Annotated in this window: 49 protein-coding genes and 3 pseudogenes (2 of these 52 cut by a window edge); 35 read left to right on the plus strand and 17 right to left on the minus strand. The window is 44.1% G+C overall.

All coding sequences use genetic code 11. From position 1 onward, the window contains the following. Positions 1–219, plus strand: partial view of a branched-chain amino acid transport system II carrier protein gene (brnQ, locus tag QWZ07_RS24995; RefSeq protein ID WP_017110546.1) — the 3' portion only. The gene continues 1,095 nt to the left of window position 1, outside the view; only the last 219 of its 1,314 coding nucleotides appear in the window; its start codon lies off the left edge, out of view; the stop codon is at positions 217–219. 161 nt (positions 220–380) lie between these two features. Here brnQ and fldB read toward each other — a convergent pair whose 3' ends face one another. Beyond that, complete coding sequence (fldB, locus tag QWZ07_RS25000; protein WP_004735008.1) at positions 381–902, minus strand: flavodoxin FldB; 522 nt, start codon at positions 900–902, stop codon at positions 381–383. A 150-nt stretch (positions 903–1,052) separates the two neighbouring features. Between fldB and xerD the strand changes: the two genes are divergently transcribed. From xerD to QWZ07_RS25045, 9 genes are all read left to right on the plus strand, one after another. Next, on the plus strand, positions 1,053–1,967 hold the full coding sequence (xerD, locus tag QWZ07_RS25005) for a site-specific tyrosine recombinase XerD (RefSeq protein ID WP_065105633.1): 915 nt from the start codon (positions 1,053–1,055) through the stop codon (positions 1,965–1,967). Between the two features lie 26 nt (positions 1,968–1,993). Beyond that, positions 1,994–2,773 (plus strand): thioredoxin fold domain-containing protein, encoded by a 780-nt coding sequence (locus QWZ07_RS25010; protein ID WP_192854375.1) that lies wholly within the window; start codon positions 1,994–1,996, stop codon positions 2,771–2,773. A 156-nt stretch (positions 2,774–2,929) separates the two neighbouring features. Next, complete coding sequence (gene recJ, locus QWZ07_RS25015) at positions 2,930–4,666, plus strand: single-stranded-DNA-specific exonuclease RecJ (RefSeq protein ID WP_192854374.1); 1,737 nt, start codon at positions 2,930–2,932, stop codon at positions 4,664–4,666. Positions 4,667–4,903: 237 nt separating this feature from the next. Next, a protein-coding gene (gene prfB, locus QWZ07_RS25020) for a peptide chain release factor 2 (RefSeq protein WP_099167407.1) occupies positions 4,904–6,002 on the plus strand; the annotation gives its coding sequence in 2 pieces (ribosomal slippage) (positions 4,904–4,978 and positions 4,980–6,002; 1,098 coding nt in all). Positions 6,003–6,100: 98 nt separating this feature from the next. Continuing rightward, positions 6,101–7,633: a lysine--tRNA ligase gene (lysS, locus tag QWZ07_RS25025; protein WP_017110548.1), complete on the plus strand. Its 1,533-nt coding sequence runs from the start codon at positions 6,101–6,103 to the stop codon at positions 7,631–7,633. 273 nt (positions 7,634–7,906) lie between these two features. Beyond that, positions 7,907–9,241, plus strand: coding sequence for a cyclic-di-GMP-binding transcriptional regulator VpsR (vpsR, locus tag QWZ07_RS25030; RefSeq protein ID WP_017106785.1), 1,335 nt, complete (start codon positions 7,907–7,909; stop codon positions 9,239–9,241). Between the two features lie 281 nt (positions 9,242–9,522). Beyond that, a complete protein-coding gene (gene tnpA, locus QWZ07_RS25035; protein ID WP_192854767.1) occupies positions 9,523–9,960 on the plus strand; it encodes an IS200/IS605 family transposase in 438 nt (145 codons plus the stop codon). Between the two features lie 505 nt (positions 9,961–10,465). Next, complete coding sequence (locus tag QWZ07_RS25040; protein WP_004735015.1) at positions 10,466–10,717, plus strand: hypothetical protein; 252 nt, start codon at positions 10,466–10,468, stop codon at positions 10,715–10,717. A 214-nt stretch (positions 10,718–10,931) separates the two neighbouring features. Continuing rightward, positions 10,932–11,243: a DUF6482 family protein gene (locus QWZ07_RS25045; protein ID WP_004735016.1), complete on the plus strand. Its 312-nt coding sequence runs from the start codon at positions 10,932–10,934 to the stop codon at positions 11,241–11,243. 94 nt (positions 11,244–11,337) lie between these two features. On the opposite strand, the gene mutH is transcribed toward QWZ07_RS25045, so the two are convergent. Then, positions 11,338–12,003 carry a DNA mismatch repair endonuclease MutH gene (gene mutH, locus QWZ07_RS25050; protein ID WP_050546578.1) on the minus strand — a complete coding sequence of 222 codons (666 nt, stop codon included), beginning with the start codon at positions 12,001–12,003 and terminating at the stop codon, positions 11,338–11,340. Between the two features lie 616 nt (positions 12,004–12,619). On the opposite strand from mutH, the gene rppH reads away from it, so the two are divergent. From rppH to QWZ07_RS25100, 10 genes and pseudogenes are all read left to right on the plus strand, one after another. Beyond that, entirely contained in the window at positions 12,620–13,138 is a 519-nt protein-coding gene (rppH, locus tag QWZ07_RS25055) for an RNA pyrophosphohydrolase (RefSeq protein WP_009848435.1), read from the plus strand. 2 nt (positions 13,139–13,140) lie between these two features. Further along, positions 13,141–15,024: pseudogene (gene ptsP / locus QWZ07_RS25060) on the plus strand (phosphoenolpyruvate--protein phosphotransferase); the annotation flags it as partial. Positions 15,025–15,136: 112 nt separating this feature from the next. Further along, positions 15,137–15,574 (plus strand): IS200/IS605 family transposase, encoded by a 438-nt coding sequence (gene tnpA / locus QWZ07_RS25065; protein WP_192854767.1) that lies wholly within the window; start codon positions 15,137–15,139, stop codon positions 15,572–15,574. 59 nt (positions 15,575–15,633) lie between these two features. Then, positions 15,634–16,011: pseudogene (locus QWZ07_RS25070) on the plus strand (putative PEP-binding protein); the annotation flags it as partial. 8 nt (positions 16,012–16,019) lie between these two features. Continuing rightward, on the plus strand, positions 16,020–16,811 hold the full coding sequence (locus QWZ07_RS25075; protein ID WP_065105635.1) for a sulfite exporter TauE/SafE family protein: 792 nt from the start codon (positions 16,020–16,022) through the stop codon (positions 16,809–16,811). Positions 16,812–16,899: 88 nt separating this feature from the next. Then, positions 16,900–17,721, plus strand: a complete 822-nt coding sequence (lgt, locus tag QWZ07_RS25080) for a prolipoprotein diacylglyceryl transferase (protein WP_017106781.1) — start codon at positions 16,900–16,902, stop codon at positions 17,719–17,721. A 9-nt stretch (positions 17,722–17,730) separates the two neighbouring features. Then, positions 17,731–18,582 carry a thymidylate synthase gene (locus QWZ07_RS25085; protein WP_102485502.1) on the plus strand — a complete coding sequence of 284 codons (852 nt, stop codon included), beginning with the start codon at positions 17,731–17,733 and terminating at the stop codon, positions 18,580–18,582. 168 nt (positions 18,583–18,750) lie between these two features. After that, a complete protein-coding gene (tnpA, locus tag QWZ07_RS25090; RefSeq protein ID WP_192854767.1) occupies positions 18,751–19,188 on the plus strand; it encodes an IS200/IS605 family transposase in 438 nt (145 codons plus the stop codon). Positions 19,189–19,327: 139 nt separating this feature from the next. Next, positions 19,328–20,722 (plus strand): winged helix-turn-helix domain-containing protein, encoded by a 1,395-nt coding sequence (locus tag QWZ07_RS25095; RefSeq protein ID WP_192854071.1) that lies wholly within the window; start codon positions 19,328–19,330, stop codon positions 20,720–20,722. Between the two features lie 217 nt (positions 20,723–20,939). Next, positions 20,940–21,416, plus strand: a complete 477-nt coding sequence (locus QWZ07_RS25100) for a hypothetical protein (protein WP_102314691.1) — start codon at positions 20,940–20,942, stop codon at positions 21,414–21,416. Positions 21,417–21,700: 284 nt separating this feature from the next. Here QWZ07_RS25100 and QWZ07_RS25105 read toward each other — a convergent pair whose 3' ends face one another. Further along, positions 21,701–22,846, minus strand: a complete 1,146-nt coding sequence (locus tag QWZ07_RS25105) for a Na/Pi symporter (RefSeq protein WP_017102996.1) — start codon at positions 22,844–22,846, stop codon at positions 21,701–21,703. A gap of 389 nt (positions 22,847–23,235) precedes the next feature. On the opposite strand from QWZ07_RS25105, the gene nhaR reads away from it, so the two are divergent. Together nhaR and QWZ07_RS25115 are read left to right on the plus strand one after the other, a co-directional pair. Beyond that, on the plus strand, positions 23,236–24,126 hold the full coding sequence (nhaR, locus tag QWZ07_RS25110) for a transcriptional activator NhaR (RefSeq protein ID WP_065113193.1): 891 nt from the start codon (positions 23,236–23,238) through the stop codon (positions 24,124–24,126). A gap of 101 nt (positions 24,127–24,227) precedes the next feature. Beyond that, positions 24,228–24,521, plus strand: a complete 294-nt coding sequence (locus QWZ07_RS25115; protein WP_009848443.1) for an ArsR/SmtB family transcription factor — start codon at positions 24,228–24,230, stop codon at positions 24,519–24,521. 206 nt (positions 24,522–24,727) lie between these two features. Here QWZ07_RS25115 and rpsT read toward each other — a convergent pair whose 3' ends face one another. Further along, the gene (gene rpsT, locus QWZ07_RS25120; protein WP_012603273.1) at positions 24,728–24,988 is read right to left on the minus strand and encodes a 30S ribosomal protein S20; all 261 of its coding nucleotides are present in this window, start codon (positions 24,986–24,988) and stop codon (positions 24,728–24,730) included. A 250-nt stretch (positions 24,989–25,238) separates the two neighbouring features. Here rpsT and murJ point away from each other — a divergent pair, with 250 nt between their 5' ends. From murJ to ispH, 6 genes are all read left to right on the plus strand, one after another. Then, positions 25,239–26,801 (plus strand): murein biosynthesis integral membrane protein MurJ, encoded by a 1,563-nt coding sequence (murJ, locus tag QWZ07_RS25125; RefSeq protein ID WP_032501129.1) that lies wholly within the window; start codon positions 25,239–25,241, stop codon positions 26,799–26,801. Between the two features lie 70 nt (positions 26,802–26,871). Continuing rightward, positions 26,872–27,807: a bifunctional riboflavin kinase/FAD synthetase gene (gene ribF, locus QWZ07_RS25130; RefSeq protein WP_192854072.1), complete on the plus strand. Its 936-nt coding sequence runs from the start codon at positions 26,872–26,874 to the stop codon at positions 27,805–27,807. A gap of 63 nt (positions 27,808–27,870) precedes the next feature. Continuing rightward, positions 27,871–30,729 carry an isoleucine--tRNA ligase gene (gene ileS / locus QWZ07_RS25135; RefSeq protein ID WP_065105639.1) on the plus strand — a complete coding sequence of 953 codons (2,859 nt, stop codon included), beginning with the start codon at positions 27,871–27,873 and terminating at the stop codon, positions 30,727–30,729. A gap of 161 nt (positions 30,730–30,890) precedes the next feature. Next, positions 30,891–31,391 (plus strand): signal peptidase II, encoded by a 501-nt coding sequence (gene lspA / locus QWZ07_RS25140; protein ID WP_004735054.1) that lies wholly within the window; start codon positions 30,891–30,893, stop codon positions 31,389–31,391. A 194-nt stretch (positions 31,392–31,585) separates the two neighbouring features. After that, a complete protein-coding gene (fkpB, locus tag QWZ07_RS25145; protein WP_017080268.1) occupies positions 31,586–32,017 on the plus strand; it encodes an FKBP-type peptidyl-prolyl cis-trans isomerase in 432 nt (143 codons plus the stop codon). A 147-nt stretch (positions 32,018–32,164) separates the two neighbouring features. Next, on the plus strand, positions 32,165–33,121 hold the full coding sequence (ispH, locus tag QWZ07_RS25150; protein WP_029222310.1) for a 4-hydroxy-3-methylbut-2-enyl diphosphate reductase: 957 nt from the start codon (positions 32,165–32,167) through the stop codon (positions 33,119–33,121). A 140-nt stretch (positions 33,122–33,261) separates the two neighbouring features. On the opposite strand, the gene btsR is transcribed toward ispH, so the two are convergent. From btsR to QWZ07_RS25165, 3 genes are all read right to left on the minus strand, one after another. Next, positions 33,262–33,993 carry a two-component system response regulator BtsR gene (gene btsR, locus QWZ07_RS25155; RefSeq protein WP_017106772.1) on the minus strand — a complete coding sequence of 244 codons (732 nt, stop codon included), beginning with the start codon at positions 33,991–33,993 and terminating at the stop codon, positions 33,262–33,264. 105 nt (positions 33,994–34,098) lie between these two features. Continuing rightward, complete coding sequence (locus tag QWZ07_RS25160) at positions 34,099–35,769, minus strand: sensor histidine kinase (RefSeq protein ID WP_192854073.1); 1,671 nt, start codon at positions 35,767–35,769, stop codon at positions 34,099–34,101. A 273-nt stretch (positions 35,770–36,042) separates the two neighbouring features. Next, on the minus strand, positions 36,043–37,536 hold the full coding sequence (locus QWZ07_RS25165) for a carbon starvation CstA family protein (RefSeq protein WP_019820541.1): 1,494 nt from the start codon (positions 37,534–37,536) through the stop codon (positions 36,043–36,045). 334 nt (positions 37,537–37,870) lie between these two features. Between QWZ07_RS25165 and QWZ07_RS25170 the strand changes: the two genes are divergently transcribed. After that, positions 37,871–38,221: a DUF2799 domain-containing protein gene (locus QWZ07_RS25170; RefSeq protein ID WP_017110502.1), complete on the plus strand. Its 351-nt coding sequence runs from the start codon at positions 37,871–37,873 to the stop codon at positions 38,219–38,221. A 153-nt stretch (positions 38,222–38,374) separates the two neighbouring features. On the opposite strand, the gene murQ is transcribed toward QWZ07_RS25170, so the two are convergent. From murQ to QWZ07_RS25190, 4 genes are read right to left on the minus strand one after another with little or no spacing between them, the layout of a single operon-like run. Further along, positions 38,375–39,295 (minus strand): N-acetylmuramic acid 6-phosphate etherase, encoded by a 921-nt coding sequence (gene murQ / locus QWZ07_RS25175; protein ID WP_192854074.1) that lies wholly within the window; start codon positions 39,293–39,295, stop codon positions 38,375–38,377. Positions 39,296–39,340: 45 nt separating this feature from the next. Then, complete coding sequence (locus QWZ07_RS25180; protein WP_192854075.1) at positions 39,341–40,453, minus strand: anhydro-N-acetylmuramic acid kinase; 1,113 nt, start codon at positions 40,451–40,453, stop codon at positions 39,341–39,343. Further along, a complete protein-coding gene (locus QWZ07_RS25185) occupies positions 40,453–41,334 on the minus strand; it encodes a glucosamine kinase nucleotide-binding domain-containing protein (protein WP_192854076.1) in 882 nt (293 codons plus the stop codon). The genes QWZ07_RS25180 and QWZ07_RS25185 overlap by 1 nt, the downstream gene beginning before the upstream one ends. Before the next feature lie 3 nt (positions 41,335–41,337). Continuing rightward, positions 41,338–42,930, minus strand: coding sequence for a sodium:solute symporter (locus QWZ07_RS25190; protein ID WP_192854077.1), 1,593 nt, complete (start codon positions 42,928–42,930; stop codon positions 41,338–41,340). A gap of 261 nt (positions 42,931–43,191) precedes the next feature. Here QWZ07_RS25190 and QWZ07_RS25195 point away from each other — a divergent pair, with 261 nt between their 5' ends. The 4 genes from QWZ07_RS25195 (at position 43,192) to tyrA (ending at position 47,606) form a co-directional block, all read left to right on the plus strand. Further along, positions 43,192–44,040: a MurR/RpiR family transcriptional regulator gene (locus tag QWZ07_RS25195; protein ID WP_192854078.1), complete on the plus strand. Its 849-nt coding sequence runs from the start codon at positions 43,192–43,194 to the stop codon at positions 44,038–44,040. A gap of 11 nt (positions 44,041–44,051) precedes the next feature. Beyond that, positions 44,052–45,041: a beta-N-acetylhexosaminidase gene (gene nagZ / locus QWZ07_RS25200; RefSeq protein ID WP_192854079.1), complete on the plus strand. Its 990-nt coding sequence runs from the start codon at positions 44,052–44,054 to the stop codon at positions 45,039–45,041. A gap of 246 nt (positions 45,042–45,287) precedes the next feature. Continuing rightward, positions 45,288–46,361, plus strand: a complete 1,074-nt coding sequence (locus tag QWZ07_RS25205; RefSeq protein ID WP_010434849.1) for a 3-deoxy-7-phosphoheptulonate synthase — start codon at positions 45,288–45,290, stop codon at positions 46,359–46,361. Positions 46,362–46,478: 117 nt separating this feature from the next. Then, positions 46,479–47,606, plus strand: coding sequence for a bifunctional chorismate mutase/prephenate dehydrogenase (gene tyrA / locus QWZ07_RS25210; protein WP_017084805.1), 1,128 nt, complete (start codon positions 46,479–46,481; stop codon positions 47,604–47,606). Between the two features lie 144 nt (positions 47,607–47,750). Here the strand turns inward: tyrA and QWZ07_RS25215 are convergent, their stop codons facing one another. The 3 genes from QWZ07_RS25215 to ettA all read right to left on the minus strand — a co-directional run bounded on the left by QWZ07_RS25215 (position 47,751) and on the right by ettA (position 50,936). Then, positions 47,751–48,761, minus strand: coding sequence for a M23 family metallopeptidase (locus tag QWZ07_RS25215; RefSeq protein ID WP_192854080.1), 1,011 nt, complete (start codon positions 48,759–48,761; stop codon positions 47,751–47,753). Positions 48,762–48,809: 48 nt separating this feature from the next. Further along, positions 48,810–49,178: a PilZ domain-containing protein gene (locus tag QWZ07_RS25220; protein WP_065105649.1), complete on the minus strand. Its 369-nt coding sequence runs from the start codon at positions 49,176–49,178 to the stop codon at positions 48,810–48,812. A gap of 90 nt (positions 49,179–49,268) precedes the next feature. Then, positions 49,269–50,936, minus strand: coding sequence for an energy-dependent translational throttle protein EttA (gene ettA, locus QWZ07_RS25225; RefSeq protein ID WP_017110510.1), 1,668 nt, complete (start codon positions 50,934–50,936; stop codon positions 49,269–49,271). A 263-nt stretch (positions 50,937–51,199) separates the two neighbouring features. Between ettA and sltY the strand changes: the two genes are divergently transcribed. Further along, complete coding sequence (gene sltY / locus QWZ07_RS25230; protein ID WP_192854081.1) at positions 51,200–53,149, plus strand: murein transglycosylase; 1,950 nt, start codon at positions 51,200–51,202, stop codon at positions 53,147–53,149. Positions 53,150–53,322: 173 nt separating this feature from the next. Beyond that, positions 53,323–53,616, plus strand: a complete 294-nt coding sequence (trpR, locus tag QWZ07_RS25235) for a trp operon repressor (RefSeq protein WP_017110512.1) — start codon at positions 53,323–53,325, stop codon at positions 53,614–53,616. A gap of 127 nt (positions 53,617–53,743) precedes the next feature. Here the strand turns inward: trpR and yjjX are convergent, their stop codons facing one another. From yjjX to pheA, 3 genes and pseudogenes are all read right to left on the minus strand, one after another. After that, a complete protein-coding gene (gene yjjX, locus QWZ07_RS25240; protein WP_065105652.1) occupies positions 53,744–54,265 on the minus strand; it encodes an inosine/xanthosine triphosphatase in 522 nt (173 codons plus the stop codon). Then, a pseudogene (locus tag QWZ07_RS25245) lies at positions 54,213–56,606 on the minus strand (putative bifunctional diguanylate cyclase/phosphodiesterase). Before QWZ07_RS25245 ends, yjjX begins: the two are co-directional and overlap by 53 nt. A 316-nt stretch (positions 56,607–56,922) precedes the next feature. Next, positions 56,923–57,671, minus strand: the 3' portion of a protein-coding gene (gene pheA, locus QWZ07_RS25250; RefSeq protein WP_192854083.1) for a prephenate dehydratase. The gene runs 427 nt beyond the window's last position; 749 of the gene's 1,176 nt are visible here — the last part of the coding sequence; its start codon lies off the right edge, out of view; it ends in the stop codon at positions 56,923–56,925.

The raw sequence follows: 57,671 nt of genomic DNA on the forward strand, positions 1-57,671 counted from the left end.
CCGAATCCAAAAGCGGCTTACCGCGTAGTGGTATTAGTATCGTTGATGTTTGCTCTAATTGATGGCGCTAAAGTAGCGGGTGTCGATGTGTCTGCACTTAAGATGCTGCCATTGTTCGAGATTGGTATGGGTTGGTTGCTTCCAACGGCTGCTGCAATCATCTGTATGTTCTTTGTTGGTAAATCAACAGAACAAGAGATGGCGGAAGAGACGGTTTAATCTTCCGTTGAGATTAAATCGTTAGTCCGTATTCAATATAAAGTTGAATAGAAAAGGCCTCATTACTTCGCAGTAATGAGGCCTTTTTGTATTCTGTTGTTTCGGAGCGTTCGGTTCGGTTTAAACCTAGAACTTAGAACTTAGAACTTAGAACTTAGAACTTAAAGCTTTTCGCTGTACTCGACCAGTACTTGTTCAACCCAAGTTGCGATACGTTCATCGCTGAGTTCGTACTGTGAATCTTCATCCAGAGCTAAACCAACAAATTGAGATTTGTCTTCTGTTAATGCTTTCGATGCTTCGAATTCGTAGCTGTCATCGTTTGGCCAGAAGCCGACAAACTCAGCGCCTGCGGTTTTTAGTTCATCATGCAAGAGTCCCATCGCATCTAAGAACCACTCACCGTAGCCTTCTTGATCTCCTAGACCAAATAGAGCCACAACCTTGCCTTTCATTGGCGTGGTTGCGATGTCTTCCCACAACTCATTCCAATCTTCTTGAATTTCACCGAAATCCCACGTTGAGATACCAAGCAGTAAAAGGTCGTAGTCCGCCATAAAAGAAAGAGGGGTTTCTTTCACGTTATGGATATCAACTAAGTCTTCACCAATAATGCCGCGAATTTTCTCTGCTGCCATTTCGGTATAGCAGGTGGTTGAGCCGTAAAATAATCCAATTTTCATAGCAAACGTTCGATTTTAATTTCAGATGGCGGATTCTAACCATAAATCGGCTTCGATTGCAGCGATTATCCGCTCAAGTCGTAATTTTTATGGCATTCATATTTGCTCTGACATACTCTCAAAACAGTTTCCAATATTGTGAGTAACACTATGCAGTCGCCTCAAGGGCAGAGCGCAGACCACGGTCTCGTTGAGCAGTTTTTAGATGCTATGTGGATGGAGAGAGGGTTATCAGAGAATACACTCGTCTCTTATCGTACGGATTTATCCAAACTACTGACGTGGATGGAAAAGCATAATTATCGCCTCGATTTTATTAGCCTGTCAGGGCTACAAGATTATCAAGGTTGGTTAGCTGACGCCGATTTCAAGCAGACATCTCGTGCTCGTATGTTGTCTGCCATTCGTCGTTTGTTCCAATATTTACATCGCGAGAAAGTAAGAGCCGACGATCCTAGTGCGCTGTTGATCAGCCCGAAACTGCCGAAGCGCTTACCGAAAGATTTAAGTGAAGAGCAAGTGGATTCGCTTCTTGAAGCGCCAGATCCAAACGACCCTATTGAGCTTCGCGATAAAGCGATGCTTGAGTTACTATATGCAACTGGACTTCGTGTGACTGAGCTCGTTAGCCTGACCATGGAAAACATCAGCCTAAGGCAAGGTGTGGTGCGTGTGATCGGTAAAGGTGGCAAAGAGCGCTTGGTACCAATGGGCGAAAATGCGGTCGATTGGATAGAGACATTTATCGAGCAAGGTCGCCCACAATTGTTGGGTGATAATAGTTCGGATGTGGTTTTTCCGAGTAAACGAGCGAAGCAAATGACCCGTCAAACGTTCTGGTATCGTATCAAGCATTATTCGGTGATAGCGGGTATCGACACGGAATTATTGTCGCCACACGTATTAAGGCATGCTTTTGCAACGCATTTACTGAACTATGGCGCAGATCTCAGGGTCGTACAGATGTTGCTTGGGCATAGTGACTTATCGACAACCCAAATTTATACTCACGTGGCGACTGAAAGGCTGAAGCAAATTCACGCTCAGCATCACCCACGTGCTTAAATCCATTTATTTTTAAGGTGAACTTAATGAGCGTATTACGCCGTCTTCCTCTATTAGCGCTTCCTCTCATGATTACTGCATGTAATGCATCAGAAGCGAAAGTAGAACAAACATCAACAGCCGTAGAAGTTGCTTCAGCACAAGCTGTTGATACAACCGCGTTAACAAAGCGCTTTGAAAAAATCGGTATTAAGGTAGAGAAGATTGTTCCTTCAGATATCGATGGTCTGTTAGAAATTCAAACCAACAGCGGCATTATCTTTTCTTCTCCAAAGGGCGATCATTTTCTAGCGGGCACTCTTTACTCTTTGGATGACAACGGTAAGTTCAGCGACGTATTGGCCGAGCGTCAAGCTCCGCTTAATGCTGAAAAGGTCGCGGCATTGTCAGATACGGTTATCGAATATAAAGCCGATAATGAAAAGTACGTTGTGACGGTGTTTACTGACATTACGTGTGGCTACTGTGTTCGTCTACACAGCCAAATGCAAGGCTATAACGATCTGGGTATTACCGTTCGTTACATGGCTTACCCACGCCAAGGTGCGACCGGACAAGTTGCCGACCAAATGGCAGCAATTTGGGCTTCTGACGATCCAAAAGCAGCGATGCACAGTGCTAAAGCAGAACGTAAAATGCCAGCAGCGGGCACAGACCTTAGCGAGCAGAAGCAAATCATAGCGAAGCAGTATCAATTAGGCCGTGAGCTTGGTATTAACGGTACACCTGCTATCGTGCTAGCAAGTGGTGAGTTGGTGAGTGGTTACTTACCACCAGCACAACTTCTTCAGCGTTTAGAGCAGTAAGCTTTATTCTGAGCAAATCAGTTTGTTTTAGAATGGCATGATTTGTTCAGAGCGACGAGACTCGTTGAAAGATATCTAACCTTGTCGCTCGTTGTTTTAATTTCCCTACGTTTTTGATTTAAGGAGTGGCCTGATTGATATCGGGCCCATTTTTATATGATAGAGATCCAACGCCGCCCTGAGGTCGATACTTCAGTTTTACCTGCTCACTTACCTGACTTGTTAAAGCGCATTTATGTGAGTCGCGGAATCGACAGTGCAGAGCAACTGGAGACGGCTGCGAAAGGCTTACACTCCTATCAAAAACTGGGCGGTATCGATGCCGCGGTAGAACTGCTTTTCAATGCGATTAAGCTTCAAAAGCGCATTATCGTTGTCGGTGATTTTGATGCTGATGGCGCGACGAGTTCCGCTTTGTCGGTATTGGCACTGCGCATGCTGGGCAGTTCTAATGTCGATTACTTAGTACCAAACCGCTTTGAAGATGGCTACGGCTTGAGCCCAGAGGTTGTTGAACAAGCGATTGAGATTGGTGCCGAAGTGATCATGACCGTAGACAACGGTGTCTCTTCGATTGACGGTGTTCGCTTTGCTAAAGAGCAAGGCCTTGATGTGCTGGTTACTGATCATCACTTGCCTGGCTCTGAATTACCGATTGCCGATGCAATGGTTAACCCCAACCTAGAAAGCTGTACATTTCCTTCAAAAGCACTAGCGGGTGTGGGTGTGGCGTTTTACCTGATGATGGCGCTGTGTGTTCATATGCGTAAATTGGGTTGGTTCGCACAACATGGCATGACAGAACCTAAGTTGATGGAACTGATCGATTTGGTTGCGTTAGGTACCGTTGCCGACGTGGTACCACTCGATGAAAATAACCGTATTTTGGTTCATCAAGGTTTACAACGTATCCGTGCAGGCAAAGCGCGTCCGGGTATTCAGGCCTTGATTGAAATTGCTAAGCGAGACGCTAAGCGTTTGGTCGCTTCTGATTTTGGGTTTGCACTTGGCCCTCGTATCAATGCCGCAGGCCGATTGGATGATATGTCGTTTGGTGTTGAGTTGTTGATGAGCAATAACATTCACGCCGCGCGTCGAATGGCCAGCGAGTTAGATGGCTTGAACCAAACACGTAAAGAGATTGAAGAGGGCATGAAACAAGAGGCGATGGCTTTTTGTGAGCGCCTTGAGTTCGGTAAAGACGACTTGCCTTCCGGTTTAGCCCTGTTCCAACGTGATTGGCACCAAGGTGTGATTGGTATTTTGGCTTCGCGTATCAAAGATAAATATCACCGCCCAGTGATCGCATTCGCTGATGGTGGGGAAGGCAGTATCAAAGGTTCATGCCGCTCGATTCCGGGTTTGCACATGCGCGATGCGCTTGACCGAATCGATACTCAAAACCCAGGCTTGATCTTGAAGTTTGGTGGTCATGCAATGGCGGCCGGTTTGACCATTATGGAAAAAGACTTCGAGCGATTTAGTAAGATGTTTGATGACGTTGTGCGCAAAGAGCTCGGTGAGACGGCGCTGAAGGGCATCATCCTTTCTGATGGTGAGCTGTTACCAGAAGAGTTCTCAATGCACACCGCTGAAACGTTGCGTTCTGGTGGTCCTTGGGGGCAAGCTTTCCCAGAACCGATCTTTGATGGTGAGTTCAAAGTACTGCATCAAAAGTTGGTCGGTGAAAAACACCTTAAATTGATGCTAGAACCTTTATACAAAGGCCATCCAACTAATGTAATGATCGATGGTATTGCCTTCAACGTTGATTTACGTCGCTGGCCTGATGCGTCCGTGAAAACGGTGAGTCTCGCATTTAAGCTGGATATCAACGAGTTTCGTGGCAACCAATCTTTGCAGTTGATGATTGATCATATTGAAGCCAAATAGCGTTATCATTCATTAAATGATGTTCACCATTTAGCCCCAAATTCAACAAGCTCTGTTCAAAAACAGGGCTTGTTTTCTTTCTTTCCCTTATAAATCCTACGTCTTTTTTCAGCCTGTCAAATTTATATCCCACTAAGTTATTGAATCTTGGCTTTCCACTCTAAAAAATTCTGTATCTCCGTCACACTTTTGAGTACAATTCTTCGGTTAAATTCTACTCATAAATGATGAGCTAAAATGTTTGAAATCAATCCTATTAAAAACCGTCTGCAGGATGTGTCTGAACGCACAAATATCCTGAGGGGGTATCTTTGACTATGACGCTAAGAAAGAGCGTCTAGAAGAAGTAAACGCAGAATTAGAACAACCGGATGTATGGAACGAACCTGAGCGTGCACAAGCGCTAGGTAAAGAACGTTCTGCATTGGAAGCGGTAGTAGAAACAATCGATTTACTTGACCAAGGTGTTGAGGATGTTGAAGGTCTATTAGAGCTTGCGGTTGAAGAAGAAGACCAAGAAACGTTTGACGAAATTGAACCAGAACTGGCTGAGCTAGAAGCTAAGCTAGAAAAACTAGAATTCCGTCGTATGTTTGCTGGCGATCACGACGCATCAGATTGCTACATCGATTTACAGTCAGGCTCGGGCGGTACAGAAGCTCAAGACTGGACTTCAATGATGTTACGCATGTACTTACGTTGGGCAGATTCGAAAGGCTTCAAGACCGAAGTTATCGAAGTGTCTGATGGTGATGTTGCTGGCCTTAAAGGCGCAACGGTGCGTATTTCTGGTGAATACGCTTATGGTTGGTTACGTACAGAGACTGGTGTTCACCGTCTGGTTCGTAAGTCACCATTTGATTCAAGTGGTCGTCGTCATACTTCATTTGCATCTGCGTTTATCTACCCAGAGATTGATGACAACATTACGATCGACATTAATCCTTCTGACTTACGTATTGACGTATACCGTGCCTCTGGCGCTGGTGGTCAGCACGTAAACACCACTGAATCGGCGGTACGTATTACTCACGTTCCAACCAACACAGTGGTTCAATGTCAGAATGACCGTTCGCAGCATAAGAACAAAGATCAAGCGATGAAGCAGCTACGTGCTAAGCTTTTTGAACTTGAGATTCAAAAACAAAATGCTGAAAAACAAGCGAGCGAAGAAACGAAATCAGACATCGGTTGGGGCAGTCAAATCCGCTCTTACGTACTGGATGATTCTCGTATCAAAGATTTGCGCACCGGCATCGAAAACCGTAACACTCAAGCGGTTCTTGACGGTGACTTAGACAAGTTTATTGAAGCTAGCCTGAAATCAGGTCTGTAAGCTTTACCAACTATTAAGCTTTACCAATAATATTGGTAAAAATGCCTATATTTGAAAAAATATAGCTGTCCAAATTATAAAAGCAGGGTACATCTCTAATGACTGATGCTGTTCAAAACGAAAACGCACAAGAAGCTTCTTCACCTGAAGAGAACAAACTAATCGCTGAGCGCCGCAGCAAGCTGGATCACATCCGCCTGAACTGCAAAGCTAACGGTCACCCAAATGACTTCCGTCGTGAGCACCTAGCTGGCGACCTTCAAGCGGAATTCGGTGAGAAGACTAAGGAAGAGCTAGAAGAGCTTAACCACATCGTTGCGATCGCTGGTCGTATTATGGCGAAGCGTGGTCCATTCCTTGCGATTCAAGAAACTTCTGGTCGTATCCAAGCATACGCAGCGAAAGACGTTCAAAAAGTACTAAAAGAGAAGTACCAAGGCCTAGATATCGGTGACATCATCGGTGTTAAAGGTGCGCTTCACAAGTCTGGTAAAGGCGACCTTTACGTGAACATGGAAGAGTTTGAATTGCTAACGAAAGCACTTCGTCCTCTGCCAGAGAAGTTCCACGGTCTAACTGACCAAGAGATGCGTTACCGTCAGCGTTACGTTGACCTAATCGTGAACGAAGACTCTCGTAACACATTCATCGTACGTTCTAAGCTTGTGTCTTCAATCCGTAACTTCATGAGCTCAAAAGGCTACCTAGAAGTTGAAACGCCAATGATGCACGTGATCCCAGGTGGTGCAACAGCACGTCCATTCATCACTCATCACAACGCACTAGACATCGACATGTACCTACGTGTTGCACCTGAGCTTTACCTTAAGCGTCTAGTAGTTGGTGGTTTTGACCGTGTATTCGAGATCAACCGTAACTTCCGTAACGAAGGTCTTTCTCCACGTCACAACCCAGAATTCACAATGATGGAATTCTACCAAGCGTACTCTGACTACAAAGATCTAATGGATCTAACGGAAGAGATGCTAAGCACAGCAGCGATGGACGTTCTTGGTTCTACTTCTATGCCTTACGGTGACGAAACAGTTGAGTTCGGTGGCACTTACGCTCGCATGAGCATGTTCGATGCAATCAAACACTACACACCTGAAAATGCAAACATTCAAGCTCTGACTGAAGATGATCTTCAGAACAGAGAATTGATGGTTAAAATTGCAGAGGAAGTGGGTCTGTACGTTGAGAAGTTCTGGACATGTGGTCAGCTTCTTGAAGAGATCTTTGGTGAAACGGCTGAGCCTCAGCTAATTCAACCAACGTTCATCACGGGTTACCCAGCGGACATCTCTCCACTGGCTCGTCGTAGCGACAGCAACCCATTCTTCACCGACCGCTTTGAGTTCTTCATCGGTGGCCGTGAAGTAGCGAACGGTTTCTCTGAGCTTAACGATGCACAAGACCAAGACGAGCGTTTCAAAGCACAAGTTAACGCAAAAGACGCGGGTGATGACGAAGCTATGTACTACGATGCAGACTACATTACTGCACTAGAGCACGGCCTACCGCCAACAGCGGGTCAAGGTATTGGTATCGATCGCCTAGCGATGCTATTTACTAACACGCACACAATCCGTGACGTGATCTTGTTCCCGGCAATGCGTCCTCAAGCGTAATTTTCGCTGACAGGCCGTAACAGCCGATTCAATTTAAAAGCCACCTTCGGGTGGCTTTTTCTGTTTCTCAGTGTTCAAAACCTTGCCTGTACCGCACTCTTGATTCGAAAAATCATTATTTCTGACATAGTCTTACTATTGAGACAAAAAATCTAAGATAGTCTCACTACTATACGTCTCTGCGCTGAATACGATCTCGCGGCATTTTTGTCGAACGATGAAGCAGTGACTCGTATTAGCCTGATTTAAATAAAAATAGAATAAGGAAGAAGGATGGGAACTCAATTTAAGATGGATTCCTTACCAGGTTCTCTTATCGTCGTTGGTGGTGCGTACGAACCCTGGTTATCTGTATTAGAACAAGTGGGTTGGCAGTGTACCCAGTGTGCAGATTTACGAAAAGCCGATGCATTGATTGCCGACATAGGCCCATGCATTGGCATTGTGGACCTTAGCCATGATGAGTTCAGCCTAAATGGCATTGCAAACTTGGTGAGTAACAATAAACAGGTTAGATGGCTCGCCTTTATCCGTGAATCGCAATTAAGCTCCGATACTATTTGCCAGTTTATCGTTAACTTCTGTATCGACTTTTTCACGGCACCCATTCCAGATGCACAGCTACTGAGTACCATAGGTCACCAGCTTGGGATGCTTAAGCTTGAGCAGAAAGTGTGGCCAAACTACGGCATTAACAACAATATGGGCTTGTTGGGCGACTCGGTGGCAGTAAAGCGCCTAAGAGACCAAGTAAAGCGTATTGGGCCGACTGATGTCAGCATCTTAATTTATGGCGAGAGTGGGGCTGGCAAAGAGACGATTGCACGCTCTATTCATCAAAACTCTTCGCGCGCGCAAAAGCCATTTTTAACGGTCAACTGCCGAGCTCTGTCTGAGATGAGAATTGAGTCTGAAGTCTTCGGCATTTCAGCTCAGCTTGGTGCAGCCCCTTGTATGCTGGAAGAGGCGGACGGTGGCACGATATTGCTCAATGATGTGTTAGCGATGCCTCGCAATCAACAGTTGAATTTGTTGCGCTTCTTGCAAGAAGGCAAGGTAGAGACGGAGACTGGGTCAAAATCGGTGGATGTTCGTATTCTGGCGGCTAACTCTTCTGATATTGAAAAGGCATTGATTGAGGGTGACTTCAATGAAGAGCTTTACCACTACATCAATGTTCTACGAATTCAGGTTCCGAGCTTAAAAGAGCGGGTTAGTGATATCTCAGTGTTGGCCAATCATTTCTTACGTCAGTATTCGAAAGAGTTTAATGCTCAAGCCAAGAGTTTCTCTGACGAAGCGCTTCGATCGATGAATCGTTATCACTGGCCGGGCAATGTCCGTGAGCTGATGAACCAAATCAAACGCGTGGTGTTGATGTCGGACTCAGTGATCATTGAAGATCATCAGCTGGATTTACCTAAGCAAAATGATGAGCGCCGTAGCCTCAAAAGTATCCGTGAGCGTTCAGAGCGAGATGCGTTGCTGATTGTTCTGGAATCTTATGGTGGTCAAGTATCGTTGGCTGCTAAGGAACTTGGAGTTTCGCGCGCAACCATGTACCGATTGCTGAACAAACATAGCCTTATTTCTGAAGGTGTTGTTTAGAACTCTCAATGAATTGATTTTATCCGGTTAGTGTCAATCTAAGAGCCACGCATGATGCGTGGCTTTTTTGTTACCCACCGCTACAACTTCCAGTTGGCAGTCGCTGGCTGATAGATTGAGCTATTGGACGCTTGGTCGTTAAGAGAGATGTTCTGTGATTTTATTGGCTCCTCAAAACCACCGCCTAGGGCGGTGGTGATTGTTCCTTGAGGCTATAGCCTGAAGAAGTGCCCATGTTAGAAGTAACCTCTTATTCACCACAAGTAAGAGGAAACAACCACATGGGCGATTACAGAAGTTCATCACATGTCTATTGGCGTTGCAAATACCATATAGTTTGGACTCCAAAGTACAGATATAAGATTTTGAAAGATAAGGTAGGAAAGGAGCTTTATCGTTCAATCTATATTTTGTGCAATATGAAAGACTGCGAAGTTTTAGAATTAAATGTTCAACCAGATCATGTTCATCTTGTTGTCATTATTCCTCCCAAGTTATCAGTATCGAGTTTGTTAGGAGTTTTAAAAGGCCGAACAGCAATTCGACTTTTCAATAGATTCCCACATATACGTAAGAAATTATGGGGAAATCACTTTTGGGCTAGAGGGTATTTTGTAGATACGGTCGGTGTGAATGAAGAAGTCATTCGGCGATATGTACGACACCAAGATAAGCAGGACATAGAGTATGAACAACAATTACAGTTATTGAAGAACTGATAGCGCGGACGCCCCCTTTTAGGGGGTTATAAAGCAAAACCGCCTTCTAAGAAGGCGGATATTTTTATAATCATAGTGAATATGTTATATATAAACTGATATGCAACTAATATTTTGGGTGAATCATTTGTTTTGAAATTGTTAATCAATTATCGGTTGAATAATATACTCACTTGGTTAGACTTTAACCGTGAAAGCAATGGTTTAACAAAGACTTATTTGCTTTTATTATTTCATTTCTTTTTGGATTTTTTAGTTAGTTTGGAGGCGCAAATGAAACATTTCGATTTTATACAGCATATTTGCGCGTCGTTTGATCCGTGTACTGACATGGTGACTGTTATGTCACAAGCATCAGCTATGGCCGATCGAAACACCCAAGATAAACCTAACTAATAGATCCGTACCCTTATTTGGCTGCGGAAAAATAGCAGCTAAGTGAGAAGCCCTCATACTATCTAATACGCTATTTTTCCTCAGTTTATTCCACAACTGGAGAGTTATTATGCGTCACTCAGTATATTTAAAACTAGCAACAGTCCTTATCCGTGCAGACCTTCGTCGTGAAGAGCGAGAATGGCAACGAAAAGTTCGTCGTAGTTCATATGATCTACCATGGAACAATACCCACTTATTGAGAGATATTGGCCTTGAAGCCGATGGTCGACCAATTGGTTTTTCTGAGCCTGAAGTTGTCACGATTGAGCGCCGAGTTCGTCATCTTCGTCGAGTCTTAAGCGCGCGAATACCGACGTAATCTTGTGGGGTGATAGCGCCTTTCACCCCTTAAGATAAACATCAGCGATAGTTATGGCGTCGAAAGCACAAGCTTTTGAACTAGATCTGGCCAAAAAAGAGAAGCACTTGCTTCTCTTTTTTGCTTTTTTAAGCCGTTATGTATGATTTTTTAAGTTGTTATCTAGTAAAGGAAAAGAGTTCTACTAAGCTTTATGTAGCAATGGAGGCAGGCTATGCAAAAGCATCAATTAGACATGTGGTTACATGGAGAGCATAAAGACTCTTATCAAACACCTAAAGTGTACGTTATTGGCTGTTCCGATATCTCGGAATATCTGTTGGCGGTAGAATATAAACACAAGCTGGAACCCGTTAAGCAAGACGGAGAACCGCTTCACTTTGGATCCTTAGATCAAGTGAAAGAGGAGTTGCTCCGGCTGGGCTTTGAAAAGGCATACCTGCGTTTGCACAATGCGTATGATGAGTTTGGTAATGAACCAAGCCAAAGCTACTGCGATATAGAGCTAGCTCTAAAGCCGCATTAGAACGCCTCTGTAACACACGACAACCAATGTCATCCATTGCGTTAGTCATTGGCGAAACAAGTGTTAATCGCAAGGCACAGTGGCTGTGAGCTATTTATGCATAGTGTGTTGTGAGCAAGTTATGGGTGAACTGGGTTCGTAGGTAGAAACCACGAGGTTTGGTCTTGATAGGTTTCCCACTCGCACCATACGCTTCTGTTAGTACTCGGCTGTTTGCTGCTTTCGGTCGTAAATGCAATGCTTCTCCGTGCCTTGCTGTGATCTGCTCAACATTGCCTAACACGATCAGCTCCATCAGTTCTTCCCAATCCCTTTTTAAGATCTCGTCTTCCGCTGGGGTTGGCGTCCAGAGTAAAGGGGATCCGACATGTCTTTCTGCAAGCGGGATCTCTCGCTCACCTTCTACGGGAATCCACAACACTTTAGAGAGCTTGTTTCGGACGTGACTGGTTTCCCATGTTAATCCTTGTACTCCCATTAAGGGGGCGACACAGACAAAGGTTGTTTCTAAAGGCTTGCCAGAATAACCAATAGGAATACTTTTTAGTTCGATCCCTAGCTTAGCAAAATCTTGCTCTGGCTTACTGCCTGCTGCTGCACCCAAATGCCATTCTAATAGTTGCCCAACCCAGCCTTTATCGCGCTTAAGATCGTTTGGCATGATCATCTCAGCTTCATCTGCGAGCTCTTTGAATGTCATTCCGGCGATAGCATACGCTCTGTCTAAGAGCTCTTGTTGTGTTTGTGGTTCTGGTTTCATAATAAAAGGCATGATCAAAAAAATGATTTTATCAGAAGTTATCACCAAATGCCGACTGGTTAAGAAATGATCTCATTGCTATAAAAGGGATCAAACTCATGGTTATCCACAGGTCATGAAGGTAATTAATTGAAATATTAATTTAGTGTATAAATAAACAGGGGTTTGTGGTGGATAAAATGCTTGCTAAATGGGGTTCAAAATGAATCTTTGACCCACCAGTGTGGATAAGCAGCGGAGTGGTTGATCTTTAACCATGTTTGATTTTGAAAAGATCTTTTGGTTTTTGACGATTATTTATTTTATGATTTTGTTTTTAAATTGATGATTTAATTTGTTTTTTATTGTTAATGGCGAGAGGGCAACTTTCGGTGTTGATGAATGTATGGATTAAAAAAAACGATTGCGGCTAATTCTTCACATAGTTATTCACAGAAAAGGTGAATAAATGTGGTCTATGTCTCACTCTTATGTGGGTAACTAAGATTTGAGCAAAACTTATCCATATTCTTAGTTAATAGTCATAAATATAGCGCTTGTCACGTCACTAAGTTTGCTCCAATTGGGGATATGTGGAAAAATCAGTGTAATTAAAAATTTAGATAGAGGTTGGCCAGTGATAGATGGCGATGGTTACCGATTAAATGTTGGTATTGTAATCTGTAACAACCATGGTCAGGTCTTCTGGGCTAAACGATACGGGCAACATTCATGGCAATTCCCTCAAGGGGGAATAGATGAAGGTGAAACTCCGGAACAGGCAATGTACCGCGAGTTGTATGAAGAGGTTGGCCTTACAAAAAAGGATGTAAAAATCGTCGCGACAAGTCGTCATTGGTTACGCTATAAGCTACCCAAACGACTGGTTCGGTGGGATTCGAAACCTGTCTGTATTGGACAAAAACAGAAGTGGTTTCTTTTGCGCTTAGATTGCGATGAATCGCATATCAATATGCAGCGTGGAAGTACACCTGAGTTTGATGGTTGGCGTTGGGTGAGTTACTGGTACCCAGTTCGACAAGTTGTTTCTTTCAAGCGAGATGTTTACCGTCGAGCAATGAAAGAATTCGCATCTTTAGCAATGCCGTTTAAAGAGCGAAAAACAAAAGGAAAACGCAAATTGCGTAGAGGTTAAGCATGCTCAGCCAACTAAGGGAAATAGTTGAACACGTATCAAGAGTTGAAGATGTGTCGACGGCTCTTGATATTTTGGTGAAAGAGACATGCAGTGCGATGCAGACAGAGTGCTGCACCGTGTATCTAGCGAATAATGATATGCAGCGCCTTGAGTTGATGGCAACTCAAGGCCTGATCTTTGAAGGGAATAGTATTCAGATTGGTTTTGACGAAGGCTTAGTTGGTCTTGTCAAAAGAAGTGCTGAACCTATTAACCTTGCACAGGCATCTGCTCACCCAGCTTATAAGTTTTTTCCAGAACTAGGAGAAAGTGTTTATCACTCTTTTCTAGGCACTCCGATTATCCATCGCAAGCAAGTGCTTGGCGTTTTGGTTATTCAACAGAAATCCCCTCGTTTATTCAGTGAGATGGAAGAGTCTTTCCTTGTCACTCTCTCTGCTCAACTTGCGGTTATTGTGGCGCATGCCCAAACTCAAGGCCATTGGCTTCTTGAGCAACAGAAGCTACCTGCGACCAAGGGTATTGCTGCATCATCGGGCGTTGCGATCGGTGATTTATGGTGGGACAACACCCAGCCTGAATTAACCGATGTTTATCCAGCATCGACGCTCAATGTTGAAAGAGAGCATGAGTTGTTGGCTGTTGCCGTCGAAAATGCCCTCAATGACTTTAAGCGCATGCGAAAGCGTTTAGACAGTGAAATCAATAAAGATGCGTTGGCGATCTTTGATCTGTTTACTCACTTACTCAACGATCCGATGTTGCGTAAGGATCTGAAGAGTCAAATCCAGAAAGGCGATAAAGCCGATTGGGCATTAAGACAGGTTGTTGAGAGCTACTCGAATCGCTTTGCCCGTATGTCTGATGTCTACCTTCGAGAGAGGGCGCAAGACATTCGCGAGTTGGGTCAAAGGCTGCTTTATTTCCTTCACAACTCAGAGCACGAACTGCGGACTCTAGATAAACCGATTATCTTGGTGGTACGTGAGTTAACGGCTTCTGTTTTAGCGTCGATTCCTAAAGAGAAGTTATTAGCTGTCGTTTCCTTGGAAGGGGCGGCGAACTCGCACGCGGCTATTTTATCTCGCGCGTTAGGCATTCCCTCGGTAATGGGGGTAAACCTCAACCTAGCTCAAGCCAATGGCAAACAAGCGATTGTCGATGGTTACAGCGGTGAGATCTTTATTGAGCCGACTCAGAGCCTACTGAGCGAATACCAAGGGCTAATTCTAGAAGAGAGTGAACTCTCCTCTATGGTTAACCGAGAATTATACTTACCTGCAAAAACCCAAGATGACCGACAGGTCGAGATCTTGCTTAATGCGGGCTTAAGTGCCGACACCAATATTGCGATCAACCAAGGGGTGGATGGCGTAGGCCTGTATCGAACAGAAATCTCTTTCTTGTTACAACAAAGGTTCCCGTCAGAAGACGAACAGTTCAAGCAGTATCGTTCTGTGCTCGCGAGTTATCCAGAGAAGCAAGTTGTGATGCGAACCTTGGATATTGGTGGCGATAAGGCGTTACCTTACTTCCCAATAGAAGAAGACAATCCATTCCTTGGCTGGCGTGGTATTCGTTTTACCCTTGATCATCCCGACATCTTTATTATCCAATTGCGTGCGATGTTACGTGCGAGTTGTGATAGCCAGAACTTGAGTATCTTGTTGCCGATGATCTCTAGCACTCAAGAACTGGATGATACTGTTCAACTCATTGAGCAAGCCTATGACGAAGTGCACGAGCTTGATAACCGAGTGCGTATGCCTCGTATCGGTATCATGATTGAAGTGCCATCCATGCTTTACCTTCTTCCGCTTATTGCGGATAAAGTTGATTTCGTTTCGGTGGGTACCAATGACTTAACTCAATATTTATTGGCTCCTCAAAACCACCGCCTAGGGCGGTGGTGATTGTTCCTTGAGGCTATAGCCTGAAGAAGTGCCCATGTTAGAAGTAACCTCTTATTCACCACAAGTAAGAGGAAACAACCACATGGGCGATTACAGAAGTTCATCACATGTCTATTGGCGTTGCAAATACCATATAGTTTGGACTCCAAAGTACAGATATAAGATTTTGAAAGATAAGGTAGGAAAGGAGCTTTATCGTTCAATCTATATTTTGTGCAATATGAAAGACTGCGAAGTTTTAGAATTAAATGTTCAACCAGATCATGTTCATCTTGTTGTCATTATTCCTCCCAAGTTATCAGTATCGAGTTTGTTAGGAGTTTTAAAAGGCCGAACAGCAATTCGACTTTTCAATAGATTCCCACATATACGTAAGAAATTATGGGGAAATCACTTTTGGGCTAGAGGGTATTTTGTAGATACGGTCGGTGTGAATGAAGAAGTCATTCGGCGATATGTACGACACCAAGATAAGCAGGACATAGAGTATGAACAACAATTACAGTTATTGAAGAACTGATAGCGCGGACGCCCCCTTTTAGGGGGTTATAAAGCAAAACCGCCTTCTAAGAAGGCGGATATTTTTTGGCGGTTGACCGGAACAATTCCCGCGTATCTGATGTCTATGAATCCATGCACCCTGCAGTGATCATGGCATTGAAACACATCCATGATACTTGTAAGCAATATCAATTGCCTGTGTGTATATGTGGAGAGCTCGCGGGTGATCCAATGGGCGCATTGCTCTTGATTGGATTAGGGTATGAGACGTTAAGTATGAATACCTCAAATGTCGCAAGGACTAAGTATTTGATTCGTCAATCTAAGCTTAGTGAACTGCAAGATTTGGCAAATGAGGCGCTATCAAAACCGTATGGAAGTGACATCTATAGTATGATGCTCAACTATTTCGAAGAGCGTGAATTTACAGGCTTCATTCGAGCGGGTAAAAAATAGGATTTAACGTGTCATACGAACTCATTGGCTTGTTGGCAGGCCTTGGTGCTGTTGTTGGTGTTTTAGCGGGTTTGCTGGGCATTGGTGGTGGTTTGCTGGTGGTTCCAGCCTTGCTGTTTTTGCTTCCTAAAGCGGGTATTCCTCAAGAGTTTGCAATGCAGATGGCGTTAGCGACTTCGTTATCAACCATTATTGTTACCTCCGGATCTTCTGCGATTAATCACCTAAAGCTAGGCAACGTCGAGATCTTTGTTGTGAAGTGGCTGATGCCTGGAGTGGTGGTTGGTGGCTTCCTAGGTTCTTTCATCGCAGACGTTATTCCCGCGCAATATCTGCCGAAGGTATTTGGTGTGATTGTCTTGGTATTGGCATTGCAGATGCTGCTATCCATTCGTTCAACAAGCCAAAAAGTAATGCCTAGTTCGGCAAAGACGATGATGTATGGCGGCGGAATTGGTGTGGTATCGAGCTTAGCGGGTATTGGCGGAGGGTCTTTATCTGTGCCTTTCCTGAATCATCACGGTGTGGAAATGCGCAAAGCCGTAGGTTCATCTTCAGTATGTGGTTGTGTCATTGCGATTTCAGGGATGCTTGGATTCATTTGGCATGGTTCATCGGTTAACGATTTGCCCGCTTTCAGTTTAGGCTACGTGTATCTACCCGCTCTGGTTGCGATATCTTGTACGTCAGTGTTGACCACTCGAATTGGCGCTAAGTTGGCGACTCAACTGCCAACGCCAGTGTTGAAAAAATTCTTTGCGGTATTTTTAATGTTTATAGCATCGATGATGCTGCTGTAGTGTATTTCTCCGTTGGTTGTTTTGCTGAGTTGCTTAATTTCAGTGAAGCAGTTAACCCATTGTTTATTATTTAGATAGAGAGCCAAGTATGTCTCAGGGTTTTATCGAATTCCCAAATATCGATCCTGTTCTTATTGAATTAGGACCAATCTCAGTTCGTTGGTATGGCCTAATGTACCTGGTCGGTTTTATGTTCGCGCTTTGGTTAGCAAATCGCCGAGCTGATCAACCTGGTAGCGGTTGGACTCGAGAGCAAGTGTCAGATTTACTGTTTGCTGGCTTTCTAGGTGTGGTGCTTGGTGGCCGTATTGGCTACGTAATTTTCTACAACTTTGACCTATTCCTCGCAGATCCTCTTTACCTCTTTAAGGTATGGACTGGCGGTATGTCTTTCCACGGTGGTTTGCTTGGTGTTATCACTGCGATGTTCTGGTATGCCAAAAAGAACGGTCGAACCTTCTTTGGTGTCGCAGACATGATTGCACCATTGGTGCCATTTGGTTTAGGTATGGGACGTATGGGTAACTTCATGAACAGCGAGCTTTGGGGCCGTGTGACTGATGTTCCATGGGCGATCGTGTTCCCTAATGGTGGTCCACTTCCTCGCCACCCATCTCAGCTTTATGAAATGGCGCTTGAAGGTATTGTGCTGTTCTTCATCTTGAACTGGTTCATCAAAAAGCCGCGTCCTCTAGGTTCTGTATCAGGGTTATTCCTAGCAGGATATGGTACATTCCGCTTCCTAGTTGAATATGTACGTGAACCTGATGCTCAACTTGGCTTGTTCGGTGGGTTTATCTCGATGGGACAAATCCTATCACTGCCAATGGTTATTGTCGGTGCGCTGATGATGGTTTGGGCATACAAGCGTGGTCACTACAAAGACGAATTACCACAACAAACGAAGTAAGGAATTGGTGTGAAACAGTATTTAGATCTCTGTCAGCGTATCGTTGATGACGGTACTTGGATTGAAAATGAACGCACGGGCAAGCGCTGCCTAACCGTGATCAATGCTGACCTTGAATATGATGTTGGTAATAACCAATTCCCACTGGTAACAACGCGTAAGAGCTTTTGGAAAGCGGCAGTTGCTGAACTGCTTGGCTATATCCGTGGTTACGATAATGCTGAAGATTTTCGCAAGCTAGGAACTAAAACTTGGGATGCGAATTCGAACCTGAACGAGGCATGGCTGAATAACCCTTACCGTAAGGGTGAAGACGACATGGGCCGTGTTTACGGTGTTCAAGGACGTGCATGGGCGAAACCTGATGGCGGTCATATCGACCAACTGAAGAAGATTGTTGATGATCTAACTAACGGTATTGATGACCGCGGTGAGATCTTAAACTTCTACAACCCAGGCGAGTTCCATATGGGTTGTTTGCGTCCGTGTATGTACAGCCACCACTTCTCTCTGCTTGGTGACACTCTGTACCTAAACAGTACTCAGCGCTCTTGTGACGTACCTTTAGGTTTGAATTTCAATATGGTTCAAGTGTATGTGTTCCTCGCTATCATGGCGCAGATCACCGGCAAGAAAGCGGGTGTGGCTTATCACAAGCTTGTTAACGCTCATATCTATGAAGATCAACTTGCACCAATGCGTGATGTTCAGTTGAAGCGTGAGCCTCTAGCTGGCCCTACATTCCATATCAATCCTGAAATTAAGTCTCTAGAAGATTTAGAAACGTGGGTAACGATGGATGACTTCTGGGTTGAAGATTACGAATGCCACGAAGCGATTAAGTACCCGTTCTCGGTGTAATTTAATCCGTTTTCTTTGATTGAAAGGCTGCCTCTGTGCAGCCTTTTTTATTGGCTCCTCAAAACCACCGCCTAGGGCGGTGGTGATTGTTCCTTGAGGCTATAGCCTGAAGAAGTGCCCATGTTAGAAGTAACCTCTTATTCACCACAAGTAAGAGGAAACAACCACATGGGCGATTACAGAAGTTCATCACATGTCTATTGGCGTTGCAAATACCATATAGTTTGGACTCCAAAGTACAGATATAAGATTTTGAAAGATAAGGTAGGAAAGGAGCTTTATCGTTCAATCTATATTTTGTGCAATATGAAAGACTGCGAAGTTTTAGAATTAAATGTTCAACCAGATCATGTTCATCTTGTTGTCATTATTCCTCCCAAGTTATCAGTATCGAGTTTGTTAGGAGTTTTAAAAGGCCGAACAGCAATTCGACTTTTCAATAGATTCCCACATATACGTAAGAAATTATGGGGAAATCACTTTTGGGCTAGAGGGTATTTTGTAGATACGGTCGGTGTGAATGAAGAAGTCATTCGGCGATATGTACGACACCAAGATAAGCAGGACATAGAGTATGAACAACAATTACAGTTATTGAAGAACTGATAGCGCGGACGCCCCCTTTTAGGGGGTTATAAAGCAAAACCGCCTTCTAAGAAGGCGGATATTTTTTTCTGATGCTTGGCTTGCTTACTATTTGTAAAACCAATAACCTTGAGTGGTCTTTTCTAACTACAGAACTACTATGACTCGCTCGCATTGCTTTGTATTGCAACACGACTTTCCTGTTGCTTTCTACCCTGATAAAAATCAGTTAGTGGTTGATAGTGAAGCGATTCATTTAGAGCCATTACAGGCAAAGTTACTCAGTTATTTCATCGAAAATCGCGGGCAAGTAGTGAGCACTCAGCAGATAGCTGCTGATGTGTGGCAAAGAACTCAAGTGTCTGACAATTTGGTCAGACAGGTCATCAGTTTACTGCGCAGTCAGCTTCAGGATAAATCACGTCCATATCGCATTATTCAGACTATTCCTAAGCAAGGTTACCTGTTCGATGTTGAGGTGACTCAGCCGAGCGTTGAACCAACTCCCGTCGAGAGTGTCTCTCAACCTGAACCTAAAGCTCTTGTCGCTAAGTCCAAAAAGAAAACCATCGCACTGATTACAACCGCAGTATTCTCGATTGGCTTGATTGCAACTTGGGCATGGCAAAGCGATATCCCAGCCAATGACGCTACGGTTATTTCTGCTCATCAAAGTGATGTGATTCCCGTTTATATCCATGACATAACACTCGATTCTGCGAATGATTATGAGATGTCAGAAAGTGTCTATAACTACCTTTTCTACGGGTTGAACTCGGCTAAAAACTTATCGGGTTACCATTTCTCTCAGCTTGCTAAGCAGAGTAAGCAATCACTTGCTGACAAGGGTGTTGAGCTTAAAAGCTGGCTGAAACAGAAGGATGACAGTTATGTACTGAGCGTGCTTGTGCAAAACAATCGCCAACTCAATCAAAACCAGAAAGTAGAAAAAACCTTTAGCCAAGATAGCTTTTTTGATGCTATTGGAGATGTCATTCTTGAGATCAAAGCCATTATTGCGCCAATGAATGCAGAGTATGGAGTGGCAAGCCATCGAGTGACTTCTATTGATAACTATGAAGATTGGAAGGTTATCTCTGAGGGAATATCTCTTTTTTACCAAGGTAAAGGTGGTCAGCCATTTTCGGATATCGCTACTCAATTGGAAACGATTCAAGAGCAAGGGCGAGATAATTATCTGGTTAATGCTTTACTGTCGTATTCGGAATCTCTGGCTTACTTACAAGGCCATGAACAGGAAGATCGAGAACAAGCGTTACTATTGGCAAAGCAAGCTTTCGAGATGAACCCACGTTGTGATATCGCTAATCTTACGTTGGGTCTTGCATTGTTAATTAACCAACATGCTAACCAAGCTTTCCCTTACCTCTCTTACGCTGCTGAAAGTACACCGAGCCCTATCAGCTTTTATCTGCTCAGCGTGGCTGACAAGCTGTCGGACAACCCAAAAGGTTCGCAATACAACTATCAACGCTATACCGAAGTGAAAAAAGAGCATAACGGTCAACTGTTTGATCTTATTGAATCTTTATAAAAAATAAACCTTTCCTAAACCATGAAATGCGTTTTCAAACGAAGGTGTTTCGTGAGAGCTGATGGCTACGGTATTTCCGTAAGGTTTCCTTGTGCTAACAGGCTTCTCAACATGTTTGATTATTGTTTGGACTTAGGCTCGATTGCCTTGCATCAAGCGTAAAAACATCGACTTTCACATACTGGTCACCAAATCATTTACTATTTGGGGTATACACATGTTGAAGAAGTTTGCTTTTCAGATCATTCCAATTCAGATCTTCTTATTCGTCTTTTGGTTCAAAAATGGCTTTATCGATAAAGTGATGGGCGTGCTACTTGGCTTCATTACACCCGATACCGCTTATTCGGGTGACACTTGGGCTGGCTGGAAAGGCTATATTGTCGGCACTTGGGATAAGAGCCAAGTCGGTCATGTTTTACTGAGCCCTACGTTCGATTTTATGTTTCCTATTCTGATTGCTTTGCAATGTTTACCATTTTTATTGGTACTTCGCTCGGTGATCGCTGGTGAATTCATGGCTGGTAAAGAACGCCCGTGGTTACTCTATGCGGCTTTTTCTTCTCTATTCGTGACAAGTTGTATGGCTTTCACTCAAACCATCACTGGCGCAAGCGATGGGCAATATTTGTGGCAGTTTATCGGTTTTAGCATGGTGGCCATTATGTACCTGCGTAATGAGCAAGGTAAGTAAGCGTTTTTAGATGCGAGATAAGGGTAGATAGAAGCGAGTAAACGGGATACGAAGATCAAAAGCCCGTCATTCCCTAGACTGACGAAGGAAGGAGTAGGGAATCTCTGGGTGTTGTGTTAGGTAGATTCCCTATCACGCTCGTTCCTCGCTGTAGGGAATGACGGTTTTTATCTGCTTTTGCTTTTCGTCACTCGCTACTCGAATCTCGCATCTTTGTCTTTCAAAAAAGAAAAAGCCCGCAACCTAGGTTGCGGGCTTTGCTATAAGCGATGTTTGTTTTGCTATTAAGCAGTCAGTGCTAACACGCTACCTGGCAGTACAAGGAATACCGCAACAAGATAACCAGCCACTACAGCTTTGTTTTTCACTGCCATGTCTGAAATGATATCAGCTGCTTTCACTGGTAGTTCACGTAGGAACGGAATACCAAAGATGAATACCGTTGCCATGATGTTGAACACCAAGTGTACTAGAGCAATCTGTAGTGCGAATACTGCGAACTCACCAGATACTGCTGTCGCTGCTAATAGCGCGGTAATACACGTACCGATGTTTGCACCCAAAGTGAATGGGTAAACGTCACGTACTTTAAGAACACCTGAACCAACTAGTGGAACCATCAAGCTTGTTGTCGTTGAAGAAGACTGAACAAGAATAGTAACGATAGAGCCAGAAGCGATACCGTGGATAGGACCACGACCGATTGCGTTCTTTAGAATCTCACGAGCACGGCCAACCATTAGGCTCTTCATTAGCTTACCCATTACCGTGATAGCTACGAAGATAGTCGCGATACCTAGAACGATAAGCATAACCCCACCAACAGTGTCGCCAAACGTTGATAGTGGTTCTTTAATCGCACTTACAACAGGCTTAGTGATTGGCTTGATGAAGTTAAGACCACCCATGCTCATATCACCTGTTGCTAGCATCGGTGATACTAACCAGTGAGAAATTTTCTCTAGAATACCAAACGCCATCTCTAGTGGTAGGAAGATAGCAACGGCTAATAGGTTAAAGAAGTCGTGAATCGTCGCACTTGCGAATGCACGTTTGAATTCATCTTTACAACGAACATGACCAAGGCTAACTAGCGTATTGGTTACCGTAGTACCAATGTTTGCACCCATGATCATAGGGATTGCTAGCTCAACAGGTAAACCACCGGCCACAAGGCCAACGATAATTGAAGTAACTGTACTTGATGATTGAATAAGTGCTGTAGCCACTAAGCCAATCATTAAGCCTGCAACTGGGTGGGAAGCAAATTCGAAAAGAACCTTTGCTTGCTCGCCTGTTGCCCATTTGAAGCCTGTACCAACCATTGAAACTGAAAGTAATAGTAGGTAAAGCATGAATGCCAAGTTAGCCCAGCGTAGCCAACGAGTTGTGCTCGAGATAGGCGCTGCTGCAGTAGTAGCTTGGTTCATAATGTTTTCTCCATTGGACCGTTTAAGTCTGTGTTTGGTCTGTTTGTTTAATCTGAGCGTGATGTTAGAGAACAAATATTTCAGTAATATTACATTTTGGTTTAGGTGAGACTTTTTTGTGATGATTTGCTCTTTAAATATTCCACTAGCTAATGTGGTTGTTTTAAGTTGCTGTTTTTAATTGGTTTTTAATGATTTCTCTATAGGTGATATAGATCTTAAAAGTTAGAGAAAAATTGAAAATAATCGCCCAAATATTACATTATGAAATCACACACTTCGAAAAAATAAGTGGTAATGACGATTTAAGTTAGGTTTTTCCGAGTTTGTTGAGTGGGCGTGTCATATTTGATATAAAAGGTTATCAACTCTTTTAATACGGCACACTTATGTCGCACCTCAACTATAACCATCTTTATTACTTCTGGATGGTTTGCAAACAAGGCTCTGTTACTAAAGCCGCAGAAGCTCTGTTTTTAACGCCACAAACCGTAACGGGTCAGATAAAAGCGTTAGAAGAACGTATGGATGGCAAGCTAACAAAGCGTAATGGTCGCAGTGTTGAGCCGACAGAGCTTGGGCAGTTGGTATTTAAGTATGCCGATCGTATGTTTGGCCTGAGCTACGAAATGCTAGATATCGTGAATTATAGCCAGCACTCCAATATTCTGTTTGATGTGGGTGTTGCGGATGCACTGTCCAAAAGATTAGTCAGTAAGATATTGATGTCGACTATCCCACCCGATAACAGCATTCATTTACGCTGTTTTGAGTCGACCCATGAAATGCTACTCGAGCAACTGTCTCAGCATAAGCTCGATATGATTCTTTCAGACTGCCCTGTCGATTCAAGCCAAAGCCCAGGCCTTTTCAGTAAAAAACTGGGTGAGAGTGGAATGAGTTTTTTCTGTTCTGGCAAAGTTGAAGGGATTAGTTTTCCCGCTGTGTTAGAAGAAAGGAAGCTTTTGATCCCTGGAAGTCGAACTTCTATGGGGCGAAAAGTACTGCAATGGTTTGATCGACAAGGTTTAAAACCCGATATTTTGGGCGAATTTGATGATGTTGCTTTGATGAAAGCTTTTGCGCGTTATCACCATGATGCCATTTTCCTTGCTCCCACTCTTTATATGTCTGAAGTGGAAGAAGACACCTCTTTGCAACTTTTGTGTGATATTGAAGAGTTAAAAGAAGAGTACTACGTCATATTTGCTGAACGGATGATCCAACATCCAGCAGTAAAAAACGTATGTGACGCAGATTTTAGTAAATTGTTCGAATGAGTTAGTTTGTTAATGAATTGATATCGATTATCATATCCAAGCAATATGCCGTAAATATTGATTGCCCGTAGTTGGCGTAATAGGTCGTTGGGAGCCAGACTATGAACTTAAAAGAGATGGAGAAGAACTCGGCGCAGGCCGTTATTCTACTCAAAGCCATGGCCAACGAGCGACGTTTACAGATCTTGTGCTTATTGCATGGCACAGAACTGTCGGTCGGGGAGTTATGTGGCAAGTTGGAATTGAGTCAATCAGCGTTATCTCAGCATCTTGCTTGGTTGAGAAGAGATGGCTTAGTCGAAACTCGTAAAGAAGCTCAGACGGTGTATTACACATTGAGCAGTGAAGAAGTAAAAGCGATGATTAACCTACTGCATGGTATGTACTGCAAGTAGCTTATTGCTGGTGGATTAGCTCATTTCCTATCAGAAATAAGATAGGCACAAGGAAGTGTCGCTATTTATTAGTGAGGCTTAAGAACCATTATTAGCTAGGCTTAAACAGCTATTAGTAAGACTTCGAGATGTGTTCGCCAAATTTCAGATATAAAAAAACCGGCCGAGGCCGGTTTTTTTCGTTTTGCGTTGTAATCAAATTTCTATTAAAGAGCTTTGATTGCAGCAGCGAAACGAGACTTATGACGTGCAGCTTTATTCTTATGAATAAGGCCTTTAGTCGCCATGCGGTCTAGAAGAGGTGTAACTTCTACAAGAGCAGCAGTTGCAGCTTCTTTATTGCCAGCTTCAATAGCTGCAATAGTTTTTTTCATGTAAGTGCGCATCATAGAACGACGGCTAGCATTGTGCTGGCGACGTTTCTCAGCTTGGATAGCGCGCTTCTTAGCAGATTTACTGTTTGCCAAGGTCTAACTCCCAAAAACTTAGTTCGGTGACAATTTAAGGGCGAGGACTATCCCTCATAGGCGCTTAATTGTCAAATGATTTGTGCAAAAACCAATCTCAGCCAAACAAATTTTGGTATGGAAAGGTCATCGCGGTTAAGATGGCGGGGATTCTAACAGCATTTTTAGACCAATGCTAATAATTATGCTTCTTAGGATAGGATAGTATTTATCCTTGATTGAAAGTAATCAACCAGTGTCAGAGGTTTGTGTGAGTAAACGACTATTAAAGTCAGGGCTGATTGTCAGTGTAATGACTTTTGTTTCCCGTGTCTTGGGGCTAGTACGTGATGTCGTAGTAGCAAACTTAATGGGGGCAGGAGCAAGTGCAGACGTATTTTTCTTCGCCAATAAAATTCCTAATTTTTTACGTCGGCTGTTTGCCGAAGGTGCTTTTTCTCAAGCCTTTGTACCAGTATTAACGGAATATCACGCCGCAGGTGATAAAGATAAAACTCGAGACTTGATAGCAAAGGTGTCCGGTACTCTTGGGGTATTGGTTTCTATTGTTACGGTGCTTGGGGTATTAGGCTCTGGGGTTATCACCGCAATGTTCGGTGCGGGTTGGTTTATTGATTGGCTTAATGACGGCCCCTCGGCGCCTAAGTTTGAACTCGCCAGCCTAATGCTGAAAATTACTTTTCCTTATTTATGGTTCATTACGTTTGTCGCTTTATCAGGTGCAATCCTTAATACCATGGGCAAATTTGCGGTTTCGTCATTTACGCCTGTGTTCTTGAACGTAATGATCATTGCTTGTGCTTGGTTTCTTGCTCCTAATTTAGAACAACCTGAAATTGGTTTATCCATCGGCGTTTTTCTTGGAGGCTTAGTTCAATTCCTGTTCCAAATGCCTTTCTTGATTAAAGCGGGAGTACTGGTTAAGCCTAAATGGGGTTGGAGAGATCCGGGCGTGGTTAAGATCCGCACGTTAATGATCCCTGCTTTGTTTGGTGTCTCAGTGAGTCAAATCAACTTGTTGTTCGATACCTTTATTGCCAGCTTTCTAGCAACGGGCTCTATCAGTTGGTTGTATTACTCGGATCGACTATTAGAATTCCCACTCGGTTTGTTTGGTATCGCCATTGCGACGGTTATTCTTCCTGCTTTATCCCGTAAGCACGTTGATGCCGAAGGTGAAGGGTTTGCTCATACCATGGACTGGGGGGTGCGCATGGTACTGCTGCTCGGCATTCCTGCGATGTTCGGCCTTATTGTGTTAGCAAAACCGATGCTGATGGTGCTGTTTATGCGCGGAGAGTTTTCTCCCCATGATGTTAATCAGGCTTCCATGTCTTTAGTGGCGTACGCTTCAGGTTTGCTGAATTTCATGCTTATTAAAGTATTGGCTCCCGGCTATTACTCTCGTCAAGACACTAAAACACCAGTTAAGTACGGCATCATTGCGATGGTGACTAACATGGTGTTCAACGCAATCTTCGCTTATTTCTATGGTTATGTTGGTTTGGCAATCGCAACGGCGTTGTCTGCGTTCGTGAACATGACTCTGCTTTATCGTGGTTTGCATCTAGCGGGTGTTTATCGTTTAACCAAGACTACATTGTTGTTTAGCCTTAAATTATTGATCTCAGGTACGGTAATGATTGGCGTGATTTTATGGCAGCTAGACAATATGCAATTGTGGCTTGATTGGGGCTTTAACCAAAGAGCGTTGACACTAACAGGGTTGATCGCACTTGGCGCCTTTGCTTATATTGTGTCGATACTGGTTTTAGGTATCCGAGTAAAACATTTAAAAGCAGCGACAGATTAATACTGATTAGTATATAATCCGTCGGTTTCACACAATAAATGATGCAAATAACAGGTTTTAGCTGATCACAATGGAACTGATCCGAGGTATACACAATATTAAAGCGCAGCATCATAGCTGTGTATTAACCATAGGTAACTTCGATGGTGTTCATTTAGGGCATCAAGAGGTTCTGAGTCAGGTTTCTAAACAAGCTGCAGCATTAGGGCTCCCTTCTGTTGTCATGACGTTTGAGCCGCAACCTATGGAGTTGTTTGCCAAAGGTAAAGCACCAGCACGTTTAACTCGCTTACGAGATAAATACGTGCAACTGAGTAAGCTAGATATCAGTCGTTTATTGTGTGTGAATTTTAATCAGTATTTTGCAAGCTTGTCGGCGGAAGCGTTCATTAAAGACCTTTTGGTTGATAAGCTTGGCGTGAAATTCTTGGTTGTCGGTGACGATTTTTGCTTCGGTAAGGGTCGTACTGGTAATTTCGCTATGCTTCAAGAAGCGGGCGAGAAGTATGGTTTTGAGGTGGTGAGCACCCAGAGCTATTGCTTAAACCAATTACGAGTAAGCAGTACTGAGATACGAAATGCGTTAGCGGCCAATGACTTGGCTTCTAGTGCTACCATGCTAGGGCGTGACTACAGTATCAGTGGTCGTGTTTCTCATGGTCGTAAACTAGGGAGAACTATCGGTTTCCCTACCGCTAATATTCCATTAAAGCGTTGTGTGTCTCCTGTTTCGGGAGTGTATGTTGTTGAAGCATTAGATATCGACGGTGTGCCTGTCGGTGGTGTTGCTAATATTGGACAACGACCAACGGTTAATGGTGTAAGGCAGCAATTAGAAGTGCATTTTTTTGACTTTAAAGCCAATTTATATGGTAAACAGTTAGAAGTACGACTTTTGCACAAACTGCGCGACGAGATAAAATTTGAATCGTTCGACGCATTAAAGAATCAAATAGAATTGGATGCTGAAGCCGCAAGGGTGTGGCTGCTTCAGCTAAAGAATTAGTCGGATGATTCCACCGATTAACATAATGTCTAACTTCGCCCAATATAACGGAATTAAGAATCGATGAGTGATTATAAAGATACCCTGAACTTACCAGAAACAGGGTTCCCAATGCGTGGCAATCTGGCAAATCGTGAACCAGAAATGCTTAAGCGTTGGTACAAAGAAGACCTTTACGGTGAAATCCGTAAGGCAAAGAAAGGTAAAAAATCTTTCGTGCTGCATGACGGCCCTCCATACGCGAACGGCGACATTCACATTGGCCACGCGCTGAACAAGATTCTTAAAGACATTATTATCAAATCTAAGACCCTTTCTGGTTTTGATGCACCGTACATCCCAGGTTGGGACTGTCACGGTCTTCCAATCGAGTTGATGGTTGAGAAGAAGAAAGGTAAGCCTGGTCAGAAGATTTCGGCTGCTGAATTCCGCGAAGAATGTCGTAAGTACGCTGCGGGTCAAGTTGAAGGTCAGAAAGAGAGCTTCAAACGTCTTGGTATCATGGGCGAGTGGGACAAACCTTACCGCACTATGGATTTCGGCACAGAAGCGAACATCATTCGTTCTCTAGGTAAAATCGCAGACAAAGGTCACCTACTTAAAGGTTTCAAACCTGTTCACTGGTGTACTGACTGTGGTTCTGCTCTGGCTGAAGCTGAAGTTGAATACAAAGATAAAGTTTCTCCATCTATCGATGTGAAATTTTCTGCAGCTGACGAAGCGGCTCTACTAGAGAAATTTACTCTAGCGGAAGGCCACGCTGGTCAAGGCGAAATCTCTATCGTTATCTGGACGACAACACCATGGACTCTGCCTGCTAACCGCGCAGTATGTCTACGTGATGATCTTGAATACGTATTGATCCAAGTTGAAGCGAATGGCGAACAGCCTGCTCAACGTATTATTGTTGCTTCTGAACTAGCAAAAGACGTAATGGATCGTGCGGGTATCGAGCGTTTCCATAACCTTGGTTTTGCGACTGGTGCTGATCTTGAGCTTTCTCAGTTCAACCATCCGTTCTACAACTTTACGGTTCCTGCTGTTCTTGGCGATCACGTAACAACTGATTCTGGTACTGGTGTGGTTCATACCGCTCCTGGTCACGGTCAAGAGGATTTCGTGGTTGGTAAGAAATACAACCTAGAAATCGCTAACCCAGTAGGCTCTAACGGCGTTTACCTGCCAGACACTGAGCTTTTTGCTGGTCAGCATGTATTCAAAGCGAACGATTCTGTTTTAGACGTTCTAAAAGAGAAAGGTGCACTATTGCATCACCACGCTTACGAGCACAGCTACCCACATTGTTGGAGACACAAAACTCCAATCATCTTCCGTGCAACACCACAATGGTTCATCTCTATGGATCAAGCTGGCCTACGTGCAAAAGCACTAGAGTCAACGAAGAGTGTTGAATGGATGCCAGAATGGGGTCAAAGCCGTATCGAAGGTATGATCGAAGGTCGCCCTGAGTGGTGTATCTCTCGTCAACGTACTTGGGGTGTGCCAATTGCTCTGTTCGTTCATAAAGAAACATCAGAACTTCACCCAGATAGCCCAGCACTTATTGAAAAAGTAGCGAAGCTTGTGGAAGAAAAAGGCATTCAAGCTTGGTGGGATGTAGATGCTGCTGAACTGATGGGTGCTGAAGACGCTGACAAATACGAGAAAGTACTTGATACGCTAGACGTATGGTTCGACTCAGGTGTAACGCACTTCTCTGTTGTGGATTCTCGTGAAGAGTACAACTTCCCGAATGAAGAAAGAACGCACAGTGCTGATCTTTACCTTGAAGGTTCTGACCAACACCGTGGCTGGTTCCAGTCTTCTTTGATTTCATCTATCGCGATGAAAGACGAAGCACCATACAAGCAAGTGCTAACGCACGGTTTCGTGGTTGATGGTAACGGCCGTAAGATGTCTAAATCTATCGGTAACGTTGTTGCTCCTAAAGATGTAACGAACAAGCTAGGCGCCGATATTCTACGTCTATGGGTTGCTTCTACGGATTACACTAACGAAGTTGCGGTTTCTGACGAGATCCTTAAGCGTTCTGCTGATGCATACCGTCGTATTCGTAACACGGCTCGTTTCTTCCTAGCGAACTTGAACGGTTTCAACCCTGAAACTGACCTAGTTCCTGCTGAAGAAATGGTAGCACTTGATCGCTGGGCTGTTGGCCGTGCTCAAGCTGCACAAGAAGAGATCGTTAAAGCATACGGTGAGTACAACACTCACGGTGTAACTCAACGTCTAATGCAGTTCTGTTCTATCGAAATGGGTTCTTTCTACCTAGACGTAATTAAAGACCGTCAGTACACAGCGAAACAGGGCAGCCATGCTCAACGTAGCTGTCAAACGGCGCTTTACTACATCGTAGAAGCTCTAGTTCGTTGGATGGCTCCTATCATGTCGTTTACTGCAGATGAGATCTGGAACGAGATGCCTGGCGAGCGCGACACGTTTGTATTCACAGGCGAGTGGTTCGAAGGCCTATTTGGTCTTGCTGACGACGAAGAGCTAAGCAACGAATTCTGGACTGAAATCCAGTCAGTTCGTGGCGCAGTGAACAAGCTTCTTGAAGATGCTCGTAAAGAGAAAACAATCGGTGGTGCACTGCAGGCTGAAGTTACTCTATACGCTGACGATGCACTAGCGGCTAAAATCAACAAGCTAGAAGATGAGCTACGTTTCGTACTTATCACTTCTGCTGCGGTTGTTAAGCCACTTAGCGATAAGTCTGATACAGCTCAAGCGACAGACGTTGAAGGTCTATACGTTGAAGTTGCAGCAACTGAAGCTGAGAAGTGTGACCGTTGCTGGCACCACACTCCAGATGTAGGCACAATTGAAGGTCACGAGAAAATTTGTGGTCGTTGTGTGTCGAACATTGACGGTGAAGGCGAAGTGCGTAAGTTCGCATAACGACTCAGAGAAAGACTGAACTTTTTGTAAAAATCATAGCCCCAGTATCAACTGGGGTTATTTTTAATTATAGGAAATGTGTTTAACCAAGCTGACTTCTCGTGTTCATTCTTGAGAGTGGATAATGAGATGATTTGACTGAGTAGATACTAGGAATAGAAATGAGTGAAGTTTCGTTAAAACAATCTGGTGTTCGTTGGTTATGGCTGGCTTTGCTGGTGTTCCTTGCTGATATCGGCATCAAACTCTTTGTCATGGACAACATGGGTTATGGCTGGGCAAACCGTATTGAGGTGTTGCCATTCTTTAACTTTTTGTATGTTCATAACTATGGTGCGGCATTTAGCTTTCTGAGTGATCAGAGCGGCTGGCAGCGTTGGTTATTTACGGGTATCGCATTTGCGGTAACGGGTATGCTGACATACTGGATGAGTAAACTACCTGCTGCAGAAAAGTGGAATAACATTGCTTATGCGATCATCATTGGTGGCGCGGTAGGTAACGTGTTCGACCGTGTTGTACATGGTTTTGTGGTTGATTACCTAGACTTCTACTGGGGTACTTACCATTGGCCTGCATTCAACTTGGCTGATATGGGGATCTGTATCGGTGCTGCGATGATCATCTTGGATGGCTTCCGCAAGAAAGATGAAAGCAAATAGGCTACTCAAGCATTAATGAGTATTAAGTAAATCGCTTTGAAATAGATTGCCCTAAAGTCAGTCTATGACTCACAGAATAGAATAGCCCTAAGCGCTGTCGGTTGATTCCGACGGCGCTTTTTTTTATGCTTCAATCAACAAGGAAGCAAAGCACAATGCGTCCTCAAATAATAAAGAAATCTAAGGAAAGTAACGTGGCAGCAATTAAAAATGATTCAGCAGTAACTCTACATTTTACGATTAAAATGAAGGATGGTTCAGTTGCCGATAGCACCGAAAATATGGGCAAGCCCGCTAAGTTCGTTATGGGTGATGGTAGCCTAAGCGAAAACTTCGAAGCGTGTTTGCTTGGGCTTGAAGCTGGGACGGAAAAGTCTATCGAACTGAAAGCACAAGATGCGTTTGGTATGCCTAACCCAGACCATATCCACCACATGGATAAAGCAAAGTTTGCTGGTGGTACTGATGTTGAAGTCGGTACTATCATGGCGTTCTCTGGCCCTGACGGTATGGAGATCCCGGGTATTATCACTGATATTGCAGGTGATTCAGTGACCGTTGATTTTAATCACCCATTAGCAGGCCAAGACGTTACGTTTGACGTCAACATCTTAGCGGTGGAATAACGATAGAATAGCTGTCTTCACGCTAGAACAAGATAGCCTTACAGCTGTGATGTCACCCGAAGCTTCACTGTCTAGGCGCTTCACTGTAGAATGCGAACCTCGCTGACAGCGAACTCTATAGAAACAACCTTAGTACCGCGGTAAATGATGAGCAATGAAATGAAAATAATGTTAGCTAACCCTCGTGGCTTTTGTGCTGGTGTCGATCGTGCGATCAGCATCGTAGAACGCGCACTCGAAATGTATCAGCCACCGATCTATGTTCGCCATGAAGTGGTGCACAACCGCTTTGTTGTTGAGGGGCTCAAGCAGCGTGGTGCTATTTTTGTCGAAGAACTGAGTGAAGTGCCAGACGACAACATCGTGATCTTCTCTGCTCACGGTGTCTCTCAAGCGGTTCGTAAAGAAGCGAAAGAGCGTGAACTCACGGTATTTGATGCAACATGTCCATTGGTAACCAAAGTACACATGGAAGTTGCTCGTGCGAGCCGCAAGCATATGGAAGTGGTACTGATTGGTCACGCGGGTCACCCTGAAGTGGAAGGCACTATGGGTCAGTACGCTAGCCAAACTGGCGGTATGTATTTGGTTGAGAAGCCAGAGGACGTACAGAACCTAGTGGTAAATGATCCAAGCAACTTGCATTACGTTAGCCAAACCACGCTGTCAGTTGATGAAACTGCGGATGTGATTGAAGAGTTACGTCGCGTGTTCCCTGAGATCCAAGGGCCACGTAAAGATGACATTTGCTACGCAACACAAAACCGTCAAGACGCAATTCGCGAGATGGCCGGTGATGTTGATGTTGTGATTGTTGTCGGTTCTAAGAACTCATCGAATTCAACACGTTTGAAAGAGCTGGCTGAGAAGCTAGGCACGCCAGGTTACCTAACCGATTGTCCTGAAGACATTCAAACAGAATGGGTTGAAGGCAAAAAGAAAATTGGTGTGACAGCGGGTGCTTCAGCGCCTGAAGAGCTAGTAAACCAAATCTTAGATCGTATTCGTGAGTTGGGCGCAACTGAAGTTGAAGAGATTCAAGGCCGTGAAGAGAACATGTTCTTCGAAGTACCAAAAGAGCTGCAGATTAAGCAAGTCGACTAATCTCTATTGATTGGTGACACCATCGATTTTTGATACTAGCGATTAGTAAACACTATCGATTTGTAAATAGCAGGAAGCCAACGTTGATGCGTTGGCTTTTTTGATCGAGCTTTGGAACAAGGCATCGAACTTCTAACGCGTTATTGGAGACCGAGTTGCTCTTTTAAAGTTTTTAAGTAACGGCGACTGACAGGCACTTCAAAGCCTGTCAGGGTAATGATCTCAGCTAATCCATTCTCTAACAATTTGATCTCTTGGATCGATTTTATGTTGATCAAATATTGGCGATGACAGCGGATCAAATCGGTCTTTTCTTCTAGGATCTTCAGGGTTAACTGTGAAGTGGCGGTTTGTGATGAACTACGAACATGCACACCGCTGATATCTGAATAAGCGCACTCGACCGTTTGGCTTGCCATGATCACTATGCGGTTGTGACCAATGCACGGGATTTGCTCTAAGTGGCAGGGAGCAATCGCTGAGATGTTTTGTTCTGGCGCTTTCTGGTTCTGCTTGATGACCTTATTCAGACGACAAACACTCTTGTTTAATCGACAAGGTTCAACTGGCTTGAGTAGGTAATCAAAGGCATTGTCTTCAAAGGCTTGAATCGCATATTGGTCGTAGGCGGTGACGAACACCACGTAAGGCATGGTGTCTGGGTCAAGCATGCTTAACAGTTCGATACCGGTAACCTGCGGCATTTGGATATCCAAATACACCACATCCGGCTTGAGAAGGTTGATCTGTTTCAGTCCTTCGATCGCGTTACTCGCTTGGCCAATGATTTCTACTTCACCGGTTTCAGTCAGTAGCTCAATCAGCTCTTCGCGAGCAAAAAGTTCATCATCGACAACTAATGCCTTTAACATCCTACAATCTTCATCTTGATTCTATCTCTGCTTGATTCACGTTTATCTTCTAAATGTCAGCTTCTAATTGTTCCAACTCGGAGTTATTCGTCTCCGAAAACCCTACTATTTTAGTATAGGTATGATAAAGCTCATTCGAGTAAATTGCTGTGGTTGAGATTCTATTTTTAGTGCTGAATCTTGTCCAAAGAAATTAGTGAGCCGTTTATCAACAATCTCCATGCCTAATCCAACGTGATCTTGAGATGGCTTTTGATAATTGCCCGCGTTGTCTTCAACGATTAACTTGAATCCACCCTCGAAAGCCTCGCTATAGATCTTCACTTTGCCGCCTTCCAGCATGTTAGAAATCCCATGCTTGATGGCGTTTTCGACCAGTGGTTGCAAGGTAAAGCTCGGAAGTTGCGACTCATACAGTTGTGGGTCGATATCCCACTCCACTTCCAATCGGTCAGTAAAACGTGCCTTTTCAATGGTTAGATAAGCGTTAACATGTGCCAGTTCGTCTTTGAGTTTCACAGTGTTAATGTTTTGCTTCAGGTTACTTCTAAAGAAGTGAGACAGATGCTGAATAAGCTCTCGTGCTTTATCAGGGTCACGACGTGTAACGGCACTGATGGTATTGAGTGCATTAAACAAGAAGTGAGGGTTAACTTGAGCGTGCAGCAGTTTGATTTCAGCTTGGGTAAGTAGTGTCTGTTGCTGCTGATAGTTACTGAATAGGATCTGACTCGACAATAGCTGAGCGATACCTTCACCCATCGACATGTTGATGGTCGAGAATAGCTTTAACTTTGGCTCATACAGCTTGATGGTACCGACCACTTCATTACCCGCGCGCAGTGGAATAATAAGCGCAGAGCCTAATTTACAATCTTGCGATAGAGAACATTGGAACGGGTTCTCTTTGCCATCGAGGTAGATGATGTCGTTCTGTTCCATCGAGGTAAGCGTGCTTTGCGATGAAATCGGAGTGTTAGGTATGTGGTGTTCATCGCCAATGCCGACGAACGCGAGAATTTTCTCTCGGTCGGTAATCGCCACCGCACCAACATTGGTCTCTTCGTAAACGATACGTACGATTTTTTGTGCGTTATCGGAATTAAACCCACCATGCAGAATACCCACCGAACGTTCGGCAATGGTTAATGCGCGTCGAGAGAAGGTTGCAGAATATTTTTCGAAGATGGTTTTACGGTCTTGGATGATGCTCATGAACAGTGCTGCACCCACAGAGTTTGCGATGATCATTGGCGCGGCAATATCAGAAACCAGAGCGTAGGATTGCTCGAACGGTTTCGCGACGGCAAGCAAGATGATCATATGAATGATTTCAGCAAACAGGGTTACAGAGAACACCACCAGAGGATTAAACAGTTGGCTGGCTTTGTTTTTTCTCACGAGATAAACGTGTAATAGGCCGCCAATCAAGCCTTCTGCTGTGGTGGAAATCGCGCAAGCTAGATCGGTGAATCCACCCAAAGAGTAACGATGGATACCGCCAGTAAAACCGACCGCAAAGCCGACAACCGGGCCACCAAACAAGCCACCCATGACTGCTCCCATCGCTCGGGTGTTGGCGATGGCATCATTGATCTGTAAGCCAAAGTAGGTGCCCATAATACAGAACAGGGAAAACAGAACGTAGCAGCTGATTTTATGACTTAAGCGCGAAGAGATGCTCAACAAAGGGAGAATCAATGGGGTTTTACTTAGCATGTAAGCAATCACTAAGTAGACACAGGTTTGTTGCAGCAGAGAGAGAATGAGTTCCATATTTTCACCTATTGAGACGCTTGTTAAGTGTAAAGCTCATTGCTTGGTAACGGTAGCTTTGCTTGTCTTTTCATGGGTTATATCGAATGACTTTGGTTTCCCAAGGTCGAGAAACTAATATTTAGAAATAACAAAGCCCATCACAGTGGACGGGCTTTAGTCTTAATTTCCACGAATCACTGGGTGATTACGGGAGCAAGCGAAGTTGTGCTTGGCAGTTCTTTTGTCTCTTTCTATGAAGATTGGTCTCTTTTTCCCAAGAGCCTAAAAGAACTAGGCTGTTTTAGTCACTGGTTTTGGCTCTTGATCTTGCTCGTCGTCAGCTAGGTCGATATCACCTTTGCCTTTAGAAATCTTGATAACGTAAGCCGTAATCAGTAGAGATGAAACCACACCTACGATTGTTGAGATTTGCATAGGTAGACCAAAACCTAGTTGGCTGTTGTTCAGAATGAATGTGATACACACAGACGTCATGAAGATAGCTGGAACCGTTGTTACCCAGTGCAGTTTGTTGTGGCGAAGTAGGTACGCTGAAGCTGTCCACAGCATCATTACTGCTGTTGATTGGTTAGCAAAGCCGAAGTAGCGCCAGATGATACCGAAATCTACTTGAGTCAGGATGCCACCAAGAACGAATAGCGGTAGAGCCATCAGTAGGCGGTTGCGCAGTGTTTTCTGTTCCATGTTGAAGTATTCAGCAAGGATAAGACGGCTTGAACGGAACGCTGTGTCACCAGAAGTGATAGGTAGGATAACCACGCCAAGGAAAGCAAGGATACCGCCAAATACACCCAGTAGACCAAATGAAGCACTGTATACCACGTTACCTGGGCCGCCGTTTGCAATCGCGTCAGACAAAGACTCAACTGAACCGAAGAATGATAGAGCAAGTGCACACCAGATTAGAGCGATGATGCCTTCACCAATCATTGCACCGTAGAATACGAAGCGACCGTTCTTCTCGTTTTCCATACAACGCGCCATCAAAGGAGACTGAGTTGCGTGGAAGCCAGAAATAGCACCACATGCGATAGTGATGAATAGAGCAGGCCAAAGTGGTAGGTCATTCGGGTTCATGTTGGTGAACATGTCTTTCATCTCGAAGCCACCCATGATTTGGTGCTCGTCAGATAGACCAATCGCAGTGATTAGGCCAACAGACATAAAGATAAGTAGTGCACCGAACAGTGGGTAGAAGCGACCAATGATTTTATCGACAGGGACAATCGTTGCGATGATGTAGTAAGCAAAGATGATAACAACCATCGTAGTTGCAGACATCGCGAAATCAGTTTGGTCGTTCACTAGGTTAGTGATCATGCCTGCAGGAGCAGATACGAATACCACACCAACTAGAAGCAGTAGAACAATGGCAAAGATGTTCATAAAGTGTTTTGCGCCATTGCCTAGGTAACGGCCAGTGATAGTTGGAACCGAAGCACCACCATTACGGATAGATAACATACCTGAGAAGTAGTCGTGTACTGCACCTGCGAAGATACAACCTAGCACGATCCAAAGCATCGCTGCCGGGCCGTAAAGGGCACCCATGATAGGGCCGAAGATTGGACCAACACCTGCAATGTTAAGCAGCTGAACTAGGTAAACCTTTGGCGTCGACATTGGAACGTAGTCCACGCCGTCTTGCTTGGTATGAGCAGGTGTTTGACGCTTTTCATTGATACCGAAGATCTTCTCGATAAAGGCACCGTAAATAAAGTAGCCACCAATGAGTGCTGCAACACAGGTAAGAAACCACATCATAATTTGTTATCCCTGAATGTATTAATTAAGTCAGGGTGTATATTAAAGGAGTCGATGAGAAGAAACTTCCGCTACTGGAGTGAGTGGTCGAATAGCCACTTAAGTGGTGTTATAACTGATTGAGTGGTTTGTTACGTTTATAGAGCGGTTGGTTATTCGTGTTGAGAAGTGTCTTACTTCTGGCAAGTGGTGACTTATCAGCTTTAAGCGGTAACCAATAGATATCAGTGGCAGATAACAGACATAAGTGGACATCAGCCAGTGTTCAGCGGAGAATTACCACAAAGGCAGCGCTTCGTCAGGAAGTGGTGAAGTAACAATATAAAGGATTGAAATGAAAAAAATAATAACACTATTCGCCGTGGCATTTAGCCTTGCAGGATGCAGCGCTAATGTTCAAGATCTAGCAGCTGAAGGTAACTGGCAAGAGATCGGTTACCGAGATGGTATCAAGGGTAATACTCAGCGTTCGTATTCAGAGATGACTGAGCTTGGTGCTGTTGATCAAGCCAGTTATACAGAAGGTTATCACTTAGGTGTGGCAGAGTTCTGTAATCCTAACCATGCTTATCAGATTGGTTTGTCTGGTCAGGTGTATGAAGGTGTGTGTTCTGGTACGGAAGACGCTCAACGTTTCCGTATGGAATGGCAACGTGGCTGGGATGAGTTCTCGAACGACTATTAATCCGGCTTGCGGTTAATTCTTGATTTCGTTAAATAAAAAATCCGCTAAATAAAAAGCATCTAGCTAAATAAAAAACCAGTACCCATGTGTACTGGTTTTTTGTATAACGCCGAATCAATAACGCTTAATCAATATGAGAGTCTACCTGTCGGTTTATTGATTATTCTCTACCGCTTTTCTTAAGAAGCCGTGTTGTTGATCAAGCTGAGCTTTGGCCGATTCAAAATCGAGCCCTGTCAGAATCATCAAAATCGCCAGCTTCACGTCATAATCGGTGGTTTTCAGCGTCGATACTGCCAGTGCTTTATCGCACTCCGTCGCTTGGATAACGATACGAGCAGCGCGGGCAACCAACTTTTCATTGGTCGCTTTTACGTCGACCATCAAGTTCTGATAGCTCTTACCAATACGAATCATGCTTGCAGTGGTGAGCATGTTAAGTACCAGTTTTTGTGCTGTCCCTGATTTTAAACGAGTTGACCCCGTTAAGGCTTCAGGGCCAACCACTGGGCTTATCGCGATTTGAGCAATTTCGGCAATTGGAGAGCCAGGGTTACAAGACAGCGCAACCGTCACTGCACCAATCTGATTCGCATAGTTGAGCGCACCAATCACGTAAGGTGTACGGCCACTAGCTGCAATGCCTACCACGACATCATTCTCTGTAAATTGAATGGCTTTCAGGTCTTCAATACCGAGAGTCAGTGAATCTTCCGCTCCCTCTTTGGCTTTTAAAATCGCTTCTGGTCCGCCAGCGATTAAGCCGATAACCATTTTGTCTGAAACACCGAAAGTCGGAGGGCATTCTGAGGCATCTAAAACACCTAGTCGACCACTGGTGCCTGCGCCCATATAGATCAGTCGGCCACCGTTTTGAAAGGCGTGAGCGATCTTATCAACTGATTTCGCGATCTGTGGTAATTCGGCTTCGATCGCCAGTGGGACTTGTTTGTCTTGTTGGTTAATCTTTTCAACCACTTCGAGAGAGGTGAGTAGATCAATATCCATAGTGTCAGGGTTTCTCCCCTCCGAAACGAGGTGCGAGAGCGCTGATATGAGAGCGTCGTTACTCATAATGATCCTTAAATGGTGATTCTAAAATGATGGTTCTAAAATTGTTTAGTCCGCACGATAAAGAACGCCTAGAGAGGCTGCTCTACTTGCGCCAGTTACTTCTGGTAAATTGCTTGGCAGTTGATGTATGTGCCGTTGAGCAAGCCACGCAAAGGCCATGGCTTCCATATAATCGGCATCAACGCCTTTACTGGTGGTTGATTCAACCTCCCAGCTAGGAAGCAGTTCAGACAGTCTCTTCATCAACAATGGATTTCTCGTACCACCGCCACACACATACAGTGCAGGTTGGTTACCCAAGCGATAAGTTTCCACTTCATTGGCTATCGTCAATGCGGTGTATTCACAAAGTGTGTACTGAACATCTTCTGCTGCAAGGTCTTTAAATTCTGTTAATTGTTGTTCTAGCCACGGTAGATTAAACAGCTCTCTGCCAGTGCTTTTCGGTGGCATTTTAGATAGATAAGATTCGTTCAACAGCTGTTCGAGTAAGGCCTGATTTAGTTGGCCTTTGAGAGCGAACAGCGCGTCACGGTCAAACTTCTCACCCGTGTGTTTATCTACCCAAGCGTCCATCAACATATTGCCCGGGCCAGTATCATAACCAAGAGTAGGCTGGTTCGGGCGCAGCACTGAAATATTCGAGATACCACCAATATTCAACACCACAACTGAGCTGTCTTGCGGGTGAAAGATCGTATGGTGAAACGCAGGTACTAATGGCGCACCTTGTCCGCCAAGCGCCATGTCTTTGCGTCTGAAGTCGGCGACCGTTTGAATCTGTGTTTTAGCGGCAATGATATTGGCGTCACCCAATTGCATGGTAAATGGCGAATCACCGGTTGGCTGGTGGAATACTGTTTGGCCATGGTTACCAATCGCAGTCACAGAAGATGCAGGCGTACCTGACTTATCGAGAAGTTGTAGAACCGCATCAGCAAATAGATGACCAAGCTGGTGGTCGAGTTCACCAATGGCAATCAAATCGGTTTTCTGTCCAATACAAACCTCAAGCAAACGCGCTTTGATATCATCTGGCATAGGAAACTCATCATGAGCGAGCAATGTGATACCAGTGTCTTCTATCGAAACTAAGGCCGTATCAACGCCGTCCATACTCGTCCCTGACATCACACCAATGTATAACTCTGACTTCATTACGAGTCTCCTAAGTTGAGCTGATTAATCTTCTGGTTAGCCAATACTTCTGCGCCATCCAGAGCATTGCCTTGAACATGTAAACTACGATCTTGAATCGCTGGTGAGAGACGCTCACGATAGAACTGTCCTAAGCTACCCAAGAACATAATAGGTAGCGTGTTGTTACTAGAACAAGCCTGAGTGAGCTGCTCTATTTGAGTGGCCCCTTGTTCTATAATCGCTTTTGCCGTTGAACATTGTGATTCAATGTCGACCAGAGCTCTTGCAAACTGAGCATAATCAGTCGCGTTCGCTTGGCTAATCCATTCTAAGATTTGGCTACGTTTGCTACCGGTTTTCTTCATGACTAAATCGCGAGTCAAAGATGAATCCTGATTGTCGAACTCGGCGAGGGTCTGTTGAACCGCTCGAAAGCCAAGCCAAGCGCCACCGCCTTGGTCGCCAATTGGAAATCCCCATCCGCCAAATTGCAGGGTCTCATGTAGAGAGTCTAATTGGATGGCAACTGACCCCGTTCCTATCGCAATACAATTTACACCTTGTCCTGCATTGGCACCAAATACTGATGCTTCTGCATCGGTTGTGATGTACAGGTGAGGACAATGCGCTAAAGCGGACTTTAACTTGGACTTTAACTGCGTATTACCCGCTCCCGCGACACCCAACACAATATAACATTGTTTCGGTATTATCTGGTTTGTCGCTAGAATTTCATCAATATAATTAGTGAGTTGAGTCACCGCAGCTTCACCGTATAGGGTTAATGAAGTCGCCGGTAAAATGAACTCCTCAATCACTATTGATGTGGGCTCTATTTTCTTAAGTCTGACGGCGGTTTTTGTTCCGCCGCCATCGACTGCCAAGGTGTGTGTAATCATCCACTAGACCGTTTGTAGCTTGTTGACTTCTTGAGTCTGTTTTTTACCTGCTAAGCAGACAACCAACGAGACCAAGGTGCCAATACATAATTGATAAGGGAAAGCCAATCGAATACCAACCCAGTCAGCGTTAATCACGCCCATCACGCTATCCCACACGTAAGCCTGCATCAGTAATGTCGTTAAGAAACCGGCGATAAGGGCTAGAGCAACCGAGGTTTCGTTGCCACGTTCAGTAAAGATTGCAGTGAAGTACACGCCCAGTAAACCTGTGTAGGCAAACACCATCACACTCAGTGCAAATGATAACAGTGGCATGTCGGTGTATTGCTGCCAGTAATAACACAAGATGCCCATACTACCCAGAGCGGCTGCTGCTACAGCCATACCAACGCGTCCAGCTTTCACGTAATGGAAGTCATCTTGCTCTCCTTTACGAGCTTCTAACCAAGGCTTGTAAATATCTTGTACCGCAACTGAAGACATAGAGTTTAAGCCGGAGTTTAACGTTGAAAGTGCTGCTGCAACCACACCAACAGTCACTAAGCCACGAAGACCCGCAGGCATTTCATTCAGCACGTAGTACATGAAGATCGTTACGTTTTCGCCATTAAAGTTTTGCACGACTTCTTTGCCTTCCACACCCATTAGCTCAGGCCTTTGATAGAAGACATACAGTAGCAAGCCAATAGACATGAATACGAGCACAACTGGAATCGAAAAGATGATTGAGTTGATCATCGCCTTTGAACCTTGCTTGGCATCTTTGCACGTCAACACACGTTGCGTCATGTCTTGATCAAGGCCAAATGCACCGATGTTTAATAGGACAAAGCCAGTGATACATGCCCAGAAACTAAAGGTGCCAGCAGGGCTAAAGTCGAGAGTGAAATCGAGTAAGGTCAGCTTAGACGATTGGCCTTCGCCAGGGTTTGCTAGTACTTGAGCTATTTGGCCGAAGTCGGCTGGAATTTGTCCCAGTAAGTAGATGATGACGGCAATAGCAGCACCGACATACACCACAAGTTGAATTAGGTCACTCCAGATGACGGAACGAATGCCACCCATGTAGGTATAAGCAAGGCCGACAGCGACTAAAATAACAACTGAAGTCACCACACTGCTGGGGGCAATATCGGTAAACAGAATCATCGAGACTGCAATCGCAGCCATGTAGAGGCGAGCACCTGAAGCAAACACTCGGCCGACCAAATACATCACGCCTGCACGTTGTTTGGTTTTCTCGCCAAAGCGCACTTTGAGTAGTTCATAAACGGTTGAGACTTTGTTTTGATAGAAACGAGGAATAAGTACCAAGGCAACGAAGATGGCACCAATAATGCCGCCAATGTTGGTCGCTAAGTAGGTTAAGTCACCACGGTAGCTAGATTCTGGCCCGCCTAAGAACGTCGCAGCAGATTGTGATGTCGCGAGCACCGAGATAGCCACGACCCACATTGGCATCGAATTACCACCTAAAAAGTAGTCCTTAGTGCTCGTTATTTTTGTTCGGCTGAAGTGCCAACCTGTAAAAGCAATAATGGCGAAATATATCGCAAATACGGCCCAGTCCAGTGAGGTAAATAGTGAATTCATAGCAGCTCCGTAGCATGAATAGGGTAGAGGGTAGAGGGTAGAGGGTACTTATAGTTATTTTTTCAGAATGTCAGTTTGAATAATGAGTTTCAAAATCTATTCCTTGGTGGAATAGTGACCAATGCTTTTCTTTGACCATGCTCCCAGAAGGCTGTGTTAGCTATTCCATATGAGAGAATTCATTGGAATAATTATTCCAATGAAAATACAAAACTCGTTATGATAACGAAGAACTGGCAGAGGTAAGGGGAAGGGCATTTAGTGAAAGGCATTGCGAAAGTAAAAGCGCTGTTACCCAAGCTGTCTCCATCTGATGCGTTGGTGGCGCGATATGTTCTTGATCACCCACAACAGGTGAAGCAACTATCTTCGTCCGAGTTGGCCAAAGCCGTCGGAGTGAGCCAGTCAACGATAGTGAAGTTTAGTCAGAAGCTTGGTTATAAAGGGTTTTCAGAGATGAAGGTCAAACTCTACCAAAGCGATATGACTTATCAGCCCGTATCTCAACGTGGCATACATGGCACTATCACTCGTAAAGATCAACCCGACATGGTGATGGACAAACTTCTTGCAAGCAAAACACAATCGCTTGAGCGCACTGTGTTATTAAATGAAGGTGAGCAGCTAAACCATGCCGCAGATATTTTGCATCTTGCGCGTAAGGTGCAGATCTCAGGCGTAGGCGCTTCATCTTTGGTGGCGAAAGATCTTGCCTATAAGTTGATGAAAATAGGCCATGCTGCCAATGCAGAGCAGGATGCCCATATTCAAATTGCCAATGCCGCTTCTCTTTCTGAAAATGATGTGTTGATTGCGATTTCTTATTCTGGAAACACCAGAGAAGTGGTGAAGGTTGCTCAGCTAGCCAGATCGAAAAAGGCCAAGGTGATAGTGATTAGTCAGCTATCCCCTTCTGCTTTAGACAAATACGCTGATATTAAGTTGATATCAGCAGCCGACGAAAATCATATTCGCAGTTCATCTATAACTGCTCGTGATAGCCAACTTTTTATTACTGACTTGTTGTTCATTGCGTTAACTCAGCAGGAAGAGCAAGCCGACCAATTAATTGAACAAAGTAAATCTGCAGTAGCAGAATTTAAGCAATAAAAGGATATTGTATGGGACCGTTGTGGGTAGATGTTGCGGGCTATGAGCTAACAGCTGAAGACAGAGAAATTTTAGAGCACCCAACCGTTGGTGGTCTCATCTTATTTGCTAGAAACTACCACGATAGTAAACAGCTATCGGCGTTAAATAAAGAGATCCGCAAAGTTGCAAAACGTCCTATTTTAATCGGTGTTGACCAAGAAGGTGGCCGAGTTCAACGCTTCCGCGATGGTTTTTCAATTATCCCAGCAGCTCAAGAATTTGCGACCAAGAATAATGGCGAGCAATTAGCAGAACAAGCGGGTTGGTTGATGGCGGCGGAGTTGATTGCCCATGATATCGATCTGAGCTTTGCGCCTGTTTTAGACAAAGGCCACGACTGTAAAGCGATTGGTAGCCGAGCATTTGGTGAAGATATTGATACCATCGTTCGCCACAGTAGTGCTTTTATTAAAGGCATGAAATCGGTTGGCATGGCGACAACAGGAAAGCACTTTCCAGGACACGGTGGCGTGATTGCTGATTCGCACCTTGAAACGCCTTACGATCCTAGAGACGATATCTTTGAAACTGATATGGCGATCTTCAAGGCTCAAATTGAAGCTGGAATATTAGATGCGATGATGCCTGCACACGTGGTTTTTTCTCACTATGATGATCAACCAGCTAGTGGCTCTGAGTATTGGTTGCAGAAAGTATTGAAGCAGCAGCTTGGATTTAAAGGCTTGGTATTCTCTGATGACTTAACGATGGAAGGCGCTGCAATTATGGGTGGGCCAACCGACAGAGCGAAGGCTGCTCTGAATGCGGGTTGCGACATGGTGTTGATGTGTAATAAACGAGATGCACAAATTGAGGCTCTTGATCACTTAGCGATTCAAGAGGTACCTTTAGCCAACTCATTGCTTAAAAAGCACAGCTTTGATTTACCGACGCTTCACTCGGATAGCCGATGGAAAGAGGCCTCAGAGCAAATTAAGCGGATGTTAAACGCTGGGTGATAAATAAACACTCTATAAGTTTTAAGAAGGCGATATTAAAAATATCGCCTTTTTTGTATGTGCTAGGCATGGTTTAGGCCTATTTGTGCCTCAGAATGAACTAAAGATAGGGTGTAAATTTAAATTTACATTAAATGTTTTTTATTGTTTACACTTGCAATCGTTTTTGTAGCTGTTATTGTGTTTTTAAAGATTGTTAGCCCAAATGGAAATGTTGGGTGTAAAAATAAATATACAGGTTGAGTTATGCAAAAAAGTGAATTAAGCAATGTCAATATCATCGACGAACAGGTACTGATTACTCCTGAGGAGTTAAAAGCGAAATTACCTTTGAGCGATAATGCTCGTCGTTTTATTCAAGAGTCTCGTGAAACGATTGCGAATATCATTCATAAGAAAGATCACCGTATGCTAATCGTGTGTGGTCCATGTTCTATTCACGATCTAGAAGCGGCGAAAGAGTACGCAAAACGCCTCAAAGCACTTTCTGAAGAACTGAGCGACCAACTGTATATTGTTATGCGTGTTTACTTTGAAAAGCCTCGTACCACGGTTGGTTGGAAAGGTTTGATCAATGACCCACATCTAGATGGTACGTTCGATATTGAGCATGGTCTGCATGTAGGTCGTGAGCTTTTAGTTGAATTAGCTGAGATGGAAATCCCACTAGCGACAGAAGCACTAGACCCAATCAGCCCACAATACCTAGCAGATACATTCAGCTGGGCCGCGATTGGTGCACGTACGACTGAATCTCAAACTCACCGTGAAATGGCAAGTGGCCTTTCAATGCCAATCGGCTTTAAGAATGGTACTGACGGTAACTTAGGTACTGCAATTAATGCGATGCAGGCTGCTTCTTCTAGTCACCGTTTCATGGGTATCAGCCGCGAAGGTGAGGTTGCACTGCTAACGACTCAGGGTAACCCAAACGGTCACGTGATTTTACGTGGTGGTAAGCAGACGAACTACGATTCAGTATCTGTACACGAATGTGAGCAAGAGCTGGGTAAATCTGGTTTAGAAGCGGCGTTGATGGTTGATTGCAGCCACGCTAACTCTCGTAAAGACTTCCGTCGTCAACCATTGGTTGCTGAAGACGTTATCCACCAAGTGCGTGAAGGCAATAAATCAATTATAGGCCTGATGATTGAGAGCCACATTAACGAAGGTAATCAGCCGTCAGATATTCCTCTAAATGAGATGAAATACGGCGTTTCTATTACCGACGCGTGTATCAATTGGGAGTCAACTGAGGCACTATTGAAGCATGCACATACGGAATTAGTCCCGTTTTTAGAGAACCGCCTGAAAGGTTAGCCAGAGTTTAAATTTAAGTGCCTCATCTAATGGGGCATTTTAAGATCTGTCGCTAACGAACCTGCGTCAATGCGGGCTTTTAGATTAGTACGGGCTTATAGATTAGTAAGGAATAAAATGGCCGTTGAACTGAACGAATTACGCGACCAAATCGATGCTGTCGATAAACAAATGTTGGATTTACTGGCTCAACGACTGGCTCTAGTAGAGAAAGTCGGCGAAGTGAAAAGTGAACATGGTTTACCTATTTATGTACCGGAACGTGAAGCCGCGATGTTGGCATCTCGTCGTCAAGAAGCCGAGAAAATAGGGGTTCCGCCACAGTTAATCGAAGATATTTTGCGTCGTACTATGCGTGAGTCTTATGCCAGTGAAAAAGATTCTGGTTTTAAGTGTCTTAACCCAGAGTTGCGTTCAGTGGTTATCGTTGGTGGTAATGGTCAACTTGGCGGTCTGTTTGGCCGTATGTTCAAGCTTTCTGGCTACGAAGTGAAAATCCTTGGCAGCCAAGATTGGGATAGAGCCGATGAGATCTTAGATAATGCCGGCCTTGTGGTTGTTACGGTTCCAATTCACCTGACGGAAGGTGTGATTGCGAAGCTGGGTAACCTACCAAGCGATTGTATTCTTTGTGATTTGACGTCGATTAAATCAAAGCCTCTACAAGCCATGATGAACATGCACCAAGGCCCTGTGGTTGGATTACACCCAATGTTTGGTCCTGATGTTCCAAGCCTTGCGAAACAAGTGATTGTTTACAGTGATGGACGTGGTTCTGAAAGCTACCAATGGTTGCTGAATCAATTTGGTATTTGGGGCGCGAGCCTTTGCCAGATGGATGCTGCTGAACACGATCACGGCATGACTCTGATTCAAGCACTTCGTCACTTCACCTCTTTTGCTTACGGCTTGCACCTGAGTAAAGAGAATCCAAACATTGATCAGCTTCTGAAGCTAAGTTCGCCAATCTACCGACTGGAGATTGCGATGGTTGGCCGTTTGTTTGCTCAAGACCCGAACTTATACGGTGATATCATTCTTTCTTCGGATGAGAATATTGAGATGATTCGACGTTTCCATAGTCGTTTCGGCGAAGCATTAGAAATCTTGGATGGGAAAGATAAAGCCAAGTTTGTTGATAGCTTTAATCAAGTCAGTGATTGGTTTGGTGACTACTCACAGCAGTTCTTGCAAGAGAGCCAAAACCTTTTAAAACAAGCACATGACTCGATTCATCGTGGCTAATCACTATTTGAAATTATAAAAAAAGAGCGACCTGATGGTCGCTCTTTTTGTTTGTGCTGAATGCTATAAAAGCATTTGGCCTACAGTAGTCTAAAAGCAATTAGATCATCATAGGCCAAACCAACATCTCCTAATAACCAACAACTAGTTAGTCGTGATAGGCTTTTTGTTCTCTTCACTCGATACGGTGTCGATAGTCGAGCTAATGTAAGGCACGTTAGTCAGGTTGATCTGCAAGCGAACTACATTATCAATCAGTTGAACCAGTGGACCCCACTTAACTTTTTTCTCTTTCTCGAACACGTAGTTGAAGTTTTCCGGTGTCCAATCCATCAAGTATTGAGGATTCAATGAACGACCAAGGAAGCGTACTTCATAATGCAGGTGTGGCCCGGTTGAGTTACCTGAGTTACCACAACTCGCGATCACATCACCTTTACTAACAAACTGACCGCTGCGAACTTTGAATTTTTGTAGGTGCGCGTAAGAACTCATGAAGCCGAACGAGTGACGCATAGTAATAAAGTTACCGAAGCCTTTTTTACTTGGGCGTACCGTTTCAATGACTCCATCTGCGGGCGCGACAATGTCTTCACCACGTTTACACGTCAGGTCGATACCAGTATGTACATGACGTTTACCTGAGATAGGGTTAGTGCGGCTACCATAAGAAGAAGATATACGCTGATAAGCCATAGGACTGTCGTTTGGAATCAAGCGAAACATTGTGGCTCTTACTGCTGAATCTACCGCAGCCGCATCAATGCGATCTTCTAAAGAGACATCATCGGTAAGCAGCTCTTCATCGGCAAGGCCAAGTACTGATTCCACATCGAATACACGCTTACCAAGCAGTTGAATGGTGCCTTCTTTCTCGGTGAGTGTTTGCGATAACGAGTGATTGGTTTCTACCTGTTCAGCGTAAAGAAACTCAGTTTGCTCTTTTTCAACAATCAGCGTTTCAATCAACTGTTGTGCATCGCCCGCTTGCATTGCGAGCTCTTGTTTACCTTCGAAGTGTATGTAGGCAGCTCCGCCAATTAACAACGGCACTGAAAAAATTGCAGTGGTGCACATGAGCACGGCTTTTCGGCCGAAGTAAAACGTCTGTTCCCCATTGTTAGAGGGAATAGTAATGGAAATTTTTTTAGACATGGTTCTGTATTAACTAAATGCTTCTAATAGAAAAAGGTAATGGAGAGTTTATTCCTGACCTAAATCGGTAAGGTGTTCAATCTCTCTATAAAGCAGTTCATCGTCGCCGACATTAAGCTCAACAAGGCGCTTAAGGTGGCTAATACTATCAATATCTAAATGCTCTATGCGTAAACGCATTGAGGTATTGATGGTAGAGACTATCGTTGCTTCTAACTGAATATTGATATCACTGTTGGTGAGCTTAAAGCTGACTTGAACAGGAGCATCGTGGCTGAGTTGCTGCCATTTATCACATTGAATGAGTAAACCATGGAGAGATAAGTCTTGCACTGAGCCTGATACATTTACTTGTCCTTGTGAGATCTCAGTCGGGACTTGATAAATAACTCGTGAAAATTGACGTCTTTCAAGCATAGGTAATTTCTCTATATCAATAGGTAAATAGTAAGCCAGATATATCAAAGGCCGCTATTATCGCGGCCTTTGTTCAAAATACAAGCTAATTTACTTAGTAATACGCTTGTACTTGATACGGTGCGGTTCAGCCGCTTGTGCGCCCAGAGTCTTCTTCAGCCACTCTGTGTACTCAGTATAGTTACCTTCGTAGAAGTTAACTTGACCTTCATCACGGTAGTCTAAGATATGGGTCGCAATACGGTCAAGGAACCAACGGTCATGCGAGATAACCATTGCACAGCCAGGGAACTCAAGCAGCGCTTCTTCAAGTGCACGCAGAGTTTCGACATCAAGGTCATTGGTTGGTTCATCGAGTAGCAGTACGTTACCGCCCGCTTTTAGCAGTTTCGCTAGGTGAACACGGTTACGTTCACCACCAGAAAGCTGACCGATGATTTTCTGTTGGTCGTTGCCTTTGAAGTTGAAGCGAGAGCAGTATGCACGAGCAGGGATTTCGAAGTTGTTGATCTTAATGATATCAGCGCCTTCAGAGATCTCTTGGAATACTGTTTTGGTGTCGTCCATGCTGTCACGGAACTGATCAACAGAAGCAAGCTTAACCGTTTCGCCTAATTCAACTGTGCCTGAATCTGGCTGTTCTGCGCCGCTTAGCATCTTGAATAGTGTTGATTTACCCGCACCGTTGGCACCAACGATACCGACGATAGCGCCTTTAGGCATGCTGAACGATAGGTCGTCGATAAGAACACGGTCACCAAATGACTTAGTTAGGTTCTTAACTTCAAGTACCTTGTCACCTAAACGCTCACCTGGCGGGATGAACAGTTCGTTGGTTTCGTTACGCTTCTGGTATTGGCCAGTCGTTAGTTCTTCAAAACGAGCCATACGAGCTTTAGATTTAGCCTGACGGCCTTTAGGATTCTGACGAACCCATTCAAGTTCTTTCTCGATAGTCTTTTGACGTGCGCTTTCACCTGATTTCTCTTGCTTCAGACGCTCATCTTTCTGTTCTAGCCAAGATGTGTAGTTACCTTCCCATGGAATACCTTCACCACGGTCAAGTTCTAGAATCCAGCCAGCAGCGTTGTCTAGGAAGTAACGGTCGTGGGTAATTGCCACAACAGTACCGCTGTAATCAACAAGGAAGTGCTCAAGCCAAGCCACTGATTCTGCATCCAAGTGGTTGGTTGGTTCATCAAGAAGCAGCATGTCTGGCTTCTCTAGAAGTAGACGACAGATCGCAACACGACGACGTTCACCACCTGATAGGAATTCGATTTTCGCATCCCACTCAGGAAGACGAAGTGCATCAGCAGCACGCTCTAGAGCTGTCTCTAGGTTGTGGCCGTCTTTCGCTTGGATAAGTGCTTCAAGCTCGCCTTGCTCTTTAGCAAGAGCATCGAAATCTGCGTCTGGTTCTGCGTAAGCTGCGTAAACAGCATCGATACGCTTAAGTGCGTCAGCAACATCAGAAACCGCTTCTTCTACGATTTCACGGACTGTTTTTGATTCGTCTAGTACAGGCTCTTGCGGTAGGTAACCGACTTTAAGGCCTTGCTGTGCACGAGCTTCACCATCAATATCAGTATCAATACCAGCCATGATACGTAGTAGGGTAGATTTACCTGAACCATTTAGACCCAAAACACCGATTTTAGCGCCAGGAAAAAAGCTAAGAGAAATGTCTTTAAGAATTTGACGCTTAGGTGGAACAGTTTTGCTCACCCGAGACATGGTATATACGTATTCAGCCATTGCCGATCGATCCTAATTATTGTTCAAAATTGTCTGCTATTTTATACCAATATCCCCAAAGATGTTACTCCTAGGACAGAAAAGCCATTCTTGAACTAATCCTTACTTATTATTGTCACATTGGTCATTAAAACTATATTTAATAGGCTTCTGAGGCGAAGTGTTAAATATTAATAATATTTACACTCAAACTCTTTACATTTGATGTGATGTCGGGCGTAAATAGACTTCACGTATTCATACACGCACTAAGGAAAGAGCGAATGTTTTTCCGCATTGGTAATACGAAAATTGCTGTCGCTGCATCGGCAATTTTGTCTTCATTTTCACTGGCTCCGATGGCTTTGGCGAGCAATGCATCTGAGCTTGAAATGCAGCGTGATGTTTATGACAGAGCGCAAGAGGTTTTGGACAACCGAGATCTAAAAGCCTACTCCGCGCTGCGCAACAAAATTCAAACATACCCTCTAACGCCATACACTGATTATCGCGCCTTTCTCATAGGCCTAGGTGATCGCACACCTGCTGAAGTGGATGCTTTTATTGAAGAGAATAAAGCGCTGCCATTTTCGAATCGTATGCGTGCGCCTTACTTAGATTCATTGGCCTCTCAAAAGCAGTGGCAAACGATACTGGAATTTCAAACTCAAGAGCCAGTTGGTGAAAAATACCAATGTATCTACTATCGAGCGCATTATGAGCAAGGTAATCAAGAGCTCGCGTTCAAAGGTGCGAAACAGCTTTGGTTAAGTGGTAGTGGTGTTGATGACGCCTGTGACCCACTTTTTGAAGGATGGGATAAAGCCGGTTTAAGAACGGATGATCTGATACTCGAAAGGATGCTATTAGCGTTTGAAGGCCGTAACGGTAAGCTGATGACCTATCTGATTAAGCAATTAGATCATGATGAGTCAATTGCTCAAGCTAAGCAGATGAAGGCATTGTACAACAAGCCTGAAAATGTGCTCGCGTTTGCTAAGAAGCACCCTGCGAATGAATTTTATCAAGTTCAAACCGAGTTTGGTTTTGAGAAACTGGCAAGGAAGTCAGCAAGCAGTGCTCAAGAGATTTTTGATGATGTTGTGAAAGCTCAAAAGCTATCTAAAGAAAAATCTCAAGAGTTAGCAGATTACCTCACGTTCCGTTTGATCAATACCGATTCTGAAGAGCTGATGGCGTGGCGAGACAAAATGCTCGCGAGTTCATCAAAGCAAGTTTTGCTGGAACGACGTGCTCGCTTAGCGATTCAACATGCCGATTGGACTGGCTTGAAAGAGTGGATTGCTCGCTTAGATGATAAACATCAAGCTTCGCTTCGTTGGCAATATTGGCAGGGTAGAGCTGAGATAGCGCTAGGTGAGACTGCTGAAGGTAACAAACGACTGTCAGACATTTTGGGTCAGCGTAATTTCTACAGTGTGGCTGCCGCTAAGCAGTTAGGTAAGCCTGTTCAGTACCCAACATCGACACTCAAATACAACGCTGAAACAGTAAAACCATTTGAGACTTCTTTGGTTCGAATCGGCGAGCTGATTGACCGAGATAAAATAGCAGCAGCGAAGAGTGAATGGCGTTGGTTGTTAACCAATGCTGATAAAGATCAGAAATCAATGCTTGCCGCTCATGCCGCGACACAACGTTGGAATCACTTTACGGTAACGGCGAGTATCTCAGCGAAGATGTGGGACAACATTGCGTTACGTTTCCCTGTCGCCCACAAGTGGTGGTTTAACTTCTATGCTGAAAAGCACGATATCGACCCGATCACTTTGATGTCTTTAGCGAGACAAGAGAGTGCAATGGATTCAGAGGCTCGCTCTCCGGTTGGGGCTCGCGGTATCATGCAAATCATGCCGAAGACGGCTCAATATACAGCGAAGAAGCATCAGATTAAGTATCAGGGTAGCGATGATCTTTACGATGTGAGTAAGAACATTGAGATTGGTAGTCATTACCTAGATGGGCTGCTGTCTCAATATGATAATAATCGTATTTTTGCTTTTGCTGCATACAACGCAGGTCCGAGCCGAGTGAAACAGTGGCGTTCACGCAGTGATGAAAAGTTAGATGCGTACGCCTTTATCGAAATGATCCCTTTCAAGGAGACTCGTGGATATGTTCAGAACATCTTGATGTTTGAGACTTACTATCGAGACATCTTGGGCGAGAAGGGAACGTTTTTAGCGCCTCATGAGGCAAAAACGAAATACTAAGCTCTCGGCGCTTTGTCCGAAACTGAGTAAATATTAAAGGCAGTGAGTGCGAACCATTTCTACTTACTGCCTTTTTACATTGGATTACATCGAGTGTTTCGGTATAAAGTGTTGAACGCTTTCAATCGTTAAGCGACTCTTTAAAGTCAGAATTTAAAAGTAAGTGTAGAAATATGGCATCACAACCTGAATATGATAATTGGCAACAACTAATGGATTTGGTAAAAACAGCCGCTGAGAAAGATCAGCATGAGCTGTTGTTGACCATGATGATGACATCTGATGAACGCGATGCTTTGGTTGCTCGAGTTAATATTCTTTGTGAATTGATGAAAGGCGAGATGTCTCAGCGACAAGTGAGTCAAATGCTGGGAGTAGGCGTTGCGACGATCACCAGAGGCTCTAATGAGCTCAAGGCTAAATCCGAACAAGAGAAAGCGGCCATCGCCGAGTTACTGCTTAAGTAGATCTTACATATTAAGCACTGAAGTTTGATAGAAACGCTAACAATCCGTTAGCGTTTTTTGTTTCTGCTGTATTGGTTAGACTTTCAACTAGATAACTTAAATCTTTGAAAAACCATGCCTTTGAAAGCTAAGCGGGAAAGTGCTCAGGATTAACGAAAGGGATAAGCGCCAAGATCAAAGCTTGATGGTATACCGAACTGCGCGAGAGTTGGTTGTGTGTCAGTAGGCCAATCGCTCCACCTTTTTGCTTGATGTTGTCTGTACCGAAGACTTCATCCATCACATCCCCTAACTCATTTGCATACTGGAGCTTATCAAGTACAACTGGTGGCAGCATCAAGCTTGCAGAGCGAGACTCGCCACGTTGGCCATTTGCTTCAATTATCATCCAAGCAAAGGTTACGTTACCTTCAATTCCAGATTCTAATCCGACATGAAAGTCTGCATTTGGCATCTTTTGGAGTGCATTGCTCACGCGGTTCACTGCACCTTGATAGGTTTCATCATTGCTCATGGGTTGATCGGCAACCCCGCTGGGTACGCTAACCCCGATGAATTCGAATTCAGTATTAGGGAAAGCTGACAAGAACGCACTTTTAACGGCGTTGATTTTTGCTGGGTTGAGCGATGCAATGACTACGGATTTCATGAATGAGTTCTTATTGTTGTTGGTTAAATTGCAATTGATGTTCTCTGTACCAATCACTTAGGTCTTCAAGTGGCATCGGTTTGCCAAAATAGTAGCCTTGCAGCATATCGCACTGCGCCTCTTGTAACCATTGATGCATGCGTTTGGTTTCGATGCCCTCAGCGGTTACCTTCTTTCCTTGAGCATGGCACAAACTTATCACTGGTTTTACTATGTTCTGATTGTCTGTTTCGATCAAGGTTTCTAAAAAGCCCTTATCCAATTTGATTTTTTGAGTGGGATATTGAACCAACTGGGTTATCGACGTGTAACCAGAACCAAAGTCATCAATCGCTAAGCGGTAGCCCATTCGAGAGAGCTCGTTCAATAATGGAAACCCCTGTGAGTTTGAGTAGAAGGTCTCGGTGATTTCGAAATCGATCAAGTTCGGCGGAATACCATTGATCTTGGCGTGCTCACCGATGAAAACCGCAAGGTGAGTTGTTTCTATTCCTGCTGAAGACAGATTGATTGAGAGCTGAATCGAATGATCAAACTGAGCTTGAAGCTTATGGAATGAAGCAAAAGCATGCTGGATTACCCAACGATCGACAAGGTCGAACAACCCTGTTTGTTCGGCAATTGGAATAAACTCATCAGGCGGTACAGAGCCTAGCTGTGGCGATTCCCAGCGTAACAGCACCTCAACACCGATGACCTGACTTCCTGTTGAATCCATGTATGGCATATAAACGAGTTTGAACTCTTCATCAAAGTTCTTATGTCTCAAAGCCTGTTCAATACTTGCTTGTCGTTGAATGGTTTTGTCTAAGTCTGAAGAGTAATCCGCGTACCGATTCTTACCTGCTCGTTTGGCTTGATACATCGCAGTGTCTGCATTTGAGAGCAATTTTTCTATTGAGTAGCCGTCATTAGGATAAGTTGCAATGCCAATACTGACCGTAATCGGGTAGTTGCCAGATTCAGTGATAAACCCTTTTTGCAGAGGCGCCAATAATGTATCTGAAAACTTATGAGCGATATTCCCATGGCGAGCCGATGCATTGATGTAAATAACGAACTCGTCACCAGAGAGTCGAGCTGGCATACAATGGGCATCGTAATCCGTTTTGTATAGAACGCCGATCTCGGAAATACGTTGAGCGAAAGAAACTAAGATCGAGTCGCCAACTTGATGGCCATATTTGTCGTTCACAAACTTAAAATTATCTAAATCTAAGTAGAGTACCCACGTGTATGTTTTTGAGTTTGTTTTGGGGAGTGATTGCTCAACAAAGGTTTGGAATTGACGTCGGTTGGCGATCTTGGTCAGCTGGTCATTTTCAGCTAAAACCTTAGTTTGTTGATAGGTGTTATCTAACTCTTGGTACATGTCATAAAAACGATGCGATAAGCGGCCTAACTCGTCATTCGTTTTTAAACGTTCAATGTTCTTTCTTTGCTTTTTTTCTACTTGTTGTAATTGTCGGTCTAACCGTGAAATAGGGGTAATGACACAACGAGACAGCAGCATAAGCAGTAAGGCAACCGTTACTAAGGCTGACAGTGCAAACGACAGGCTCAGTTTATTCCAGATAGAGTCGAGCTTATTGTTTAAAAGAAACTGAGCAGGATCGACCGTCGCGTAAAGCTCAGGAGCCAGCTTCACGGAATGAGTTAAATCACTTTCCAAAGAGACTGCCGTTGGCGTGAAAAACAGGCTGGTTTGGTAGTCGAACTCGATCTGCTTTCTCAATGTATTAAATTTATCGAGAGAAACAGAAACAACCACAAAAAAAACATCACTAGGTTGGTAGCTTATAGAGGGCGAAACCGTTCTTTTATCGAGTACCTCATAGTGAACTAACATCCCTTCACCTTGAGAGTTTTGGACGTAATTGGTACTCGATTCTTCCAATGTTTTTTGATACTGATGATCAATAAACTCTAAGATCTTAGGGTCCATTTTGGCGAGTGCATCACGACTATTGTCTGCGTAATAACTGAGTTTTCGTTCACCATCAAGCAGTGCTAATCCAGTAAAGCTGTCATCACCATCTTGCAAGAACTGTATGGTTTCTCGAAGGTTATCGAGCAGTTCAAGTTCACGATACGGATTGTCATCAACTAAAAAATAACGTCGAACTAAGTCGCTTTTAGAGAGCGTGTAAGAGTAACTATTTAGGAAGGAGCGAGATTGGCGAAAATACCCAGCCAACTTTTCCATATTCAGTTGCAGTACGTTGTCTTCGCGTTTGATGAAGCTGTTTTTCTGCGTTGAGTAAATGATATAGCTAGAAGCTGCGGTACTAATCAGTATAACAGGGGCTATTAGAAGTAATATTTTAGTACTGAGCTTCATTGTTACATACAACACTATTTATAATTTTGTGCGTAAGTTTATGTTACTTGTTGATAGCTCGCTATTAATTACACGTTGTTAGATGATTTCCTGTGAAGGCAATAAGGTTTTGTCTTTATTGATAAAAGTGTGATTAGCGAGAGGTGTTATGTTGGTGATAATTTTAGGAGGCGGGTGTGAAGAGACAGTGAACGGAATAACAATTTAACACCCACAATACGTATTTCTGCCTATTGTTTCGTTCGATTGTTATTCCGTTTGCGGTAACTTTTACTGTTTGGCCTATGGTAGGCGCATTGCTTTTGGCAACCTAAACTTACGACAACTTAACTTGAGTCGCTTTAATGTTCTCACTTGGGTAGCAGCCTAGCACTTTTAAGTGACGAGTAATGGCCGTCAGTTCCGTGATCGCTTGCTGCATGTTATCCGCATTCAAGTGTGCTTCTAAATCAACGTAGAACATCTCTTCCCATGGGTTCCCCATAATTGGACGAGATTCTAGTTTCGTCATATTGATGCCCAAGCGTTGCAGAATCAGTAGGGTTTCAACCAAAGAGCCTGCTTCTTGAGAGGTCGACATGATGAGTGTCGTTTTCGCTGGAATCTGAGTCGAGACTTCTACCGCTTTACGCGCCACAACGATGAAGCGAGTGTGGTTCTCTGTTTGATTGGCAATGTTACCTTGAATTGCTTGAAGCCCATACAGTTTGCCACTTGAAGCGTTACCAATGGCTGCTACATCATCACTATCCAGCTCTTTCACTTTCTTCATTGCGTCAGCGGTGCTTGCACAAGATTCAAGGCTGACACCTTTAAGGCGACTCAAGAACTCACTGCATTGCTGATGAGGTTGTGGATGCGAATAAAGCGTCTTAATGTTTTCTAATCGAATATCACTTTTAGCAACTAAGCAGTGTTCAATAGGCTGAGACAGTTCACCCACGATGTAGAGTGTTGTGTGTTGTAGAAGATCGTAAACTTCGTTGATTGAACCTGAACTGGTGTTCTCAATAGGCAGCACACCATAATCTGCATGACCAGATTCCACCGTCGATGCGACTTCTT

This window comes from Vibrio lentus, from assembly GCF_030409755.1.
Classification (GTDB): domain Bacteria; phylum Pseudomonadota; class Gammaproteobacteria; order Enterobacterales; family Vibrionaceae; genus Vibrio; species Vibrio lentus.

Bases quoted from the DNA above. Each gene is read 5' to 3' on its own strand.
- fldB (WP_004735008.1), bottom strand. From the start codon at position 902: ATGAAAATTGGATTATTTTACGGCTCAACCACCTGCTATACCGAAATG.
- xerD (WP_065105633.1), top strand. From the start codon at position 1,053: ATGCAGTCGCCTCAAGGGCAGAGCGCAGACCACGGTCTCGTTGAGCAG.
- QWZ07_RS25010 (WP_192854375.1), top strand. From the start codon at position 1,994: ATGAGCGTATTACGCCGTCTTCCTCTATTAGCGCTTCCTCTCATGATT.
- recJ (WP_192854374.1), top strand. From the start codon at position 2,930: ATGATAGAGATCCAACGCCGCCCTGAGGTCGATACTTCAGTTTTACCT.
- lysS (WP_017110548.1), top strand. From the start codon at position 6,101: ATGACTGATGCTGTTCAAAACGAAAACGCACAAGAAGCTTCTTCACCT.
- vpsR (WP_017106785.1), top strand. From the start codon at position 7,907: ATGGGAACTCAATTTAAGATGGATTCCTTACCAGGTTCTCTTATCGTC.
- tnpA (WP_192854767.1), top strand. From the start codon at position 9,523: ATGGGCGATTACAGAAGTTCATCACATGTCTATTGGCGTTGCAAATAC.
- QWZ07_RS25040 (WP_004735015.1), top strand. From the start codon at position 10,466: ATGCGTCACTCAGTATATTTAAAACTAGCAACAGTCCTTATCCGTGCA.
- QWZ07_RS25045 (WP_004735016.1), top strand. From the start codon at position 10,932: ATGCAAAAGCATCAATTAGACATGTGGTTACATGGAGAGCATAAAGAC.
- mutH (WP_050546578.1), bottom strand. From the start codon at position 12,003: ATGAAACCAGAACCACAAACACAACAAGAGCTCTTAGACAGAGCGTAT.
- tnpA (WP_192854767.1), top strand. From the start codon at position 15,137: ATGGGCGATTACAGAAGTTCATCACATGTCTATTGGCGTTGCAAATAC.
- lgt (WP_017106781.1), top strand. From the start codon at position 16,900: ATGTCTCAGGGTTTTATCGAATTCCCAAATATCGATCCTGTTCTTATT.
- tnpA (WP_192854767.1), top strand. From the start codon at position 18,751: ATGGGCGATTACAGAAGTTCATCACATGTCTATTGGCGTTGCAAATAC.
- QWZ07_RS25095 (WP_192854071.1), top strand. From the start codon at position 19,328: ATGACTCGCTCGCATTGCTTTGTATTGCAACACGACTTTCCTGTTGCT.
- QWZ07_RS25100 (WP_102314691.1), top strand. From the start codon at position 20,940: ATGTTGAAGAAGTTTGCTTTTCAGATCATTCCAATTCAGATCTTCTTA.
- QWZ07_RS25105 (WP_017102996.1), bottom strand. From the start codon at position 22,846: ATGAACCAAGCTACTACTGCAGCAGCGCCTATCTCGAGCACAACTCGT.
- nhaR (WP_065113193.1), top strand. From the start codon at position 23,236: ATGTCGCACCTCAACTATAACCATCTTTATTACTTCTGGATGGTTTGC.
- QWZ07_RS25115 (WP_009848443.1), top strand. From the start codon at position 24,228: ATGAACTTAAAAGAGATGGAGAAGAACTCGGCGCAGGCCGTTATTCTA.
- ribF (WP_192854072.1), top strand. From the start codon at position 26,872: ATGGAACTGATCCGAGGTATACACAATATTAAAGCGCAGCATCATAGC.
- ileS (WP_065105639.1), top strand. From the start codon at position 27,871: ATGAGTGATTATAAAGATACCCTGAACTTACCAGAAACAGGGTTCCCA.
- lspA (WP_004735054.1), top strand. From the start codon at position 30,891: ATGAGTGAAGTTTCGTTAAAACAATCTGGTGTTCGTTGGTTATGGCTG.
- ispH (WP_029222310.1), top strand. From the start codon at position 32,165: ATGAGCAATGAAATGAAAATAATGTTAGCTAACCCTCGTGGCTTTTGT.
- btsR (WP_017106772.1), bottom strand. From the start codon at position 33,993: ATGTTAAAGGCATTAGTTGTCGATGATGAACTTTTTGCTCGCGAAGAG.
- QWZ07_RS25160 (WP_192854073.1), bottom strand. From the start codon at position 35,769: ATGGAACTCATTCTCTCTCTGCTGCAACAAACCTGTGTCTACTTAGTG.
- QWZ07_RS25165 (WP_019820541.1), bottom strand. From the start codon at position 37,536: ATGATGTGGTTTCTTACCTGTGTTGCAGCACTCATTGGTGGCTACTTT.
- QWZ07_RS25170 (WP_017110502.1), top strand. From the start codon at position 37,871: ATGAAAAAAATAATAACACTATTCGCCGTGGCATTTAGCCTTGCAGGA.
- murQ (WP_192854074.1), bottom strand. From the start codon at position 39,295: ATGAGTAACGACGCTCTCATATCAGCGCTCTCGCACCTCGTTTCGGAG.
- QWZ07_RS25180 (WP_192854075.1), bottom strand. From the start codon at position 40,453: ATGAAGTCAGAGTTATACATTGGTGTGATGTCAGGGACGAGTATGGAC.
- QWZ07_RS25185 (WP_192854076.1), bottom strand. From the start codon at position 41,334: ATGATTACACACACCTTGGCAGTCGATGGCGGCGGAACAAAAACCGCC.
- QWZ07_RS25190 (WP_192854077.1), bottom strand. From the start codon at position 42,930: ATGAATTCACTATTTACCTCACTGGACTGGGCCGTATTTGCGATATAT.
- nagZ (WP_192854079.1), top strand. From the start codon at position 44,052: ATGGGACCGTTGTGGGTAGATGTTGCGGGCTATGAGCTAACAGCTGAA.
- QWZ07_RS25205 (WP_010434849.1), top strand. From the start codon at position 45,288: ATGCAAAAAAGTGAATTAAGCAATGTCAATATCATCGACGAACAGGTA.
- tyrA (WP_017084805.1), top strand. From the start codon at position 46,479: ATGGCCGTTGAACTGAACGAATTACGCGACCAAATCGATGCTGTCGAT.
- QWZ07_RS25215 (WP_192854080.1), bottom strand. From the start codon at position 48,761: ATGTCTAAAAAAATTTCCATTACTATTCCCTCTAACAATGGGGAACAG.
- QWZ07_RS25220 (WP_065105649.1), bottom strand. From the start codon at position 49,178: ATGCTTGAAAGACGTCAATTTTCACGAGTTATTTATCAAGTCCCGACT.
- ettA (WP_017110510.1), bottom strand. From the start codon at position 50,936: ATGGCTGAATACGTATATACCATGTCTCGGGTGAGCAAAACTGTTCCA.
- sltY (WP_192854081.1), top strand. From the start codon at position 51,200: ATGTTTTTCCGCATTGGTAATACGAAAATTGCTGTCGCTGCATCGGCA.
- trpR (WP_017110512.1), top strand. From the start codon at position 53,323: ATGGCATCACAACCTGAATATGATAATTGGCAACAACTAATGGATTTG.
- yjjX (WP_065105652.1), bottom strand. From the start codon at position 54,265: ATGAAATCCGTAGTCATTGCATCGCTCAACCCAGCAAAAATCAACGCC.